Origin of the sequence: Streptomyces sp. NRRL F-5122 (genome assembly GCF_001507435.1) — a bacterium.
GTDB classification, from domain to species: Bacteria; Actinomycetota; Actinomycetes; order Streptomycetales; family Streptomycetaceae; genus Streptomyces; species Streptomyces lannensis.
This window is the reverse complement of the sequence record NZ_LMWH01000233.1, coordinates 56456-99518: the sequence shown is the minus strand read 5'-3', so window position 1 is coordinate 99518 and position 43063 is coordinate 56456. Positions and strand designations below refer to the sequence as shown.

General features: G+C 69.3%; 21 protein-coding genes and 2 pseudogenes (1 of these 23 only partly in view). 11 read left to right on the top strand and 12 right to left on the bottom strand.

Annotated features, from left to right (window positions below; genetic code table 11):
- The first annotated feature begins 685 nt into the window (after positions 1-685).
- Positions 686-907 carry a GntR family transcriptional regulator gene (locus ADL25_RS23725; protein WP_059129822.1) on the top strand — a complete coding sequence of 74 codons (222 nt, stop codon included), beginning with the start codon at positions 686-688 and terminating at the stop codon, positions 905-907.
- A 194-nt stretch (positions 908-1101) separates the two neighbouring features.
- Positions 1102-1911 (top strand): DUF427 domain-containing protein, encoded by an 810-nt coding sequence (locus tag ADL25_RS23720; RefSeq protein ID WP_059129821.1) that lies wholly within the window; start codon positions 1102-1104, stop codon positions 1909-1911.
- A 200-nt stretch (positions 1912-2111) separates the two neighbouring features.
- Here the strand turns inward: ADL25_RS23720 and ADL25_RS23715 are convergent, their stop codons facing one another.
- The 3 genes and pseudogenes from ADL25_RS23715 to ADL25_RS51605 form a co-directional block, all read right to left on the bottom strand.
- The gene (locus ADL25_RS23715; RefSeq protein WP_234381010.1) at positions 2112-2951 is read right to left on the bottom strand and encodes a helix-turn-helix domain-containing protein; all 840 of its coding nucleotides are present in this window, start codon (positions 2949-2951) and stop codon (positions 2112-2114) included.
- Positions 2952-2968: 17 nt separating this feature from the next.
- Positions 2969-3340 carry a peptidoglycan-binding domain-containing protein gene (locus tag ADL25_RS50700; protein WP_234381011.1) on the bottom strand — a complete coding sequence of 124 codons (372 nt, stop codon included), beginning with the start codon at positions 3338-3340 and terminating at the stop codon, positions 2969-2971.
- 129 nt (positions 3341-3469) lie between these two features.
- Positions 3470-3700 (bottom strand): annotated as a pseudogene (locus ADL25_RS51605) (helix-turn-helix domain-containing protein); the annotation flags it as partial.
- Positions 3701-4005: 305 nt separating this feature from the next.
- On the opposite strand from ADL25_RS51605, the gene ADL25_RS23705 reads away from it, so the two are divergent.
- Both ADL25_RS23705 and ADL25_RS49090 read left to right on the top strand, forming a co-directional pair.
- Entirely contained in the window at positions 4006-4392 is a 387-nt protein-coding gene (locus ADL25_RS23705) for a peptidoglycan-binding domain-containing protein (RefSeq protein WP_147318046.1), read from the top strand.
- 95 nt (positions 4393-4487) lie between these two features.
- On the top strand, positions 4488-4661 hold the full coding sequence (locus ADL25_RS49090; protein WP_159044982.1) for a peptidoglycan-binding domain-containing protein: 174 nt from the start codon (positions 4488-4490) through the stop codon (positions 4659-4661).
- Between the two features lie 230 nt (positions 4662-4891).
- On the opposite strand, the gene ADL25_RS23700 is transcribed toward ADL25_RS49090, so the two are convergent.
- From ADL25_RS23700 to ADL25_RS23690, 3 genes are all read right to left on the bottom strand, one after another.
- Positions 4892-5749: a helix-turn-helix domain-containing protein gene (locus ADL25_RS23700; RefSeq protein ID WP_059129817.1), complete on the bottom strand. Its 858-nt coding sequence runs from the start codon at positions 5747-5749 to the stop codon at positions 4892-4894.
- 160 nt (positions 5750-5909) lie between these two features.
- Positions 5910-6977, bottom strand: a complete 1068-nt coding sequence (locus ADL25_RS23695; protein WP_059129816.1) for an MBL fold metallo-hydrolase — start codon at positions 6975-6977, stop codon at positions 5910-5912.
- 65 nt (positions 6978-7042) lie between these two features.
- Complete coding sequence (locus ADL25_RS23690; protein WP_059129815.1) at positions 7043-7990, bottom strand: NmrA/HSCARG family protein; 948 nt, start codon at positions 7988-7990, stop codon at positions 7043-7045.
- Positions 7991-9194: 1204 nt separating this feature from the next.
- On the opposite strand from ADL25_RS23690, the gene ADL25_RS23685 reads away from it, so the two are divergent.
- Entirely contained in the window at positions 9195-14738 is a 5544-nt protein-coding gene (locus ADL25_RS23685; protein WP_234381009.1) for a GH92 family glycosyl hydrolase, read from the top strand.
- 207 nt (positions 14739-14945) lie between these two features.
- Here the strand turns inward: ADL25_RS23685 and ADL25_RS23680 are convergent, their stop codons facing one another.
- Entirely contained in the window at positions 14946-17369 is a 2424-nt protein-coding gene (locus ADL25_RS23680; RefSeq protein ID WP_107116686.1) for a lamin tail domain-containing protein, read from the bottom strand.
- 324 nt (positions 17370-17693) lie between these two features.
- Between ADL25_RS23680 and ADL25_RS23675 the strand changes: the two genes are divergently transcribed.
- Together ADL25_RS23675 and ADL25_RS23670 are read left to right on the top strand one after the other, a co-directional pair.
- Positions 17694-17930, top strand: coding sequence for a hypothetical protein (locus ADL25_RS23675; protein ID WP_059129814.1), 237 nt, complete (start codon positions 17694-17696; stop codon positions 17928-17930).
- A 10-nt stretch (positions 17931-17940) separates the two neighbouring features.
- Positions 17941-18759 carry a phosphotransferase family protein gene (locus ADL25_RS23670; RefSeq protein WP_420711358.1) on the top strand — a complete coding sequence of 273 codons (819 nt, stop codon included), beginning with the start codon at positions 17941-17943 and terminating at the stop codon, positions 18757-18759.
- 126 nt (positions 18760-18885) lie between these two features.
- On the opposite strand, the gene ADL25_RS23665 is transcribed toward ADL25_RS23670, so the two are convergent.
- From ADL25_RS23665 to ADL25_RS23655, 3 genes are all read right to left on the bottom strand, one after another.
- Entirely contained in the window at positions 18886-20025 is a 1140-nt protein-coding gene (locus ADL25_RS23665; RefSeq protein ID WP_059129813.1) for a winged helix DNA-binding domain-containing protein, read from the bottom strand.
- A 203-nt stretch (positions 20026-20228) separates the two neighbouring features.
- Positions 20229-23924 (bottom strand): S8 family serine peptidase, encoded by a 3696-nt coding sequence (locus ADL25_RS23660; protein WP_063805720.1) that lies wholly within the window; start codon positions 23922-23924, stop codon positions 20229-20231.
- Positions 23925-24421: 497 nt separating this feature from the next.
- A complete protein-coding gene (locus tag ADL25_RS23655; protein WP_059129811.1) occupies positions 24422-25390 on the bottom strand; it encodes a winged helix-turn-helix transcriptional regulator in 969 nt (322 codons plus the stop codon).
- A gap of 427 nt (positions 25391-25817) precedes the next feature.
- Between ADL25_RS23655 and ADL25_RS23650 the strand changes: the two genes are divergently transcribed.
- Positions 25818-27323, top strand: a complete 1506-nt coding sequence (locus tag ADL25_RS23650) for a phosphocholine-specific phospholipase C (protein ID WP_059129810.1) — start codon at positions 25818-25820, stop codon at positions 27321-27323.
- Between the two features lie 121 nt (positions 27324-27444).
- A pseudogene (locus ADL25_RS23645) lies at positions 27445-28053 on the top strand (saccharopine dehydrogenase); the annotation flags it as partial.
- Positions 28054-28447: 394 nt separating this feature from the next.
- On the opposite strand, the gene ADL25_RS23640 reads toward ADL25_RS23645, so the two are convergent.
- Positions 28448-31726: a GH92 family glycosyl hydrolase gene (locus tag ADL25_RS23640; protein ID WP_059129809.1), complete on the bottom strand. Its 3279-nt coding sequence runs from the start codon at positions 31724-31726 to the stop codon at positions 28448-28450.
- A 590-nt stretch (positions 31727-32316) separates the two neighbouring features.
- On the opposite strand from ADL25_RS23640, the gene ADL25_RS23635 reads away from it, so the two are divergent.
- Positions 32317-36159: a S8 family serine peptidase gene (locus ADL25_RS23635; protein WP_181923198.1), complete on the top strand. Its 3843-nt coding sequence runs from the start codon at positions 32317-32319 to the stop codon at positions 36157-36159.
- A 648-nt stretch (positions 36160-36807) separates the two neighbouring features.
- The gene (locus ADL25_RS23630; protein WP_079050543.1) at positions 36808-40485 is read left to right on the top strand and encodes a S8 family serine peptidase; all 3678 of its coding nucleotides are present in this window, start codon (positions 36808-36810) and stop codon (positions 40483-40485) included.
- Positions 40486-40604: 119 nt separating this feature from the next.
- Here ADL25_RS23630 and ADL25_RS23625 read toward each other — a convergent pair whose 3' ends face one another.
- Positions 40605-43063, bottom strand: the 3' portion of a protein-coding gene (locus ADL25_RS23625) for a carboxypeptidase regulatory-like domain-containing protein (RefSeq protein ID WP_063805718.1). It continues 1612 nt past the right edge of the window; only the last 2459 of its 4071 coding nucleotides appear in the window; its start codon lies off the right edge, out of view; its stop codon occupies positions 40605-40607.

Genomic DNA, 43063 nt, shown 5'->3' with positions numbered 1-43063 from the left:
CAGCAGGCCCTGTGCGCCGCACCGCTCCCGGCACTCCGTCATCAACGAACGGGCCTGCCGGTTCCGCCTTCGTGCGCGCCGGCCGCAGCCGCCTAGAGTCAAACACGCCGGCGCAACAGGCACTGCACGTCGTGGGTACCCACGGCGTGGCGAGGCGCCGCTCGTGCCAGTGGTGCAGGTTGTCCTCGGTTTATCTGTCCTCGGTGTTCACGCATCTTCGAACCGGCGCACCAGGTTTTCGCCGATCGCGCGGCGTGCGCTGTTCGTCATCGGCTCCTCGGGCGGAAGACGTTCCCCGCGCAGCTCGGCGACCATGATCGCATCCTCCGTCGCACGTGAAAGGAAGCGGATCGCTTCGCGTAACTCCGCGCGGCAGGAGCACTCGTCACCGGCGACGGCCCGTGCGCGTCCGACGTCCTCCCTCGCTGCCGCCATCATGCTCTCTTCGCATGAGTCGGCTACGGCCGCCAGGGTTCCTCCTGGCTGTACGTACTCGCATTTGCCCTCCGGGGAGGTCCCACGGCAACCTTCGCAGCCCGGTGATTCGGCTCACTGGATCAACTCCTCGCGGTCGGCTTGGCTCCCGGCTCCCGTACCCGGCAGCGGGGGCGTTCTTGAGTCTGCGTATACGCGCATACGCGTATTCGCGGTCGCGTGAAAACGAAGATTCGCGCACGCTCACAGCATGGATCTCGACCGGAGCAAGCCCGTATGGCCACAGGTAGCCGGTGAGTTGCGCAGACGCATCGATGCCGGCGTGTACCCGAAGGGTGAGCGATTTCCCGCTGTCGTGACCCTCGCCACCGAGCTCGACGTGGCAGCCTCGACCGTGCAAAAGGCGGTGGCCGCATTGCGCACCGAGGGGCGGCTCTACACCGTGCTCGGGCAGGGCAGCTTCGTGCGCTGACCACGGCCCGGCTCGCCGTCAACCGCCCCGACCCGACCACTTGCCCTTCGCATACCGGTGGTGCCGCGGGCGCAGCCGTCGGCAAGGGCGTCACCGGGCTCGTCTGTCGGGAGACGGCTGGAGTGGCCGGTTCGCACGTCCGCTGGAGACACTGGGTGTACGGAAGCGGCCGGGGCGGACCGAGGTGATCGCCGATGGTGGACGAGACTGTGGACTATCCGGGTCTCATCGTCCCGGTCGGGCATGTCGAGCCGGTGCCGCGGCGCATCCGTGCGCAGGTCGGCGGCCGGTGGGTGTTCGACACCCACCGCGCGCTGTACGTGTGGGAGTGGCCCGGTTATCCGCAGTACAGCATTTCGCTGCGGGATCTGGCCGAGGGTGTCCTGACCGACGACGGCCGCGCCGGCCGGCTGGGCCCCGGTCCCGCGCGGCGGCACTCGCTGCGGGTGGGTTCCGAGGTCCGCGAGGGTGCGGCGTGGGTCTGGGGCGAGGGAGCTCCGAAGGCCCTCATCGGCACCGCCCGTTTCCGGTGGGATGCGATCGACGCGTGGTTCGAGGAGGACGAGCAGGTCTTCGTGCACCCGAGGAGCCCGTACACCCGGGTGGACGCGCTGCGCTCGTCCAGTGGCGTGCGCGTCGAGGTGGACGGCACCGTCCTTGCGGACGCGCCGTCCTCGGTGAAGCTCTTCGAAACCGGTCTGCCGACCCGTTACTACGTGGAGCGCGCCTTCGTCGACTGGACCCTGCTGCGTTCCTCGGCAACCGTGACGGCGTGCCCGTACAAGGGGAGGACCAGCGGGTACTGGTCGTTCGTGAGCGGGGCCGTCACTCACGACGATCTCGCCTGGGCGTACGACTTCCCGACGGTGTCGTGCTCCTCCATCGCGGGGTTGGTAGCCTTCTACAACGAGCATGTCGACCTGTACGTGGACGGCGTCCTGCTCCCGCGGCCCACCGCCCTTTCGCGGGCGGAGTGGGACAAGCAGCGGCGGGCAGGATCCTGAGCTGTTCCCCGGCGCCGACGGACGGAGTCGGCGGGCGTGTGGTTTCCAGGCCCCGGCAAGGCACGTCGAACTGCCGGTCCCGCCACGCCGGTTGTCAGTACTCCAACACCGGTCGGGACCAGGAATGATGCGGAATCCGCGTCGTCACCGCCGCCCAATGACGGCCGTGGAACCGGCCCGATCGCGATTGGCGACCTCGCTCAGGTTCGGAAGCACTTCTTGTGCCCGTCCACCGGTTTGAAGCATGTCCGAAGTCCGGAGAGGCTGCTGCCGTCGATCATGGGCGTGACAAGCGGGTTCTCCGCCTCGTACTTGTCGGCGACCTTGGCATGCTCGGGTGCGCCACCCTGGGTGGACACGGTGAGTACGTCTCCGATCTGCGCAGTACCCACCAGCGCCCACGCGGCGCGGCACTGTTTGCTGTAGACGATTTCCAGTGGTGTTCCGGTGGGAAGCCGCTGCTCGCGGAGTACTTGTTCCTGACCGGGCATCGCGCAGCCCATCGCCGTCGGCTTGTGACCTGTACACGTCCGGGCGTGGCATCCGGGAGCGGGTGGTGCGGGGGGCGCGGTATTCGTGGGGTTCTCGGTGGCCGCATGAAGCCAGGTCGTCACCCCTATTGCGACCGTGAGCCCGACCGCGCAGGTGGCGGCGAGGCCCCCCCGGTGCCGCCGTCTGCGCTGTCCGTACGCCTGGCGGGGTGTGGCCTGCACAGTGGATGTTGCGTGGTCGCCCGGCCGGTCGTCGGGTGGCGTAGTTGCGGTCGTTCGGGCCACGGGGGGTGCCGTCGTGCGGGCCCGTCCGCTCCATTCGAGGTCGGCGAGTTCCCACAGTGCCATCAGGCGCCCGGAGGGTTCACCTGCCACGGTGCACAGCGCCTCGACGGCTTGGCGCGGGGCGAGTTGCTTGCCGTTGAGGTAGCGTTCCCAGGAGGATTTGCTGTACACGGTGCGCGCAGCCAGCGCAACCATGCTCAGGCCGGTCCGTGTCCTGAGATCGCGCAGTTCCCCGGCCAGTCGCGCGCATACGGGCCCGGCCACGGGCGGTTCCGTATCCGTCATTTCCGCAGTACCTGCCAGGTGCGCGGGCCCACGAGGCCGTCAGGAGGCAGGCCGGCCTTGTCCTGCAGGTGCTTGACTGCCTGCGTCGTGTTCGGCCCGTAGACACCGTCCACAACGCCCGGGTCGAAGCCCAGATGGCGCAAAAGACACTGAGCCTCGACGACATCCCACCCCGGCCCGCCGAGCAGCGCTGTGCTGGTGGTGCTGTAGCCGGCGTACAACCGTCCCGCCTTCTGCTTGACCTCACAGGGATAGGTCTTTCCCGCCTTGTAGGTGAAGACCCCGCGGGACGGAGTGCCCGAGTCCCCGTTCTCCCACGGCGCGAGGACCAGGAGCCCGGCGGCCAGCCCGCCGAGGACCACAGCCACGAGGACACCGATCACTACCGTGCGCCGTGCACCCCGCGACTCGGACGGATCCGATCTCCTCGATGTGTCGGGTTCTCGCCGCCATGCCTCCTCAGCTACCTCGTGAAGTACAAGAAGCCGTGTCGGATCGACACCCCCGACCCGCGCCAGCTCTTCCACCGCCTGCCGTGGTGGTAGGGCCCTCCCATTGAGGTAACGCTCCCAAGAAGAGCGGGAGTAGCCGGTCTTCGACTGCAGTGACGACAGACTCATCCCACTGTGGTCCTTCAGCCGGCGCAGCTGAACGACCAGTTTTTGCGCCCGCTCATCAAGTGAATCGGGTAATTCTTTCCAACGTGGCACGTTCCACCCCCATACCATTCGCCGACCTGATCGGCCGTCACAATCATGTCGTTCCGGGGACTCCACCGTAGGCGGCCTTTCGGTCAGCCCAACTGCCTCCCGCCCATGCCGTCGCATCCCGGCCGTGCTTCAAACAGAGCACTGTCCCGGCAGGTCAGCGGGCGGGACGTCCCGCGAAGTCCTCAATCCGGAGTCGTTCCTGGCAGTCGGCACCCCTTGCCCCGCAGTCTCGGTGTGCAAGCCGGGCGGCGCGGTCCACCCCGCACCGCAGCGGCGGCATGCCGTTTGGACTCGCCACACATCATCAGGAGGAAGAACTCGCCATGCGTACCAACAAACGTCTCTCGGCGGCATTCGCGGCTGCAGTAGTGCTCGGGGGAGGACTGGCCATGGCCCCCGCCGCGGAGGCCGGAACTCAGTCAGCGCAGACCTACACCTGCCACTACTCCGCCTCCGGAGGTTATGAGTACGCCGGCTACTACAGCGGCAACACGGTCGTTCCGTCGGCTTCCTCTGTGACGAATGCGGGCATCGAGGCGCAGTGCCTGCTGAAGTGGATCGGTTACTACCGCTACTCCGTGGACGGGATCTTCGGCGCGCATTCCCAGGCAGCGATGAAGCTGGCCCAGGAAACCATGGGAGGCGTCTCGGTCGACGGTTTACCGGGGCCGCAGTCCTGGCGCGGACTGCGCTACCTGGCCGCCGGCTGAGCAGGGCCCGGGGACTGGTGGGTGGATCACCCGATTCCAGTCCCCGCTGGTTCAACCGTCCTTGGCTACCCGGGCTCTACGACGGCCCGTCGACGGTGCCTTCGGCCCCGCAGACCTACTCCGGCATCAAGAGCTTCCAGCAGTGGTGGAACCAGGCGGGCTATTTTCCGCACCTGAGTGTGGACGGCGTCGTCGGCCCACAGACCGGGGATCGGATGCTGGGCTACGTCGGTGCAGGCTGCTACCTCTACGTCCCCGGTACCGACTGAACCGTGATCCTGCGCCAAGCGGTATCTTCCCGGTGGGGTCGGCGCGCGGTGACCTTTGGGCGAGTCGACGCGGTCCTCATTGCGTATCGTGAGAGCCCCGGGCGAGCCGGTCAGGCTTTACGTCGATACGCGTGGAGGGTTCCGCCGAGCCGGTCTCCTCGGTATGGGAACAAGGACGGCGGTGGCGTGGTCGGGCCCATGTTGGCCGGATGGTGTAAAGCGCCGCGGAGTCATCCGTTGTCCGTCGTCACGGTCATGTCCTGGGTACCAACGACGGAGAGCAGTCGGAGCGCGTTGTGGGAGGGGCTGCCGCGTTCGGCGGTGAAGCAGACGAGGTACTGGTCGCGCATGGGCACGGCGAGGGTGTCGCAGTTGAGCTGCAGCGTGCCGACCACGGGGTGCTGCATGGTCTTGTGGTGGTGGGAGCCGCTGTCGATGTGATGGTGGTCCCACAGCTCTGCGAATTCGGGGCTCCGCTTGTACAGCGTTTCGACCATGTTGCGGATCTGCGGGTCGGTGGGGTAGCGGCCGGCGGCGGCACGCAGCCGGCCCACCGCCAGCCGGCCGAACTCCTCGGCGCCGGACATGCCGTAGTGACGGGCGGCGGGCTCGGGATGCAGGAAATGCCGGTGGACGAGATTGCGCCGGGCCGGTGGCACGGCGGAGAAGTCCTCGAACAGCGCGGTGGCGAGCGTGTTCCAGGCAATGACGTCGTAGCGGGCGTTGACGACGAACGCCGCGATCTCTGTCATGTGCTCCAGCAGATTCAATACCGTCGCCGGTACGTCCGAACGCGGTCCTGTCGGCGACTCCGGGGCGACGTCGGCGAGTTCGAAGAGGTGAACGCGTTCGTCCGCGCTGAGGCGCAGGGCGCGGGCCAGTTCGCTCAGGACCCGTCGGGAGGGGCTGGAACCGCGTCCCTGTTCCAGACGTGCGTAGTACTCGACGGAGATGTGCGCAAGCCGGGCCACCTCTTCGCGGCGCAGCCCGGGTGTGCGCCGTGCGGTGCCTGCCGGCAGGCCGACGTCCCAGGGTTGCAGCCGCTCCCGCACGGTTCGCAGGAATTCGGCCAGATCGTTGCGGTCCATGTGAGCCAGTATCGTCCTCGCTGCGAACGCTGCCAGGTACAGATTGGGCGCGGATGCTCAGGACATCGGGAGCTCGGCGGGACCGGAGTCGATCCGCAGCACGCCTCGGGACGGCCGGCGTGCCGGCCGTCCCGAGGCGTGCGTGGGTGTCGTCGGCCCGTCACGGATGGATCTGGGAGCCGTCTCCGAGGTCGAGGCGGATCGACTCCAGTACGACGAGGGTGCTGCTGACCGTGAACACGTCCGCCGCGGCCAACACGCCGGTGTACTTCGCGATGACCGGTGCGGCGGCGCGGTCGGTCACGGCGTCGAGGTAGGTCTTGACGGCGGCCCAGGTGTTCGCCCCGTACTTGACGAAGTATGGCGTGGGGTCGACGGTGGCGAGGGCGGTGCGGACCTGTGCGGCGATGTCCGTGACGTACTGCTGGTGCAGTGTCACGTCCTCGCGGTTGCCGAGCCGCCCCAGATGTCCGGCGATGAAGTGCTTCCACGGGTAGGACAGCGCGGTGGTGGAAGCGGCCATGAAGCCGGGGATGTCCTCGCTGAGGTTGAGGTTGTAGATGGGGACCCACCCGGGCAGTGCGACGTCGACGAGCATCAGCGTGTCGTGGTCGGGCAGATGGATGTAGATATTGTCCGGACTATGGTTGGTGCCGTGCCAGGCCAGCCTGATGCGTTGCCCGCCGACGCGGAGCGCGTAGTGGTCCTCGAAGGTGATGTCGGGCGCCGGTCGGGTCGGATCGTTGTCGCGCAGCAGCAGCCGCTTGTTCTCGGCGTGGCCGATCCGCGTGACGCTCTTGCCGAAGAGCGAGGAGGCGCCCAGGTGATCGGCATGGTGGTGCGAGTACACGAGGTGCGTCACCTTGTTGGAGACGCCGTTCTCGGCGGTGACCTGGTCGATGGCTCGCTGCAGGTTGTGGCCGATGGTCGGGGGCGCGTCGAAGAGCACGACGCCGTCTCGGGTGGCGAGGAACGCCGCCTGGTACGTGCCATCGGTGACCCAGTACAGGTTCCGCTCCACCTGCCCGACGTAGTAGCCCTGCTCGTTGAGGGCGGGGCCCAGGGCGGACTTGGGGACGGGAGCGTAGTCGGGCAGCGTGGTCTCGGCAGCCGCCGCGGGTTCGGCAAGGGCGCCTTCCGTGAGCGCGGCGACCGACGGTACGGCCGCGACTGCGGCGGTGCGGGCGAGGAACGACCGGCGGCTCGTGGACGGGTCGGGTGCGGACATGATGGTCTCCGTTGGGGGGTGCGGGATGTGGTGCTGGGGAACCGCGGTGGTCGGTCCCGGCGGTCTCAGCCGGCGGTGAGGGCGTCCTTGTGGGCGGCCAGCCAGTCACGGAAGGTCTGCAGACCCGGGTGCAGGTTCCGGACGAGGTCCAGGTCGCGGGCGCCCGTGAAGGCGTCGGCGGCCTCGGTGTAGTACTGGAACATGTTGCCTATCTCCGCGGCAGCGGGAATGCCGAGCGCGCGGAACTGGTCGTGCGTGAAGGGCCGGTAGTCCACCGGCTCGCCGTAAAGCTCCGCGAACGCCGAAGCCATCTGGTCACCGGTCAGATGCTCACCGGCGATGCTGACCGTCGCGCCGATGAACTCCTCGCCGCTGGCGAAGATCGCCAGTGCGACCCGGCCGATGTCCTCGGCGGCGATCCCGGCCAGCGCGCTCTCGCCCATCGGCAGATTCAGCACCAGGCGGCCGGAGTCGTCGCGACGGGGGGCGAAACCCTGCAGGAACGCCTCCCAGTAGAAAGTGGTGCGCAGCAACGTCGTGGGCACGCCGAGGCCGACGAAGAACCGGTCCGCCTCCGCCTTGGCGTCGAAATGCGGGACGGTGTAGGACCCCTCGAGCACGGGTACTCGGGTGTCGGTGACCGGGATGTGTTCGCGGGTGTCCTCCAGAGTCGACCAGATGACATGTCGCACCTCGGCGTCCTTCGCAGCCCGCGCCGCGTTGTGGGCCTGGGCCAGCTCCGTCTCGGCGGACATGCCCTCCCAGTAGTTCGTCACCACGTACGCGCCGTGTGCGCCGGCGAACGCCCGGCGCAGGTCGGCCTCGTCGCCGAGGTCGGCCTCGACCACCTCCGCGCCGCGGTCGGCCAGCGCACGAGCCTTGTCCGAATCCGCGCGACGGGTGATCGCACGGACCGCGAACGGACCGTCCGGGTCATGCAGCATGGCGCTCGCCAGTCCGCCCCCCTGCGCACCGGTGGCCCCGACCACGGCGATGATCTTCTTCTCGGACACTTTCCATCACTCCATGTCGTGTTGATACGACGGGCACCTCTGCCCCGTCACGGCTCATTGTTGGGAGCACACCAGGGGGCCAACCAGGCACGGATTGGGCGAGGCTCCTCGCGAACCGATCGGTACACCTGCGCCGCGGCCCGTGCGTCGCTGCGGCCCACAGGCGCCTGTTCGATGGCAAGGCGGGTTTGGGGCTTCCTGCCTCGGCCTGCCCCACGTTTCGGCAAGCGGGAGTCACCCGTCGGCTCAGCGGCCCGGCCGGGTGTCGGCGCCCGCACTCGTCGCCGACAGCGTTTGCCGCCGCGGTCTGGGTTGCGCCGGACATCGGCGCAGTGGCATCAGCAGGCTCCGATGCAAGCTCGGCATCGCGCCGGTGAGCACCACGACACTCACGGTCGGCGAGCGGTTCGCCTAGCCGGCGCACTGATCGGCATCCGAAGGCTTGGAGTCTTCGCGCGAGCCGGAGCGTTGATCCCGCAGGCCACCGGTCTGAGACCAACCAGCCAGGCTGCCGGCCATCGGCCAGACATGCCGCAGTACAGCCCCGATGGCGGCGGCGGAGACCGTGCCGACTGGGAGTGCCACGCCGGCCGGCCCGCTGAACGTGCGTGGCCTTCGTGAGCGAACCGGCCCATCGCGACGCGACTGTTGGGGTGGACAGCGCCGGAACGACGAAGGGCGCCTTGATCGGCCGCAGCGGCTCCGGTTCGTCACGGCGCCGGCCTTGGTGATGAATTCGAACGGAACAGGTTGCGCCATCAGTATTGACAACGTTGTCTGAGGCGCACAGGCTAGTCGCGATCTTCAGCTGGGTGTGCCCGTCCGCGAGCCAGCCATCCCCTCATGGAGCTTCCGCATGGTCCAAGAGCGATGTCCCCACGCGCGGCAGCGGTCGCGGCGGTTCTCGCTGCGCAACGGCGCCCGTTGCGGCGCCGATCCGTGCTGACCCGGCGTCGGCGCGGAACAGCTTGAGCGCCGATCCAGGGCCGGGATTCGGCAAGTCCGGTCCGAACGTCCTGTAGGCGCACCCAGGCTCCACTGCCGTCGATCGACCGCAGTGGCCAGGCCCTTCACCCCTGAAGCTCGACGCTCTCAACCGCTACCAGTCAAAAGGCCTACGTTGATACCATATTCATCTCTTACCCGCCTTTTGTCCCTACGAAGATGGGCCAGTGCAGCCATAGCGCTGTCGCTGCCAGTGGGGGTGCTCGCCGTCGCACCCGCGGCGCTCGCCGCCGCGGCGCCGCCCGCCGGCAACTTCAGCTCCTCGTTCGAGTCGGCCGACCCCCAACCCGCGACGAGCACCGTCGAGATCGGCGCCAACGGCAAGCCGATCCAGACGAACCTGAGCGGATCGAGCCCCTCGGGGCTGCCCGGCAGCCTGCTCGACCAGGTCAGCGCGGTGACCGCGAGCGCCGAGAACCCGCCGGGCGAAGTCGCCACGAACCTCAAGGACGGCAATCCGTCGACCAAGTGGCTGGCGTTCGACAAGACCGGCTGGGCGGCCTACCGGCTGTCCAAGCCTGCGGCAGTGGTGAAGTACTCGCTGACCTCGGCGAACGACGCGCCGGGCCGCGACCCCAAGGACTTCACCGTGCAGGGGTCGAACGACGGCAACACATGGAACGACCTGGACAGCCGCACGGGGGTGAGCTTCAGCGGGCGGTTCGCCACCAACACCTACAGCTTCACCAACACGACCGCCTACAGCTACTACCGGCTGAACGTCACCGCCAACTCCGGTGACTCGATCATCCAGCTCGCCGACTGGAACATCAGCGACGGCTCGAACGTGATACCGCCGGCCACCCCGATGGTCGGCGTCGTCGGCGCCGGTCCGGTCAGTGGCTACAACATGAAGTCAGGGGCCGGATTCACCGGCACGGCTTCCCTGCGGTACTCGGGCGGGGCCCAGACCGACGGCCGCTCGTCCGCGACCGACAAGCTCTTCGACGTCAACATCCCGGTCGGGCCGAAGACGCGGCTGTCGTACAAGATCTTCCCCGAGTTCACCGGCAAGGACACCCAGTACCCGTCCACCTATGCCGCCGTCGACCTCCACTTCACCGACGGCAGCTACCTGAGCGGACGTTCGCCCGTCGACCAGCACGGCTACGCGCTGACGGCCGCCGGGCAGGGTGCGTCGAAGGTGCTCTACGCCGACCAGTGGAACGCGGTCCAGTCCGACATCGGGGCGATCGCGAACGGCAAGACGATCGACCGCATCCTGCTCGCCTACGACGATCCCGAGGCGACCGCCTCGACACGTTTCCAGGGCTGGCTCGACGACATCGCCGTGACGGGCACGCCGACGCCGATCGACGGCTCCAGCGCGACGAACTATGTCGACACCCGGCGCGGGTCCAACGCATCGGGCTCGTTCTCGCGTGGCAACAACCTGCCGATCTCGGCGATGCCGAACGGCTTCAACTTCTTCACGCCGGTCACCAACGCCACGTCCAACTCCTGGGAGTACGACTACCAGCAGGGCAACAACGCGGCCAATCTGCCGACGCTGCAGGGACTTGCGATCTCGCACGAGCCCAGCCCGTGGATGGGTGACCGCAACCAGATGTCGGTCATGCCGGTGCCGGACGGCGGCTCGCTCACCGGAGCGCCCGGCACACGCGCACTCGCCTTCAACCATCAGGACGAGACCGCGCGGCCGGACTTCTACCGGGTCACCACGCAGAACGGCCTGACCGCGCAGATGTCGCCCACCGACCACGGTGGGATCCTGCAGTTCACCTTCCCGTCCGGAAAGGCCACCGGAAGCCTCGTCTTCTACAACGGCACGTTCACCATCGGCACGGACGGCACGTTCACCGGCTGGGTCGACAACGGCAGCGGCCTGTCCGCAGGTCGCAGCCGGATGTTCGTGTCCGGCGCCTTCGACCGGGCGCCGACGGCGTCCTCGACGACGTCAGCCACCTTCGACACCTCCGCGAACTCGCAGGTGACGATGCGTATCGCGACGTCCTTCATCTCGGTCGACCAGGCGCACAAGAACCTCGACCTGGAGGTCACCGGCAAGAGCTTCGACCGGATCCACGACGCCGCCACCGCGGCATGGAACGACCGGCTCGGCCGGATCGAGGTCAAGGGCGCGAACGAGACCCAGAAGGTCACGTTGTACTCGAACCTCTACCGGCTGAACCTGTACCCGAACTCGCAGTCGGAGAACACCGGCACCGCCGCCGCACCGCACTGGCAGTACGCGAGCCCGGTGTCGGCGCCGACCGGCACATCGACCGCCACGCAGACCGGTGCGAAGGTCGTCGACGGGCAGATCTACGTCAACAACGGGTTCTGGGACACCTATCGCACCGTGTGGCCCGCGTACTCGCTGCTGTACCCGGACATCGCGGCCAAGATCGCTGACGGGTTCGTCCAGCAGTACCGCGACGGCGGGTGGATAGCCCGCTGGTCGTCACCCGGCTACGCCGACCTGATGACCGGCACCAGCGCGAACGTCGCGCTGGCCGAGGCCTACCTCAACGGCGTCAAGGTGCCCGACCCGCTCGCCGCCTACGAGGCGGCGGTCAAGGACGCGACCGTCGCGTCCGGGCGCAGTGAGGTCGGCCGCAAGGGCATCGAGAACTCGCTGTTCCTCGGCTACACACCGACCTCCACCGGCGAGTCGGTGTCGTGGGCGCTGGAAGGCTTCATCAACGACTACGGCATCGGGAACATGGGCGCGGCCCTGGCCAAGGACCCGGCCACACCGAAGTCTCAGCGCAACCGGCTCAAGGAGGAGTCGCAGTACTTCCTCCAGCGTGCCCGGAACTATGTGAACCTCTTCGACAAGGACACCAAGTTCTTCGAGGGTCGCGATGCCAGCGGCACGTTCCTCGCCGGCAACCCGCTGGACTGGGGTGGCGCCTACACCGAGACGGACGGCTGGAACTTCGCGTTCACCGCACAGCAGGACGGCCAGGGCCTGGCCAACCTGTACGGCGGGCAGAAGGGGCTGGAGCAGAAGCTCGACCAGTTCTTCTCCACCCCGGAGAAGGCCGACCACCCCGGTGGCTACGGCGGCACGATCCACGAGATGCTCGAGGCGCAAGCGGTGCGCATGGGCCAACTCGGCATGAGCAACCAGCCGTCGCACCACATCCCGTACATGTACGACTACGCCGGCACGCCGTCGAAGACCCAGGCGATCGTGCGGGAGATCCTGCAGCGCCTCTACGTCGGCGACGAGATCGGCCAGGGCTACCCGGGCGACGAGGACAACGGCGAGATGTCGTCGTGGTACATCCTCAGCTCGCTCGGCATCTACCCGCTGCAGGCCGGTTCCTCCAACTGGGCGATCGGATCACCGCAGTTCACCCAGATGACGGTTCACCGCAAGAGCGGCGACATCGTCGTCAACGCGCCCGGCAACAGCACGAAGAACGTCTACGTGCAGGGCGTGAAGGTCAACGGGAAGACGCAGCACACGGTGTCCATCGACTCCTCCGTGCTCGCCCACGGCGGCAGGATCGACTTCCAGATGGGCTCGCACCCGTCGTCCTGGGGCACCGGCAAGAACGACGCACCGCCGTCCCTGACCAAGGGCAAGGACGTGCCCAAGCCTCTGCAGGACACCACGGGCCCCGGTCTCGGCACCGCGACCGCGAGTGACGGGCAGGATGCGTCGAAGCTGTTCGACGACTCGTCGACCACGCAGATGACGTTCACCACCGGCACGCCGCAGATCAACTGGGCCTTCCGCGGCGGCAAGCAGATGCCGACGTACTACACCCTCACCTCCGGGGCGAGTGCGGGCGACCCGACGGATTGGAAGCTGCAGGGCTCCAACGACGGGATCACCTGGACCACCGTCGACTCCCGCAAGGGCGAGGTCTTCCCGTCGCGCAACCAGAGCCGGCCGTTCAAGATGGACGATCCGGGTAAGTTCGCGCGGTTCCGTCTGGTCGTGACCAAGACAGTCGGCGCCGCGCAGACGAACCTTGCCGAGGTCGAGCTGCTGGCGGGCGGCGACGTCCAGATCGGTGGTGGCGATCTCACGGTCACCGCCGCGAGCAGCGAGTTGCACGCGACGTCCGGTGTCGCGGTCTCCGCACCGCTGGCCACCGTCACCGGTGGCACCGCGAGTGGCTACCAGGCCACCGTGGACTGGGGTGACGGCACGCCGGTCACCACGGGCACCACGGCCCTGAGTTCGCGGGGCGTGTACAGCGTCAGCGGTTCGCACACCTACGCCAAGCCCGGTTACCACCAGGCCAAGGTCACGGTGACCGACGGCAACGTCCAGAGCGCGGCGACGGTCGGAGTGGACGTGGCCTACGCGCCGAGTGACGGCCTGACCGCGGCATTCGACTCCGTGTGCATCGGAGACGAGGGCGTCGTCGCGGCGAACTGCGACAGCAAGTCGTGGGCGTACTCACGTTCCGCTCTTGCGGCGGCCGGTGTGACCCAGGGCGAGGACCACGAGGTACCCGGAACGGCGCTGCACTTCACGCTGCCCGTGGCTTCGGCGGGGCAGCCGGACAACGCCACCGGCAACGGCAGCAGGATCGCGCTCGACCTGCCGGACGACGTGAAGAGCATCTCGTTCATCGGCGCCGGAACGCAGGGCAACCAGAGCACCACCGGCACGGCCACGTTCAGCGACGGCAGCACCGCCGACATCCCGATCCGGATGAGCGACTGGACGCTGGGCGGCAACCCCGACGGCACGCCGTCCTACGGCAACATCGTCGTCGCCAAGGCCGCGTACCGACTGCTCGGCAAGAGCCGGGACGGTGCACAGCCGTTCCTGTTCGCCACCGAGCCGTACCAGATCCCCGAGGGCAAGACGCTGGTGTCGGTGACCCTGCCGACGCAGACCGGCGACCCGGGCTCGGCGGGCAGGATCCACGTGTTCGCCGTCGCCCACGACGGCACGCCGGACGCCGCGCTCAAGACCACCGCCCCCAAGGACCAGACGGCCACGCCGGGGAAGGCCTTCTCGGCTGACCTCGGTACGGTGACCGGTGGAGTCACCGACTCGACGGGCTACCAGGCTCGCGTCCAGTGGGGTGACGGCACGGTTCCGGCCGACGCGACGGTCGACTCGTCCGGCGCGATCAGCGGACAGCACACGTATGTGCAGCAGGGCACGTACACGGTGCACGTCACCAGCTGGGACAAGTTGTCCAGCAGCACCGAGACGTTCACCGTGACCGTGGGCAAGGCGAAGCTGCACCCGTCGATCTCGGCGTCGGTATCCGGCAGCGCCACCGCCGGTGACCGGATCACCGTGAACGGCAGCGGGTTCGCCGCCGGCGAGCAGGTGACCGTCAAGCTGGGCACCAGCCCGGTGCGCACCTTGACGGTCGCGGCCTCCACGACGGGAGCGGTGCACGCGTCGATCGCGGCGTCCGACGACGCACAGCCCGGCCGGTACTCCGTCACCGCCGCCGGCAAGTCCTCGCGGACACCGGCGACGGCGACCGTCAAGGTGACCGAGGAGTCGGCAGCACCCGCGTACCGACCTGAGGTGTTGCTGTCGGCGACCTCGGGGCCGCGTGCCACCGCGATCACCGTCAATGGTTCCGGGTTCGCACCGAACGAAGCCGTGAGGATCAGCTTCGGTGACGGCCTCGCATCCGTCACGGTGCACGCGAACGGTGACGGCGTCGTCTCGGGCGCGACCATCAGCGTGCCGGGGACGGCGAAGCCCGGCCCGACCAGCGTCACGCTGGCCGGGGCCGAATCGGGCAGCCGTGTTCAGGTGCCCTTCACGGTCAGCCGGAACTGACCCGAGGTGGTTCAAAGCCGCCGGTGGACGGAGCCGTGAAGACGGTTCCGCCCACCGGCGGCCTCGTGATGGGGGCGACCCGGTCGGCGCGTCGGGCGTGGCCGGGACCGTACATGAAGGTGAGCCCCGGAACGAGGTGTGGCGTGCACGCGGTCGCGTGCACGCCACACGGGCATCAAGTTGTCGGGTGGCCCGGAGGGCAACCTCCTACTTGAAGCGGACCACCTGCGGGTCGTGGTCGCTCGTCTGGTCGGAGAACTCGGCGTTGATGTGGACGACCTGGTACTGGAACTTCTTGATGGCCGGTGAGACCAGGATGTGGTCCAGCGTCTGGGAGTTGCCGTCGTACACGTAGCTGTACCGCTCGTTCACCGGCAGGGTGTTGATGAGGTCCTTGAGGACGCCACCCGCGGTCAGGGTGGCCAGCGGCTTCGAGAACTGGTAGTCGTTCAGGTCGCCGAGGACGACGACCTGGGCCTTGCGGTCCTTGGCCAGCAGGCCGGAGACGAAGGTGTTGACCTCCTTCGCCTGGGTGAGGCGCTGGGTCTCGGAGCCGAGTGTCGGCGGCTGGAAGGCGCCGTGCACCGGCTGGTCGCCGCCCTTGGAGTTGAAGTGGTTGCCGACGACGAAGACCTGCTTGCCGCGGAACCGGAACTCACCGACCAGCGGCTTGCGGCTGCTCGTCCAGGCGTCCGAGGTGGGGTCGATCCGGCCCGGGGACACCGAGAGCCGAACACCCTTCTTGCCGTCGGCTACCGCCGCGACGGACGTGGTGGAGCCGCCGCCCGGCCGGTCCACGAAGGTGACGCGCTTCGGGTTGAAGAGGAAGACGTTGCGGATGTTGCCACCCGGCTCGCCGCCGTCCGAGTCGTTGACCGGGTCGATGGCGCGCCAGTCGTAGGCCGGGCCGCCGGCCGCCTTGATGGCGTCGATGAACTGGGTGACGGTCTTGTCGGCCGCGACCGTTCCGTCGTCCTTGGGGCCGTTGTTGTCCTGGATCTCCTCCAGGCTCACGATGTCCGGGGCCGCAAGGTTCGTGACGACCCCCTCGGCCAGCCGGTCGAACTTGCTCTGCGGGTCGGTCGGGTCGAGGTTCTCGACGTTGTACGTCGCCACGGAGAGCTCGTTGGACTTGCCCTTCTTCGCCACGTCCGGCTTCAGTCCGCCCTGCTCGACCGTTCCGAGGGTGGTGGCCTGGATGTTGTAGCCGCCGAAGTCGGCGTAGTCCACGGGGCCCGCGGTGGTGCCGGACAGCGTGTCACCCACATTGGCCTTGAGCTGGTCACCGGTCAGCGAGGTGACCAGGAGACGCCCGGAGTTGGGGTTGTCGTAGCCGTTGACGATGGTGCCGCCCCGAGGAGTGGGGTTCTGGTCGGGCTTGGTGGTGATCCACGTCTCGTCGTAGGTGTTGGTCGCGCCCACCACGCGGGAGTCGCCGATCTGCACACGCATGCCTTCGTGGGCTTCCAGCCAGTCCAGCGCGTAGGTGCCGGGCTTCAGCTCCAGGGACTCGATGCTCGCTCCCTGTGCCTGCGGCGCATAGGCGTCGGGCAGCGTGGCCGAGTCGATGACCTGGGCGTCCGGCAGCGCATTGCCGGAGGAGAGAGTAACGGCCGTCGGTCCGGTCAGTTCGGTGACGGACTGAGTGCCGCTGCTCTTGCCACCGGGGTAGTACTCACTCACCTTGCCCGAGACGAGTACCGAGTCGCCGATCTTGACCAGGGGAGTGGCGGAGCCCGTGTAGACGAAGATGCCCTCGCTGGTGGCCGCGTTCCCGTCGGGCTCGGGGTCCTGGATCCAGTAGCCCTTCGAGCCGGTGGTCCGCACACCGGTCACCACGCCGGGCACGTCGGCGACGGACTTGCCGTTCTGCGGGGAGATCCGGCTGGTGCCCTGGATGTCGTGGATGCGGAGGTCGCCGGGGACGGGGGTGGTCGTCGGTGTCGGGGTGGGCGAGGGGTCGCCGGCGCCTCCGCCCGTGCTGTTGCGGGGGTTCGGAGCGGAACCGGTCAGGTCCACCGAGTTGTCGTCGGTGTCGGTGTACGTGGTGTTGCGTGAGACGGAGGTGGTGTTGCCCGCGCCGGTGGCGGGGGTGCCCTCCCGGACCACGGCGGTACCGAAACCGACCAGGTCCTTGATGGTGCCGTCCGCCGCGCAGTCGGCGGCGGTCAGGCAGGTGAGGGCGGTGGTCGAGTGAACCAGTGCCACGCTGCCGGTGGTTGCCGACATGGAGATGGTGCCCGTGGCGTCGGGTGAAGGCAGGGGAGTGTCACCTGCCGAGCCCTTGGCCTCCTGGACCAGGTAGGTGCCGCCCGCGGGAATGGCGCCGGCGAGCGGGGTGACCTGCCACTTGCTGGTGGCGGACGGCGAACCGGGCAGGTACTGCACGGACCAGCCGCTCAGGTCGAAGGGCGCGGTGGCCCCGTTGCCCAACTCGATGAAGTCATTGGTGTAGGAGGCGCCGGAGTTGCCACCGCCGCCGTATACCTCGGAGATGGCGGCGTCCGACGAAGGTGCTGCCTGTGCGGTGAAGGGAAGCGCGATGAGCGATCCGGTGAGACCGACGGGAAGCGCTACGAGGAGGGCCTTGGCACCTCGGCCGCGCAGGGCCGGGGGTATACGTGAGGACACGTGGTGTCTCTTTCTGCCTGGAGCGGATGTCGATGGCGCGGCTGAGATGTGGGGGGTGTGCGGAAATTTTCTGATCCGGCGTGAAGATACGCGCGTAGATCCGTGTCGTACAAGGCGCCGGGCCTGGCGTGCGGCAAACGTTTCCCGACCGTTCGCCGACAGTGCGGTCCCTCGATGCTGCGGTGAAGCCCTGCCGCCTGGGCGTATTCCTGATTTCGCCAAGTGGCGGGCGGTTGACGGCGGGTGAGGCGGTGACGGCCCGCCCCGACCCGGGGCGCCATCCCCGGCGACGTACGCGCCGACCGCGACCGGCAGTTGGCCCACTTGCCCAACTCTCCCCGGTGCCGTGGCACATCGGCTGAGGGCTCCGGCCTGCACTGGCGCCCCAAGCGCCCCGATCTGTTCATCGCCGCCCGCATCGACGCCGACCAGGCCCACGAGCAGTTGCTCGCCGCCCAAACCGAGCCCGTCGGCCAGGTCCGCGCCTTCGCCCCCCGCGGCACTTCCTCGGTTTCCCGTGTACGCGCCGATTCCGGCCCGCTCGAGCCCCACCGCCGATAACGTGATCGGCATGATGGGCGAGGGCGAGGGCGAGGGCGAGGGCGAGGCGCTGGCCGGCGGTATGGCGAACGCGGGGGCAGTCTTCCGGCGGGGTGCGCTGGTCGAGCGTCCAGCACCCCGCAACGCGCCCGCCTTGCATGCCTATCTCCGAGCGATCAAGGACGGCGGCTTCGACGCGGCGCCATCCCCGCTTGGCCTCACCGAGGACGGCCGGGAGCAGTTGACCTTCATCCCCGGCGACGTGCCCCTGCCGCCCTTCCCGGACTGGGCAATGACGGAGACCGCCCTCGCATCGGTAGGGGGCCTGCTTCGGCGCCTGCACGAAGCCAGCGCCGCCGTCACAGCCGACACCCAGGGCGACTGGTCCCGGGATCTGGCCGACCCGGAAGGGGGGACGATGCTGTGCCACAACGACGTATGCCCGGACAACGTCGTCTTCCGCGACGGCCGTGCCGCTGCTCTGATCGACTTCGACCTGGCGGCCCCGGGCCGGCATCTCTGGGACGTCGCCATGACCGCCCGCTACTGGGTGCCCATGGTCGATTCGGAATCCGCGGCCGCACTGTATCCCCCCGGATTGGATGCGCCCATGCGGCTCCGGGTCCTTGCCGACAGCTACGGTCTCCCGGCGCGGGATCGCACCGAGTTGCCCGGCGTCATCGAGCAGGCGACGGAGATCTGTCGGGCCTTCGTCGCCGCCCGCGTGGCCGACGGCGACCCCGTCTACCTCCAGGCGCTGGAGGCGCGCGGAGGATGGGCGCGCTGGGACCGCATGCAGGCCTGGCTGGCAGACCACTGCCAGACGTTCACGGCCGCCCTACTGCACTGATCGGGACTGGCCCTTCGACGACGAGCCCACCCTGGGGCCACCGGAGGGCGGCGCTCACTCAGAACAGCCGGACCGGCGACCCCGTAGCGTTCGGAGTCACCGAACAGGCCGTGCCGACCGGGCCGGTCAGCCCTTCACGATCGTCCGCTCGACATCGGGAAACCCCTTATCCCACCAGTGCCCGTAGCGCTGGTAGACGGCCGGCTCGCGGTCCGCCAGCAACACTGACAGCCTTTCCGCCTCCTCGATCAGTCCCTTCCATGCGACCTTGCCGAGCTTGCGGAAGGCGGCCAGTTCCAGTCCGTCGTCGGCTGCGCGCCACACTCCGACGACCTGCCCGTCGACAAGCAGGCAGGGCAGTACGTCGCCGTTGCGCCGGACGATCAGGGGACGGTACTCCGGGGGCATGACCCGCCCGGGGACGGCGTGGGCCAGCAGCGTGCTGTCCCACATCGGCAGCAACCTCGGCGGCGCCGGGGTGTCATCGGCTGGCGCGGTGGCGTCGGCCAGGTCGAACAGGGCGGCGCGGCCCGGGCCCGGCACTCGTACCACCAGGTCACCCAGCTCATGCAGGGATTTGGCGATCACGGGGCGTGTCAGCAGGGTGAACCGGGCGAAGTCCTGGGCCGACGCGGGCCCGAATGCGCGCAGGTAGGCGAGCAGCAGGCGCTGGACCCCGGTGTCGGCCTCCTGCGGTGTGGCCGCGGGGGCCGCCGATGAGGCGCGGTAGGTGTTCGGCTGGGTGAACGACCACGGGCCGCCGGTCGGTGCGTGATGCAATGGCGCGAACGTGCGCAGCGCCCACCACACGCGGTGTGCGTGCTCTCCGTGTCTCCCCGTGACCCCGTCCTCCACCTGGGCGCCGGTGCGGGGCTGCTCCAGGAAGCCTGCGAGTTCCGGCAGCAGCGCGTCGGCGTCGCTGGGGGTCAGCCCTGTTGCGGCGAAACGGCGGTCGTACAGCCGCGACGCCCGCAGAGTGCTCAGCATGGCGGCGCGGTAGGGCTCGTAGTCCTCGGCGTGGACGACGTGCAGTGTGATCCGCATGAGCGTCGCTTTCACGATCCGACCGTGCGCGAACGCCGCGTCGAGGTCCTCGGGCGCGAAATCCTGCACACGGTTCCACAGCGCCAGGTACGGCGACGCCGGTGTCTGTGCCTGCAGAGCGCAGACCCGGCGCACCGCCTCCGCCACATCGAGACGCCGGCGCTCGAGCAGGAGCTGACGGTCCAGGGTGGCGAGGGTGAGCTGCCGCACGGTGAGGCTCATGACCGGATCATGCCACCTTGGGCTCCCGTACGAAGCAACCGCCGCTACGGGCACTGAGTTGAGGGCGCCTGTCCGTTCTCGAAGTGAGGCGGGGCTGCTTCTTGGTCAGGGCCTGCGAGATGGGCGCGAGCCGCTTCCCGACAGCGGCAGCGTAGGCCGGTTCGGGCGGGGCACACCGCAACAGAGCGGTGTGCCCCGCAGGATCAGCGCAGACCGAAGGCCCGGGTCACGGTCTGTGCGACCGCGTTCCCGGCACTGTCGTGGGCGTGAGCCCGCAGTGAGACGAACCGGGCCTGCTTCGGGGCGGACAGCCCGAACCGGCCGTCCTTTCCGCCGGTGATCGTGCGCCAGGTACGTCCGTCGTCGTAGGACACCTCCAAGGTGAGCTTCGACAGGGTGCCGGCGCCCGTGGCGTGGGCGAGGTGGGCGACGGACGCCGTCAGTGTCGCGTTCCTCTTGGCCCGGCCCGCCGCGTCGGTGTCGACGCCGTAGTCGATCTGCAGGAGCGGCAGGACCGACTGCTCGTCCCCCGCCGGAGCCCGGGAGATGAAGTCCCACTCGGTGTGCGTGGTGGAGGAGTACGGGCTCACCGAGCTGTCCCGGCTGGTGTCCAGGACGAGACGGTACGGCAGCTTGCCGGCGCCGGGTGCGTCGGCCTGCACCATGGTGTTTCCGGGGTTCTGGGCCAACTCGGTGTCACCCTGGTAGAGCGTGAGGGTGTGCGGCATGCGCTCGTAGTCCATGGACATGCCGACGTGGTCCGAGCCGCCCCAGCCGGGGACGTCCAAGGTCAGCCGGCTCCCCGTACGGGTCGGCGGCTTGTAGTTGTTGTTCAGGTACGGTCGCTCGATGGGCTTGAACCAGTGCTGCGACTGTGTGCTGTCCGCCCGGTAGGTGGTACGCGGCTCGATCTCGTAGAGCAGACCCTCGACGTACGCCTCCTGGCCCCAGGAGTACCCGGGCCCGGTGGAGACCCAGTCGACCCGCTGCGAGTTCACCGGCTCACTCATCATCGTGCCGATGCCCCAGTCCGAGTAGACCGGCCAGTCGAAGCGGAACTCACCACCGCGCCGGGTGCTGTCGGGGCTGTCGAAGTCGACGTTCACCCGGGCGAGGTTCTTCGGGCCGCCCTGGACGACCAAGTGGTCCGGGATCTGGTTGTGCCACGTCCACATCAGGTCGTAGACGTAGGGGCTCACCGGCTGCGAGTCCACCGAGAGCACCGCCTTGGGGGCAGCGGCCTGGGCGAAGAGCTTCTCGCCCTCGTCCGTGCTCAACAACGCGACGTCGATGCCGGCGGGAGTACCCGTCCACGGTTCGCTGCTGTAGCTGCGGAATCGGCGACCGGGTTCGTTGTTCACGACCAGCAGGAGTCTGGCGCCTGCCTCGATCGCCGCGGCGGCCTGGTCGGCGTCGCCGATCGTGTCGTTGCGGCGGACGACCACCGCCTTGCCCCGCGCGTCCAGACCGGCGTAGTCCGCGTTCGTTCCGTCGCCGGCGGCCACGAGCGGGAGCTTGTAGTGCCCCTGGGCCAGTGCGGTGACGTCCTGTTGCCGGAGGGCGTCGGTGAACTCGGTGGTCCTGGTGGCGATGGCGAGTGCCGGCTGCTCCTTGCGCCAGCGGGCGCCGAGGTAGAAGTCGCCGTGGGTCACCTTGTGCGTGGTGGGCTGGGCCCACAGGCTGTCGTAGCTGGTCTGGGTCTCCATGTAGTCGCGCCAGGTGCCGCCGCCCATCGAGCGGTTGTACTCGAGGCGCTGGTAGGTCGTCTCGGTCCGCTGCGGTGCGGTCATGTCCACCCGCTCGATCTTCGAGGCGTCCAGGGTGACCGTGGTGTCGTGGTCCATCACGACCTCGGGGTCGCCGAGCAACGCCATCCCCATCGAGTGCGGGCCGTGGACACCCTGTACGTCCTTGAACTCCAGCACCGAGTAGACGTCGTCGGGGAGGAACATCTGCGCAGTGCCGGACTCGTCGACGATCCAGAACTCGGGCTCGAAGTCACCGGACCGCAGCAGCTCGACGACCCCGGACATCGGCTTGCCGTGTGCGTCCTTGAGGACCAGGGTCAGCTTGTGGGCGATGTCGCCCAGCGACACGGCAGTGTGGGTGACGGCCTTCCCCGCCGTGTCGGCCGCAACGATCTGGCCGGTCCAGTGACCGCTCGTGGTCGCCTTGGAGCCGTCGATGAGGGCCGTGACCTCGGCGGTGCCGTGAGCGGGTACGACGACCTGGGAGGCGGACAGGCGGAACATCCCCGCGGGGGCGTTCGGGGCCTGCAGCGACAGGTCGAGGGTGACCGGCGAGTCACCCATGTTCGTGTACGTGACCGGACGGCGCACCGCGTCGGACGCGCCCGTCGTCGCCTGGCCGGCGAACGCGGTCGCCGATGCGAACACGTCGGCGCTCAGCGCCGACGGGACGTCCACCCGGCCGCTGCCCGCCTGGAAGGCGTCGTACTTGGGCGTCTGCTTCGAGCTGCTCACCAGGAGGTCCTTCAACTGGGAGCCGGTCAGACCGGGATGCGCCGCCGCGAGCAGCGCAGCGGCGCCCGCGACATGCGGTGTGGCCTGCGAGGTACCGCTGAGCGTCAGGTAGCTGCCCTCGCCGGACGGCGAGTATTGGGACCGTGCCGCAAGCACGTCGACGCCGGGGGCGGTGATCTCCGGCTTGAGCCCGCCGTCGCCGACGCGGGGGCCCTGGCTGGAGAACCAGGCGACGTCGTCCGAGGAGTCGACGGCTCCCACGGTCAGGGCTGCGTCGGCCGCGCCCGGGGAGCCGACGCTGTAGTCCGAGCCCGCGTTGCCCGCGGCGACCACGAACAGGGTCCCGGTCTCGGCGCTCAGGCGGTCGACCGCGGCGCTGAGGGGATCCGTGCCGTCGGACGGGGCCGTTGAGCCCAGGCTCATGTTGACGATGTCCGCGTGCTGGTCCACCGCGGCCCACTCCATGCCGGCCAGCACCCAGGAGTCCTGGCCGGAACCCTCGTCGGAGAGCACCTTGCCGATATGCAGGTCCGCACCGGGCGCGACGCCCTTCTCCTTGCCGTCCGACGCGGCCCCCGTGCCGGCGATGGTGGACGCGACATGAGTGCCGTGACCATGGCGGTCCGTCACGTCCTCGTCCGGAACGAAGCTCTGCTCGGCCGTTATCCGGCCGGCCAGGTCGGGGTGTTCGGCGTCGACGCCGGTGTCCAGGACGGCGACGTCCACGCCCTTCCCGGTGTCGCCGGCCTCCCACGCCTGCGGCGCGCCGATCTGCGAGGTGGACTCGGAGAGATCCGCCTTCACGACTCCGTCGAGCCAGATGTGGGCGATACCCCCACCGAAGGCCGGTTTGCCGGAGGCGGCTGCGGTGGTTCTCTTGCCGGACGGCGTGGAGGTGACGGCACGCCAGAAGTCGGCCGACCTGTCCCGGTCCTCGGACATCGCGGCACCCTGGACACTGCCGAGGGCCCTGACCCTGCTGGCGCCCTCGGGGGCCGTGGAACGCAGCCCGGAGGCGGCCTTGCCGTCGTACGAGACGATCAGCGGCAACTGGTCGCGACGTGCGTCGTCGTAGCCGTCCGCGACAAGCCGGCTGATGTCGAACAGGCGCTTGTCCAGCACGCCTGCCGCCACATAGGGGAGAACGGAATCGGGATACACGTACAGGTCGCCGTTCGACTCCATGATGCGCGCCTGGGCCGGTGTTCCGGCCGCACCGCGCACATCGACAGTGCCGCCGCCGGCGCCGGACTGCCGTGTGACGACGACGTCACCCGTGATCAGGGTGACCGAGTGGACGCCCGGGGGTACGTTGCGCTGCGCGGCGGGAGCGGCGGAGCCGGCGGTGGCGTGGGCGGCGGACACGGCGGCGGGCTGTGCCAACGAAAGGAGGGCGGCGCCTGCGACGGCGAACACGCTCCAGCGTCTCGGTGATGATCTCAAAGGATTCCCTGAATGTTCCGTAGGGCCGGGTCGGCCCGCAAGCGATTCATGGCTGAAGTGACGGATCGGCGGGGGAGGGGATGGCCGACGCTGCGGGCCGATGGGTGGGGGTTCCGGGATCGCGACAGCTCGGCGTGGACGATCAGAGTTAAGGCTCGTGAACGGGAGATGTATAGATCAGATCCGTGTCCGATATCGCCAGCTGGCGAATCGTGCCAAGACTGGGCGGGGTTGGACCAGGCCGGGAGAGTGGGTGGCTCGAAACCCTGCGTGGGTGAATCGACTTACGAATTGGGCCGACGAGGGCCGCATCACCCTGATCTGTGCGTCGCCCCTGGCGACGCGGAGCCCGTCGACACGTGCGCCGAAGTGAGCCGGTCCGCAAGGCGGCGCCTCATTCATACGCCGAGAGCCGGGGTGCCGGGATTGTGCCACGGGCCCTCGGGCCCCCGTGCGGTTGGCCGCCGGGCTCAGATCCAGCCGCGCTTGGCGGCTTCGGCGCCCACCTGGAAGCGGGTCTCGAGGCCGAGGCGGGTGGCGATCGCGGCGATCCTGCGGGTCACGGTGCGTGCGCTCGTGCCCAGTTGCCGGGCGATCGCCTGGTCCTTGTAGCCCGCCTGCAGCATTCTCAGAAGCAGGAGATCGTCCGTGCTCGGCTGGTCCGGGGCCGCCTGAGTCGTCGAGACGATGGGTTGTGCCCGCTGCCAGTAGACGTCGAACAGCTCGAGGAGCGCGTCGAGCAGACCCGACTGATGGACGACGGCGATCCTGTCGTACCGCCCTCCGATCAGTGCGACCAGCGCGACACGACGGTCCATGATCCGCAGCCTGAACGGCACGGTCGGCAGGAGCCGGGCCTGCTCGCCGAGCTGGGCGAGGCGGGTGATCAGTTCGAATCGGCCGTGGTTCTCCAGCGCCTCCGGGCTGTACACGGACCGTATGTCGACGCCGCGGTCCAGCAGTTCCTTGGTGAAGGCCTCCTCCAACTCGGTGCTGTACGGGCCCAGATACGGTGGCCGGTCCAACACCCAGAAGTGGCTGCGGATCGACTGGGTCAGCTCGGCGACGCGCAGGCCGATCGCCGTCTCACCTGTGATCACCTCCACCAGCTCGTTCGGATGCTCCTGCAGTCGGCTGGCGCGGTACTCGCTTGCCAGGTCGTCGACCACATCCGCCACTGCGGCGAACGCCGCCTCGGAATCGGCTCTGTACTTGGCGAGCAGTGCGCTCAACGCGGTCCGCGGGCTGACCGGTCGGTACTGGCCGTGTCCTTCCGTACGCAGCACGCCCATGTCCAGCAACCGGGCCACCGCGTGCCGTATCCGGCTGGGGGTGGCGTCAAGTTCCTCGGCGATCTCCCGCGTCGTACGGTCGGGCTTCGCCAGAAGAGCGCGGTACACCCGCTCGTCGAACTCGCTGATCCCCAGGGCACCGAGCACCGTGCCTCCTTCTGTCGTCACCGCCCGGCGGGAGGCCGGCCCGGCAATGGCGCGATGCGCCGGCCGACGCTATCAGACAGGAGATCAACCGCTCGTGAGCCCGACTCGACGTGCCTCGGTCGCACGCCGCGCCCCTACTGCGCCGGCCGGTCGGGTGCTGTGCCGGGTCCGTGTCCGGTGTCCACCCGGTCGGCCATGTGTCGGATCATCCAACTCATACTGTTACGAGGGTCGTTGGGGCGAAATCGGTGACGGCCGACGCCGTGCCGAGGGGCGCAGTTCGCCTCGCGCTCACTTGGGTGGGGTCGGCCCCGGACTTCTTCTTGTACTGGCCACGTATTAGTCATCGCCGCGTGCCCGACGGCGACCAGCCTTTCTGTGCCCCTTCCCGTACGCCCCAGCGGGCGTGCTCGCGAAAGGAACACGGATGTCCGACGCCTCGCACGACGACACCCAGCAGGAAGGCCCCACCCGCAGACGACTGCTCGGCGTCGCGGCGGCGGTCGGCGGCATGGCCGCTGCCGCGTCGATTCTGCCGCCCAACCTCAGCAGGGCGGCGGCCGCCGAGCCCAAGTCCGGCGGGCGACTGTCCGACATCGAGCACGTGGTGATCCTGATGCAGGAGAACCGCAGCTTCGACCACTACTTCGGCACCCTGTCCGGCGTCCGGGGTTTCGAGGACCCGCACGCGGTCCGGCTGCCCAACGGGCGGCCGGTCTACTACCAGCCCGACACCCTGAACCCGGACGGCCACCTGTTGCCGTACCACATGGACTCCAGGACCACCGCCGCGATGGCCGTGCCGTCGCTGAGCCACGCCTGGCAGGCCCAGCACAACGCCTGGAACGGCGGGCAGATGGACAACTGGCTGCCGGCCCACCGCGACGCGGACGGCAACGCCAAGGGCCCGTACACCATGGGCTACCTGACCCGTGACGACATCCCGTTCCACTACGCACTGGCGGACGCGTTCACCCTCTGCGACGCGTACCACTGCTCGGTGATGGGCCCGACGCACCCGAACCGGTACATGCACATGACCGGCACCGTCGACCCCGACGGACTGGCCGGCGGACCCGCGCTGGACAACAACGCGCCGAAGGGCACGTACACGTGGACCACCTACCCGGAGCGCCTGGAGGCGGCCGGGGTGAGCTGGAAGATCTACCACGAGCCCGCCAAGGGCCCGGGCGGCGGCCCCACCGGTCTGGCGCCGATCGCCAACATGAAGCAGTACCAGGCTGCGAAGGCCGGCGACCCGCTCTACGACAAGGCGATCGCCGAGAGCGCCTTCGGCCAGTTCGAGTACGACGCGATGAACGGCAAGCTGCCCAAGGTGAGCTGGCTGCTGCCGCCGTCGCTGTACGACGAGCACCCGGCCCGCACGCCCGCGGCGGGCGCCAACTGGCTGGCCGGCAAGATCGACGCGATCGCCGCCAACCCGGAGACCTGGGCCAAGACCGTCTTCATCCTCAACTACGATGAGAACGACGGCCTGTTCGACCACGTGGTGCCGCCGACACCGCCGGCCGGTACCGCGGGCGAGTTCGTCAGCAAGGCCTCGCCGACCGGTGTCCCCGGTGGCAACCTCCCGGTGGGGCTCGGTTTCCGGGTGCCCTGCATCATCATCTCGCCCTGGACCGTGGGTGGATGGGTCGCCTCGGAGACCTTCGACCACACCTCCGTCCTCCAGTTCCTGGAGCGGCTGACCGGTGTGGCCGAGCCGAACATCAGCGAGTGGCGCCGCCGCGTCACGGGTGACCTCACCTCGGCGCTGCGGATGAACGCACCGCGCCGTCACGCGCCCGAACTGCCGCAGACCGGCGCCCGCTACAACCTCGCCCAGTACGAGGCGGCGAATCTGCCCCTGCCCAGCGTGCCGGCGCAGCAGACCCCCCCGCGCCAGGAGCGCGGCCACCGGCCCCGGACCTGACGACCACCGGGGCACGCTACGGTCGTCGTGCCGCAGCCCAGTGGTGATCTCGAGGCGATCGACCGGGCCGCCGGACCGCGGAGGGCTGCCTCTTCGGCCCTCGCGAGCGTGCGTTGGACGCATGGTGACCGCCGCGATGAGGGAATGGACGGCTGCGGACGAGGTGCACGTCGCCTACGGGTTGAGCAGCTGGCATCCCACGGCGGGCACCCGGGCGGCGGGTGAGGTCTCCCATCAGCGTCGCGCCGGCCGGCGGGTGCGGTTCACCGACGGCGCGCTGCAGTACGACGACAAGCCATGGGAGCAGGACTGGCTCTTTCCGGAGCCACTGGGCCGGCGAATGGTGATCGCGGAGTTCACCATGGCCGATGTCGTCACCGTGCCCAGCCATGTGGCCGTGCCTGAAGTCCGCACCTACATGGCCGTCGAAGCCGCGAGAGACCCGTCCGAGGAGGACACACCGTCGCCGAAGCCGGTCGACGCCCTGGGACGGTCGGACCAGATGTTCGTTGTTGACGTCCTGGTCCGCGCGGGTGGCGTCGAGCGACGTGCCACGGCCCGCGGACAGGACATCTACGCGGTCACCGCACCACTGGCGGTGGAGGCTGTCCAGCGAATCCTGGCCGGACACACGCGGACGACGGGCGTGGCCTCGGCCGGTGCGATGTTCGACGCTGCGGACTTCCTTCGGGCGCTGGGCCCGCACCTGTCGGTCGAGCTGCCGAACTGACCGGCCACGCGCGGGTTCGCCGGCTTCGGCACCACGGATCCCGGGATCGATTCGATGCCATGATCCGACTACCGGGGCCTGGCCGATGGTTGCTCGGTGGGGCCCGCACGGTGGCCACGGCCCGCGGCTCCCTCCCCGGCGTCCTTCATGTCCGAGTGGGAGTCGGCCGGCCTCCGGCGAATCGCGAGCCCGGGTGCGGTAGTCGCTTCTACGCGGTCGAGTATCGGTCCGCGGTGTCGGCCCCACGCCAGCGGCACGCCGGATGGCTCCTGAGGCGTTTCCTCCTCGGACCCAGGCGATCCGTGGCGGCGGTGTGGCGGGACGACGAAGGCCTGTTCAGCCCTTCACAGGGCTGAACAGGCCTCGCCATGGCCGGAACCGGCCGGATCCGTCGTCAGGCGGTCGCCGCCGCGAAGATGTGGATGATGCCGCCATTGGTCGTGGCGGGCAGTGTCACACTCGCGAGCTGCTTGCCCGCCTGCAGCGCGATGGGAGCGGTGGTGAAGACCTCCGTGCCCACCGGGTCCTTGCCGCCACCCTGCACGTCACGGTACGTGGTGTGGATGGCGATCGTGTTGCCGAACGACGGCGTCTGCGAGCCGCCGCCGAGCGTCCAGTCGCTGAAGCCGATTTCGGCCTGCTGGGTGGTGCCGTCGGTGTAGGCGAGCGTCACCGTGCCGCTCGCCGCACCTTCCGCCGCACTGCCCAGCAGACTCAGCTTCGTGGCGCCGTCGGCGGCGGGTACGGCGAGTACCTGACCGCCCCCGACGACCTCGATGTTGTCGGGTTCACCAGCGGCCGCCGAGGGCCAGGTGAAGTCGAACCCGTTGGAAGAGACCGTGCTTCCCGGCTTCACCCCGGCGGCGGCCAGCGCGGCGGCGGAGTAACTCCAGCCCTCACCGTCGAAGTTGGCCTGCGGGTTCGCGTCGTCCGCCGAGATGCCGTTGCTGTTGACGTTCCACAGCATGCTGTTCTTCGGGGCGACGGTCACCGAGGCGGACGTCTTCGGCAGCGCCGTACCGGACGACGACGTCAGCGTCACCGGGATGGTGTAGAAGCCCTGCTCGGTCCCGGCCGCCGCGGAGACGGAGATCTTCGCGTCGGCGGAACCACCGCCCGGCACCGTGAAGTCACCCTGGGACGGTGTCACCGTGATGCCGGCAGGCGGGGTGGCCGTCCAGTGGACCTTGGTCTCCTGGTCCTGGAGCGTCTGCACCTTGACGGTCGTCGCGACGGCCTCACCGCCGGGTTCGGCCTTGAGCTTGGCCGGGGTGACACCGGTGAAGAACTTCACTCCGCCGCCAGGGAAGGACGGCGGGGCATCGGCCTTGGCGCTGCCCCACGAAGTGTTGGGCTTGGCGCCGAGCGTGTAGTCCAGGGTGCCGCCGTGGGTGACGAAGGAGGCGGGGACCCACGGCTTGTCGGACTTCTTGCCGTTGGTCTTCAGGCTCTGGATGTAGATGTTGTCCGCCGACGCGGCGGGCGCGTTGACCGTGATGGTCTTGTGGTTCCCGGTGTGGATCACGGCGTGCGGGAACAGCGGTGCCGAAAGCACCATGTCGGCGCGGCTGGGCACCTGCGGGTACATGCCGAGCGCCGAGAAGACGTACCAGGACGACATCGTGCCGGCGTCGTCGTTACCGGGGATGCCGCCGGGGGCGTCTGTCCAGAGCTGGTCCATCTCCGCGCGGACCGTCTCCTGCGTCTTGTACGGCGCTCCGAGGTAGTTGTACAGGTACGGCGCGTTGATGTCGGGTTCGTTGGTCGGGTCGTAGCGCGTGCCGTCCTTGGCCGAGAAGTCGAAGGCGCCGTCCGGGGTGCGGAAGAAGGAGTCGAGCCGGGTCACCGCCGCGTCGTCGCCGCCCATCGCGCCGGCGAGTCCCGCGACGTCGGAGTACACCATCCATGTGTAGCGGGCGCTGGTTCCCTCGACGAATCCGCTGCCGGTGCCCGGGGTGAACGTGCCCGCCCAGGTGCCGTCGGACTTGCGGTCACGGATGTAGCCGCCCTGTGGTGTGGCGTTGGGATCGAAGACGTTGGTCCAGTTGCCGGAACGGGCGAGGAACGCCTTCTCGTTGGTGCGGTCGCCGATCTGGCCGGCCAGCGAGGAGATGCCGAAGTCGGCCGCCGCGTCCTCCAGCGTCTCGGCGGCGCCGCCCCAGCAGTGGCAGCCGTCGGCCGGGACGTAACCAAGATCCAGGTATTTGTCCAGGGCCGGGCGCTGGCCCACACACTCGACGTTGCAGCCCGCGCTGTCGGAGTCGTTCGCCGTCGGCACGGTCGCCGCGGTCACCAGTGACTTCAGGGCGCCCTTGACGTCGAAGTCATGGCCGCCGAAGGCATAGATGCCGGCGAGTGCGGCGTCCGACGGGTCGCCGGACATCACGCTCGTCTTGCCGTTCTCGAGGAGCCAGCGGTCCCACTCGCCGTCACGCTGATTCGCATAGTTGAACAGGGACTGCGCGTAGTCGCTGCCGGCCTTCGGGTTCAGCAGTGTCATCAGCTGCACCTGGGCGCGGTACTGGTCCCAGCCGGAGAACGTGCCGTACTGCGCCTTCTGCCCCTTGGCCAGCTTGTGGGCCTTGCGGTCGGCGCCCAGGTAGCGGCCGTCGACGTCGCTGGTCAGGGTCGGCTCCAGCATCGAGTGGTAGAGCGCGGTGTAGAAGGTGGAGCGCTGGGCGTCGCTGCCGCCGCCCACCTCGATCTTGCTCAGCTCCTGCCTCCAGGCCGCGGCGGCCTGGGACTTGACGGACCCGAAGGACTTGGCGGGCGGGTTCTCGGCACGGAGGTTGGCCTCCGCGTTCTGCGCACTGACGTAGGATATGGCCACCTTCGCCTGGACCTCGGTGGTGCCGCTCGCGAACGTGACGTAAGCGCCCGAGCCCTTGCCGGCCACCGGGTTGCCGGACGAGTTGAAGCCAGTGCCGCCCTGGGCGGAGGTGGAACCCGCCTGCACGGTTCCGTCGGTCCAGGTGCCGACCTTGGCGAACGGCTTGTCGAAGTGTGCCGTGAAGTACAGCGTGTAGAGGTCCTTGCGGTTGTTCGCGCTCTGCGGGCCGCAGAAGTTGCCCGCGCTGACCGAACCGGTGACGGTCCTGGTAGCGGCGTTCACCTGTACATCGGCGGCGGTGCTGCCGCTCTCGGAGTTGGACGTACGGAACAGCATGCTGGCGGGCTTGTCGGACGGGAAGCCGAAGCGGCCCGAGCCGGTGCGGGCGGTGGCCGTCAGCTCGGCGGAAGCGCCGCTGTCCAGGCCCACCTTGTAGTAGCCGGCCGATGCGGTCTCATTGGCATGGGAGAAGGTGCTGGCGTACTTGGAGTCGGTGGTGTCGGCCGTGGGCGAGGAGTCGACATCGCCCACGTACGGCATGATCGGGATGTCGCCGTTGGCTCCGGAGCATCCGACGCCGTTGAGATGCGTGAGGCTGAAGCCCCGGACCTTCGTCGCGTCGTACTGGTAACCACCCGGAGCGGGTGTGGAGGTCTGACTGCCGCGGGAGTTCTGCGGGCTCCAGGCCAGCATGCCGAACGGCTGAACGGCTCCGGGATAGGTGTTGCCCGCGTTGGACGAGCCGATCAGGGGGTTGACGTAGGAGACGGGATCCTTGACCTCGCCCCGGCCCGGCGTCGCCGAGGCGGGCGTCACGGTCAAGGCCACCGCCAGGGCTGCCATGGTGGCCGCCGCGACGGATCCGAGAGCTCGTCGTCTATGACGAGTCCGGCCCTCCACATGAGTCTGACGAACCAATGAGCCTGACACCGCTTCTGCCCTTCATGTCTGATGGAAGGTCAGGACGCGCCGGAAGCAGGCACGTCCGCTCTCCGTTCCGAACTACTGCCGACAACGTTGTCAACGAACGCGAGGATGCTCCCCCCGTATTCGGGCGGTGTCAAGGGTGCCGAAATCCCGTGTTCAGTCCCGCCGTTGTCGAAGATCGCATCCGCGCTGGTGGGGGCTGGTGTGCCGGATGTGAAGACAGTCGCGAGTGGAGCCGGGGGAGGGCCGGCCGGGCGGGGTCACCTGGGCGGCGGCCGCGACTCGTGTCAGGTTGCACTCAGGGGAAGGGAGGTTGTGGTGTTCGGGCACCCTGGGTGAGCTCCCTGGCACCGCGATGCCGCCAGGCCTCGTCGACGCGCCGACAACGTCTGTCGCCGTTGTGACATGTCGCCGATGTGACTCGTGATGCCGATGACACTCCGGTCCATCAACTGATTCCTTTCGTACAGCGCGTGCTCACCGGCTGTACGAAGGGTGTACTTGTGATGCGTTGGCCCCGCCTGACGGCGGCGATATCAACAGGATTGATGGTGGCCGCCGGCGTCGTGCCGGCCGCCGCCGCGGACCGGACGGCGACCTTCGGGAACACCGAACGTCCCAGTGCGGAGCGCGGAGCGGCGTCCGCGACCGTGCAACTGGTCACCGGTGACCGGGTGACCGTGACGACGCTGCCGGGAGGGCGGCGCACCGCGTCGATCCAGCCCGGACCGGGGCGTGAACGCATCGTCTTCCGGACGCTGGAGGGAGACGACAAGGCACTGACCGTGCTGCCGTCCGACGCCGAACCCCTTGTTGCCGCCGGGACGCTGGACCGCCGGCTCTTCGATGTGACGGCTCTGATCGCCCAGGGCTACGACGAGGCCCATGGCGATGCGTTGCCGCTGATCGTCTTCTCCGGTCCGTCCCGTGCCGGGGCCAGGGTCACCGCACAGGCGGTGAGGACGGCCGAGGCCACGGCCGACCGTCTGGCGGCGCTCAACGAGTCCTCGGCGCCCGCCCGCACGCTGAGCAGCATCGGCGCCCGTTCGCTGCGGGTCTCCGACGGGGACCTCGGCACCTTCTGGAAGACGCTCGCGTCCGGGGCGGGTTCGGACGCTGCCCGCGCCGCGGTGACTCCGCGCATCGCGCTGGACGGCAAGGTCAGGGCGGTGCTCGACCGCAGTACCGCGCAGATCAACGCGCCCGTCGCGTGGAAGGCGGGTTACGAGGGCCAGGGCGTCAAGGTGGCCGTGCTGGACACCGGAGTCGACCCGAACCACCCGGACCTGTCCGGACGGATCGCGGAGGCCAAGGACTTCTCCGACAGCGGCAACACGGTGGACCACTTCGGTCACGGCACGCATGTCGCCTCCATCGTGGGCGGTACCGGCGCCGCGTCCTCGGGTACCCGCCGCGGGGTCGCGCCCAAGGCGGACCTGCTGGTCGGCAAGGTGCTGGGCGACGACGGCTACGGCTCGGAGTCCCAGGTCATCGACGGCATGGAGTGGGCGGCCGGGCAGCATGTCAAGGTCGTCAACATGAGCCTCGGCTCGGACGCGCCGACCGATGGCACCGACCCCATGAGCCAGGCGGTCAACACCTTGACCGCCGCCACCGACACACTGTTCGTCATCGCGGCGGGCAACGCGGGCGAGCAGGGCCAGTACACGATCGGCTCGCCCGGCGCCGCCGACGCCGCCCTCACCGTCGGCGCCGTCGACCGGGACGACTCCCTCGCTCCCTTCTCCAGTCGCGGCCCGCGCCAGGGCGACAAGGCCGTCAAGCCCGATGTGACCGCGCCGGGTGTGGGCATCGTCGCCGCGCGCGCCGCCGGCACGACCATGGGCGACCCGATCGACGCCGACTACACCTCCGCCTCCGGTACGTCCATGGCGACACCGCACGTCGCGGGCGCCGCCGCGCTGCTGGCGCAGGAGCACCCGGGCTGGGGCGCCCAGCAGATCAAGGACGCGCTGATCAGCACCTCGCACACCGTGTCCGGCACCAAGGTGACCGACCAGGGCGGTGGCCGTATCGACCTGGCCACGGCCACCGGCCCGGTCACCGCGACGGGCACCCTGGTGCTCCCCGCGGTCCAGACCGCCGGGGCGTCCGGGCGGCAGCAGGCGGCCACCGTCCACTACGCCAACACCGGTGACAAGCCGGTCGAGTTGAGACTCGAGGTCAGCCTGGCAACCGGCGAGGGACGCGCCCTGCCCGCCGGGGTGGTCACCCTCGGCTCCGGGACCGTGAGTCTCGCCCCGGGCGCCGGCGTCGACGTCCCGCTGAACACCGACCCCGCCCACGCCACTCGCGGCGACTACTACGGCTACGTCATCGCCACCGCAGCCGACGGCACCGTCCTCGCCCACACCACCGTCAGTCTCAACGTCCACGCCCCGAAGCACAGGCTGACCGTGGTCGCCCGCGACCGTGACGGAAAGGTCATCGAGGGCGCGGCTCCGACGATCTGGGGCCAGGACGGTTTCGTGGAGTACTCCAGCCTGGAGCCCGCAGTCGCCGAGGTTCAGGAGGGCACGTACCAGGTCAGCTTCGGCACGCTGGACAACGCGGCCGACGGCCAGGAACTGCGTGAGGTCGTCAACCCCGAGGTCAAGATCACCAAGGACGCGACGGTGACCCTGAACGCGGCCGACACCACCCCCGTGCAGATCCGTACCCCCCGCCCCGCAGAGCAGCGCGGCATCCTCAGCTACCAGACGTACCGGAACATCGAGGGCCGCGGTCTGACCCAGGGGGTGATGTTCTTCGACGTCGCCAAGCGGATCTACGTCAGCCCGACGGCGCCCGTCACCGACGGCACCTTCGAGTTCGCCTCCCGCTGGCAGATGACCGCGCCCCAGCTGCGGGCCGAGGTCCCGGGCACTTCGCTGGCGTTCACCCCGTACTACGTGCCCGCGTCCCCCGCTTTCGACGACAAGGGGGCGAAGCTGACCGCCGTCGACGCCGGCACCGGCACCGCGGCAGAGCTGAAGAAGGCCGGTGTGCGCGGCAAACTTGCCGTCGTCCGCTGGCACTTCACCGACGACCGGGCCCTTGCCCAGGCCGCCCGGGACGCCGGGGCGAAGGCACTGATGCTCGTCATGGAAGACGGCTTCTACCCATGGACACGCTGGTCCCCGAGCGGTGAGCGCATGGCGGTGCCCACCATGCGCGCCGGAGCGGTGGAGGGTTCGGCGCTGCTGAAGCGTGCGGCGCAGCGCGCCACCACGGTGAACTTCTCCGGCACGGTCCACAGCCCGTACCTCTACGACGTCATGCAGGTGTCGAAGGGCCGGATCCCCCAGCAGCTGGTCCACACGGTCTCCGAGCGCGAGAGCGCCGTCGTCCGGGCCACCTACACCCGTACCGGGGCCAGTTCCTGGGCCAGCGAGCAGCGCTTCGGCTGGCGGCCCTACCAGGACACCGCCTGGAACCAGTACACCCGTGACGTGCCCACCGGGCAGGAGCGCACCGAGTACGTCACCGGCGGCGACACGCTCTGGTACCACACGGTGCACCACAACGTCGTCGACAACCCCGACTTCCCGCTGCTGGCGGGCATGCGGGACGCCCCCCACACCTACGGGGCCGGCCAACAGGCCACCGAGCGGTGGTTCGGAGGGCCCGTCCGCCCGTCGATTCCCCGGGGCGCGCCCTGGGCCTCGGTACGCAACGGCGACACCTTGTCGCTGTACGTCCCCGAGTTCACCGACGGCGCCGGCCACTGGGCGTTCGCGGAGAGCGGTGGCTTCGGCGGCATCGGTGCAGGTGCCGGTGTCAGGGAAGTCGCCCAGGACGACACCGCCCGGGCGGTGCTGTACCGCGACGGGAAGCAGATCACGGCCTCCGACGCCGGTGCGTGGGGCAATGTCGAGGTGCCCTCGGGCGACGCCGAGTACCGCCTGGACCTGACCACCGCCCGTGTCTCGGACGACTGGCGCTTCGGCACCGGGACCAGCACCTCGTGGACGTTCCGCTCCGACACCACGGCCGACCCGGAGAAGCTGCCGCTGCTCCAGGTCGACTACGCCGTACCGGTCGACGCCCAGAACGCCGTCGGCCCCGGCCGCAAGCACACCGTCGGCCTGACCGTCCGCACGCAGGACGGCATGGCGGCACCGCACGGTGTGAAGCTGAAGGTCGAGACGTCCTACGACGACGGCAGGAACTGGACCACCGCCCGCACCACCGGGAAGGGCGGCGGACGGTTCACCGCCACGGTGGAGCGGCCGTCGCTGCGGCACGGCGACGCCTACGTCACGCTGCGGGTCACGGCGACGGACGCCGCCGGCAACAGCGTCCGGCAGACCGTGGTGCGCGCGTACCTCCAGCGCGGCACATCCTGAGCCGGCCGGGACGGTGACACCGACCGTCCCTGCCTGAACCGCGGCGGGTGCCGGGCCGCTCGGCCCCGGCACCCGCCGCGCTGCGTACGGTGTCACCGAGGGGAGGCGACCGTGTTGCGCCCCGACGCCGTTGTGCCGGAATACGTGCTATTTCCCATGTCACTTCGCCGTGTCCGGCAGCACATTCCGAGTCGGAATCACTCCGCCGTTTCGCACACGTAAAAGCTTCGCGATTCACCTGATTGTCAACGTGTGCACATGGGGGAGACGCGCACACTTCGGGCCTGATCGGGGTGATGACAACCGCCCCTCATACGAGGGTAGTTGGAGCGAAAGGCCGCAATAACGGTCTGCTGCTCAAGGCCGGTCGAGGATACGCCTTACCCTCGGGCGGTTGGGAATTCAAGTACTTTACATCGCGCCTTCCCGGGTGGTCGGATTCGGTCGATCGTCGACTCTGGAGGCAATGTGGGACTCCCTTTCGCACGAAGATCCGCGGCGTCGGTTGCGGCGGCTCTTGTCGCCGCACTGATCACTCCGGCGACGGCCCACGGGGCCGTCGACCCACCGCGTTCCGCCAGCACTTCGGCCGGACACAGCGAGCCTCGGCCTGCACCGGTCAAGGTCACGTTGATCACCGGGGACGAGGTGACGGCGACTCAGGGGCCCGGCCGGGTGGGCCTCTCGGTGGACGCCGTCGAGCGCCCTCCGGGAGCCACGGGCTCGGTGCGCGTGGCTGTCGAAGACGGTGACACCTTTGTGTATCCCGACGAGGCCATGGCGTACCTCGCCGCGGGACGCCTCGACAAGCAACTCTTCGACGTCACCCAGCTGGTGGCCCAGGGATACGACGATGCGCACGCCGGCGCGCTCCCTTTGATCGTCACCCGCTCCGAAGGCTCCTCTGCCCTCAAGTCCGGCCTCTCGAAGGGCTCGTCCGACTCGTCGTCCGACAGCGCACTGCCGGGGGTGGAGACCTCGCGGGCCCTTCCGTCCGTTCGTGGGGAGGCCGTTCGCGCCCGCAGGTCGAAGGCCGCCGCCCTCTGGTCGGCCCTCACCGACGCCCGCAGGCAGGACTCCCAGCGGTCGACGGCACGCGCCGGCGCGGCCCCGGACGACGGGGACGCACCGTCCTTCACCGCCGGTATCGACAAGATCTGGCTCGACGGCAAGGCCGAGGCGGCCTTGGCCGACACGACGGCGCAGATCGGCGCTCCCTCGGCCTGGTCGGCGGGGGGCACGGGTACGGGCGTACGGGTCGCGGTGCTCGACTCCGGCGTGGACGCCACCCATCCGGACCTCGCCGACCGCATTGTGGCGTCCCGGAGTTTCGTCCAGGGCGAGGACGTCGTGGACAGGAACGGCCATGGAACGCACACGGCTTCGACCGTCGCCGGGACGGGTGCCGCGTCCGGCGGCAAGGAGCGGGGAGTCGCCCCCGGCGCCGATCTGCTGGTGGGCAAAGTCCTCGGCAACAGCGGATCGGGTCCGATATCGGGGATCATCGCGGGCATGGAGTGGGCGGCGCGGACCGAACACGCCAAAGTGATCAACATGAGCCTCGGCACACCGGCGTGGCACACCCAGGACGATCCGCTGAGCCAGGCGGTCAACCGGCTGAGTGCCGAGACGGGTGCGCTCTTCGTCATCGCCGCGGGCAACGCCGGGAACAGCCCGTACAACGTGAGCGCGCCGGGGACCGCGGACGCCGCCCTCACCGTCGGCGCGGTGGACGGGGCAGACCACCTCGCCGACTTCTCCAGCGCCGGGCCGCGCATGAACGACGACGCCCTCAAACCGGACCTGACCGCACCCGGCGTGGACGTGTCGGCGGCGCGTTCCCAGTACATGAACGACGGCGGCGAAGGCTACTACCGCTCGGACAGCGGTACTTCCATGGCGGCGCCTCATGTCGCGGGGGCAGCCGCTCTGCTGGCCCAGAAGCACCCGCAGTGGACCGGTCAGCAGCTCAAGGACGCGCTGATGGGCACCAGTGCGCCGACGCCCGCCTACAGCCCCTATCAGGCGGGCACCGGCCGGGTGGACGTGGGCACCGCGTACCGGCAGGACCAGGTCATCGCCAGTGGATCGGTGGATGCCGGACTCGTCCCCTGGTCGCCCGACCGGAAGCCGAAGCCGGTCGAGCGGCAGATCACCTACACCAACACCACCGACCGCCCCATCACGGTGCAGCTTGCGGTGGACCGCGGCGACTCGCCCGAGGGAGCGTTCGCACTGGCCGCCGACCGCGTCACGGTGCCCGCGCGCGGGACCTCGACGGTCGGCCTCGTGGCTGACCCGAGGGGGCTCGTGCCGGGGCAGTACGCCGCGCAGGTCACCGCGCGCTTCCCGGCCGGTGCCGTGCACACGGCCGTGGGGCTCTCCGTCGAGTCCGAGAAGCACGCCCTGACCGTCCATCTGAAGGACCGGGCCGGCAAGCCCGTCAGCGGCGAGGTCGAGATCACCGGTGCCGACGGGAGGACCACCGTCATGTGGGTCCCCGACGGCACGCTCACCAGCCGCTGGGCTCCCGGTTCCTACACGATCGTCTCCACGCTGGACGTGGAAGGCCGCCACGGCCCGCACTCCCTCGGATACGCGGTACTGACCGTGCCCGAACTCGACCTGAAGTCCGATCGGGACGTGGAACTCGACGCGTCGCGCATACGCCAGGTCAAGGTGGAGACACCCGAGCCCACGTCCGTCACCACCAGCAGGATCGACTTGTTCCGCTCCTTCACCTCGAGCGAGCCCACGCCCGGCGACGGACAGGCCCTGCACGAGGTCCTGATGCCCTCCGCCGCCTACGACAGCCTGTGGGCCCTGCCGACCAAGGGCAAAGTGAGGAAGGGCAGCTTCGTCTTCACCACCCGGATCCGGGCCGAACAGACTCCGTTGAGGATCGCCTACGGTGGGCGCAACCTCGACGACACGCTCCTGGTGCAGCCGGGATCCGCGCAGTTCCGGAACGGCACCGCCCATGTGGACGCCGTCTTCGCCGGAAGCGGCACTCCCGCCGACTACGTCGGACTGTCCGCCCGCGGCAAGGCCGCGGTCGTCCGCAGCAGCGCCGCCGTCGCCCCGACGGACCAGGCGGCCGCGGCGCGTGCAGCGGGGGCGGCGATGCTCCTGGTGGTCAACGACGGCGACGGCCGCAAGAGTGACTGGTACGGCGACCCGGACGGCAGGACGACCGGGCGGATCCCGGTCGCCTCGCTCACCGTGGACGACGGCGAAGACCTGATCACCAGGATCAAGGCCGCGGGCAGTAGCGGGACAAGGCTGGCAGTCGACGCCCATCCCGCGCCGAAGTACCTGTACGACCTGGCCGACTACCACCAGGGAGGGGTGCCGGACGACCCCTCCGCGGCAACCGACCCGGGCAGCCTGGCGCGCATCGAGAACGACTTCACCCCGCCCGCCGGCAAGCAGGTCATGGAAAGCCGGGAGGACAGCCCGTCGTACGAATACTGGCCGGCCGCCTATCCCTATGCCGGGTTCGGGATGACGCGCGTCCCGCCGTTCCCGAGGGAGCCGGCCGCACCGGGCCACCGTACCGACTGGGTCTCCGCCGGCAACGGCGTCAAGTGGCAGCAATACGCGAGCATCGACGGCTGGTCGACGTTCACCGACATCGCGAGCTACCGGCCACGCAGCGTGCAGAACGAACGCTGGTTCGGCCCCATCACACGGCCGCGGATGGTCAGCTTCGAGGTCCCGCACCGCGTGGGCGACGCCATGGGCGGAATGATCGCGGGATTCGGTGACGGAGGGTCCGCCCACAGCGGCGACACCGGCCTGATGTCGCGGAGCTTCTCGCTGTATCAGGGGGACAGGCTGCTGATGCAGAACGGGCCGCGGCCCGATTTGGGGGTGGGCGGCCTGGCACCGCAGCGACTCACATACCGGCTCGTCGCCGACACCGAGGGCAACGCCGACCTCACCCCCTACTCCACCACCACGCACACGGAGTGGAGTTTCGTCTCCGGCAACGCCGACGACCAGGCCATCCCGCTGGTCCAACTCGACTACGGGGCGGATCTGGACCTCGCAGGCCGGGCCAAGCGCACCTCGGCCTTCTCGGTCGAACCCGTCGTCGTCGGCAGTGGCGCCCCGGAGGACGCGGTCACCTCGCTCGAGCTCGAGGTCTCCTACGACGACGGGGCGACATGGCGGCGGCAGAGCCTGAAGGAGAAGAAGGGCTCCTGGCAGGCGCTCCTGAAGGCACCTTCCCGGGCCGATTACGTGTCCATCCGGGTCACCGCCGAGCAGCGCAACGGAGGTGGGGTCACACAGACCGTCACCCGGGCCTTCGGCCTCGAATGACCCTGTGAAGCGGATGGGCCGGTCCACGAGGACCGGCCCATCCCATGTGTTCGCACCGAGTGCCCGTCGGCGGCACTGCTCCGCGTGCCGCCGACGGAGTCCTCCCGGCGCTTTTCCCGCTACTTGCGCTTCAGGGTGAAGTTGCTGGTGACCGTCGCTCCCTTCGTGAGCTTCACCGTCGTCACGGTCGGCTGGTAGCCGTCCTTGGCGACGATGACGGTGAGGGGGTTGTTGCGGACGTCGAGCCACAGAGCGTACGTGCCGTCGGACGCCGTGGTGAGTGTGTACGTCGAGGCCCAGCTGTCGATCTGCACGGTCGCCCCGGCCAGCGGCGCGGTGCCGCCGGCGGCCGTGGCCCCGCGGACGGTACCGGTGATCTTGCCCCAGGTCTTGGGCGGGTTGACGTGCAGGCCGACCGGGACGCGCGGCACCGAGTACGGCGTGTCGGTGCCCACGGTCAGGTCGGCGGTGTAGTCACCGGGCTGGGTCACCTCGGGAACCGAGGCGTCCAGGGAGACGGTGACGGTCGTGCTCGCACCGGGCTGCAGGGTGAGTTGCTGCGTGCTCTCGTTCAGCCAGGTGACATCGCCCGACCCGGTCTGGTCGTAGCCGGGCAGCAGCTCGACCGTTGCCGTCGGGGTGCTCGGGGCGTTGCCGCCGCCGACCTTGTAGAAGCCGGGAGCGCCGCCGCCGCGGTAAGTGGCGACGTTGGGGTTGGGAAGCGCGCTCCAGGTGCCGGCCTGCGGGTCGAAGGCCTGGCTCCGGTTGGTCAGCGCGTTGTTGCTGACACCCCCGGCCAGCAGCAGTCGGCCGTTGGCCGCGGTGTAGGCCGAACCCCACTGCGTGGCCGGCATGTCCGCGAGCTGCGACCAGCTGTCCGCCCCCGGGTCGTAGACGTAGGTGTGGGCCACGTCGCTGTTGTTCGACCCCAGGCCGCCCGCGCAGTACAGGAGGCCGTCGACGGCGCCGCACGCCTCCCACGATATCGGCTCGGGATAGGCGGCGATCATGGACCAGCTGTCGGACTCGGGGTCGTAGACGCTGGCGTCCGTGGTGCCACAGGTCGTGGCGCCGCATCCGCCGATCATGTAGAGCTTGTCGTCCAGGACGGCGGTGCCGGAGCCGGCGTACGGCTTGGGCGCGGACGCGCCGGTGGTCCAGCTGTCCGCACTCGGGTCGTAGATCTCCAGCTTCGCGTCCGGTGCGCCGGTCGGGCCCCAGCCACCGGCGGCGTAGAACCTGCCGTCGATGAAGCCGTGGGCGGGATCCTCGCGGGTGTCGGACGCGCTCGCCAGCTTCGTCCAGCTGCCGGCGACCGGATCGAGGACGTACATGTCCTTGCTGTCGGCCGATCCGGTGAACCCGAAGGCCGAGTAGACCTTGCCGTCCTGGGTGCTGACAGCGTTGTCCATGATGGCCCCCGGGAAGTCCGGGGCCGCCTGCCAGGGGCCGTCGGCCGGAGCGGCGGACGGCTTGGCCGTGCTGCCCCCGCCATGGGCCTTGCTGGACAGCGCGTTGTAGTCACCCTTGACGGTCTGCAGCGCGGCGCCCTTGCCCTGCTGGGTGAAGCCGCCGGACTGCTCGCCGAGCTTGACCGTGGCGGGTGCCCCGCCGGTGTTCTTCACGGTCAGGTTCTGCGTCTTGGACCCGCCCCAGGCGACGGTGGCGGCGACGGAACCGGGAGTGACGGTGATCTTCCCGGCCTTGAGCTTGTAGTTGGCCGAGACCGTGCTGTCGGCGCCGACCTTCACCGTCTTGGTCAGCGAGGTGTACTTGGACTTGGCGGCGGTGAAGGCGTGGCTGCCGAAGGTGGTGGAGAACAGCGAGTAGAAGCCGTCGGCGAGGTTCGGGTCGTCGGGAGTGGCCACCGTGCTCGCCTGCTCGGCGGGCTTGTCCTGGCTGGTGACCGTGGCACCGACCACGCCCGAATTGGTGTTGGCGTCGGTCACGTTGCCGACGACCAGGGCGCCCGGGGTGGGCGTGACCACGCGGTCGCCGACGAAGACGTCGTCGACGGACCACCACCAGCCGAAGTGCGAGGTGAAGTGGAAGCGCAACTGCACCTCGGACTTGCCGGCGAAGTCGTCGAGGGGGACGGTGATCCGCTGGCCGGGCATGATGGACGCTCCCGCGGACCAGACCTTGGTCCAGGTAGCGCCGCCGTCGGCGGTCGCGTCGACCTCCGCGGTCTGGTTGGTGAACTGCTGGTACTGGGTGTTGAACGCCAGCTCCGGGTTGTCCTTGCCGCTGAAGTCGTAGACCGGGGTCAGCAGCGAGGTGTCCTGGGTGGCCGCACCGCCGAAGTGGTCGCTGTCGACGACCGCGAACGCCCCCTCACCGCCGGTGCCGTTGCCCCGGTTGCCGGGGTCGTCGAACTCCCAGCCGCCGGTCGTTCCGTCGGCGTTGACCACGTGCCAGCCTTCCGGTGGCGCGTCGGTGGCGTCGAAGGGCTCGGTGCTGCCGGTCTCGTGGACCTGGTACCCGGGCGTGCTGCTCGCCCATGAGTCGACGGGGACCGAGAACTGCACGGTCTCGTCGGAGTCGCCGACGTCGACCTTCTTGGTGACGGCCCGGTAGC

Coding starts and splice junctions, on each gene's coding strand:
- ADL25_RS23705 (WP_147318046.1), top strand. CDS start 4,006: ATGCGTACCAACAAACGTCTCTCGGCGGCATTCGCGGCTGCAGTAGTG.
- ADL25_RS23665 (WP_059129813.1), bottom strand. CDS start 20,025: ATGAGCCTCACCGTGCGGCAGCTCACCCTCGCCACCCTGGACCGTCAG.
- ADL25_RS23720 (WP_059129821.1), top strand. CDS start 1,102: ATGGTGGACGAGACTGTGGACTATCCGGGTCTCATCGTCCCGGTCGGG.
- ADL25_RS23695 (WP_059129816.1), bottom strand. CDS start 6,977: ATGTCCGCACCCGACCCGTCCACGAGCCGCCGGTCGTTCCTCGCCCGC.
- ADL25_RS23725 (WP_059129822.1), top strand. CDS start 686: ATGGATCTCGACCGGAGCAAGCCCGTATGGCCACAGGTAGCCGGTGAG.
- ADL25_RS23650 (WP_059129810.1), top strand. CDS start 25,818: ATGTCCGACGCCTCGCACGACGACACCCAGCAGGAAGGCCCCACCCGC.
- ADL25_RS23635 (WP_181923198.1), top strand. CDS start 32,317: ATGCGTTGGCCCCGCCTGACGGCGGCGATATCAACAGGATTGATGGTG.
- ADL25_RS23640 (WP_059129809.1), bottom strand. CDS start 31,726: ATGGCAGCCCTGGCGGTGGCCTTGACCGTGACGCCCGCCTCGGCGACG.
- ADL25_RS23700 (WP_059129817.1), bottom strand. CDS start 5,749: ATGGACCGCAACGATCTGGCCGAATTCCTGCGAACCGTGCGGGAGCGG.
- ADL25_RS23670 (WP_420711358.1), top strand. CDS start 17,941: ATGATGGGCGAGGGCGAGGGCGAGGGCGAGGGCGAGGCGCTGGCCGGC.